Origin of the sequence: Bradyrhizobium sp. Arg816, from assembly GCF_029989365.1 — a bacterium.
Classification (GTDB): domain Bacteria; phylum Pseudomonadota; class Alphaproteobacteria; order Rhizobiales; family Xanthobacteraceae; genus Bradyrhizobium.
This window is the reverse complement of the sequence record NZ_JAPRAQ010000018.1, coordinates 113,261-167,296: the sequence shown is the minus strand read 5'-3', so window position 1 is coordinate 167,296 and position 54,036 is coordinate 113,261. Positions and strand designations below refer to the sequence as shown.

At 64.9% G+C, this 54,036-nt stretch carries 49 protein-coding genes and 1 pseudogene (1 of these 50 running past the window's edge); 18 read left to right on the top strand and 32 right to left on the bottom strand.

What is annotated here, in order from left to right; translation table 11 throughout:
* Window positions 1-333: pseudogene (locus tag OWC48_RS33140) on the top strand (flagellar biosynthesis protein FliO); the annotation flags it as partial.
* The gene (gene fliP, locus OWC48_RS33135) at window positions 330-1,085 is read left to right on the top strand and encodes a flagellar type III secretion system pore protein FliP (RefSeq protein WP_063982286.1); all 756 of its coding nucleotides are present in this window, start codon (window positions 330-332) and stop codon (window positions 1,083-1,085) included. The pseudogene OWC48_RS33140 and the gene fliP, both read left to right, overlap by 4 nt.
* 161 nt (window positions 1,086-1,246) lie before the next feature.
* Here fliP and OWC48_RS33130 read toward each other — a convergent pair whose 3' ends face one another.
* From OWC48_RS33130 to OWC48_RS33110, 5 genes are all read right to left on the bottom strand, one after another.
* Window positions 1,247-1,483, bottom strand: a complete 237-nt coding sequence (locus OWC48_RS33130; protein WP_282523741.1) for a hypothetical protein — start codon at window positions 1,481-1,483, stop codon at window positions 1,247-1,249.
* 81 nt (window positions 1,484-1,564) lie between these two features.
* Complete coding sequence (locus OWC48_RS33125) at window positions 1,565-5,311, bottom strand: tetratricopeptide repeat protein (protein WP_282523740.1); 3,747 nt, start codon at window positions 5,309-5,311, stop codon at window positions 1,565-1,567.
* Window positions 5,312-5,541: 230 nt separating this feature from the next.
* The gene (locus OWC48_RS33120; protein WP_282523739.1) at window positions 5,542-5,736 is read right to left on the bottom strand and encodes a hypothetical protein; all 195 of its coding nucleotides are present in this window, start codon (window positions 5,734-5,736) and stop codon (window positions 5,542-5,544) included.
* 36 nt (window positions 5,737-5,772) lie between these two features.
* The gene (locus OWC48_RS33115) at window positions 5,773-6,546 is read right to left on the bottom strand and encodes a tetratricopeptide repeat protein (protein WP_282523738.1); all 774 of its coding nucleotides are present in this window, start codon (window positions 6,544-6,546) and stop codon (window positions 5,773-5,775) included.
* 144 nt (window positions 6,547-6,690) lie between these two features.
* Window positions 6,691-7,383: a FecR family protein gene (locus OWC48_RS33110; RefSeq protein WP_282523737.1), complete on the bottom strand. Its 693-nt coding sequence runs from the start codon at window positions 7,381-7,383 to the stop codon at window positions 6,691-6,693.
* Window positions 7,384-7,753: 370 nt separating this feature from the next.
* On the opposite strand from OWC48_RS33110, the gene OWC48_RS33105 reads away from it, so the two are divergent.
* Window positions 7,754-11,161, top strand: a complete 3,408-nt coding sequence (locus tag OWC48_RS33105) for a VCBS domain-containing protein (RefSeq protein WP_282523736.1) — start codon at window positions 7,754-7,756, stop codon at window positions 11,159-11,161.
* 22 nt (window positions 11,162-11,183) lie between these two features.
* Here the strand turns inward: OWC48_RS33105 and OWC48_RS33100 are convergent, their stop codons facing one another.
* The 5 genes from OWC48_RS33100 to fliL all read right to left on the bottom strand — a co-directional run bounded on the left by OWC48_RS33100 (window position 11,184) and on the right by fliL (window position 14,981).
* Window positions 11,184-11,381 carry a hypothetical protein gene (locus tag OWC48_RS33100; RefSeq protein WP_282523735.1) on the bottom strand — a complete coding sequence of 66 codons (198 nt, stop codon included), beginning with the start codon at window positions 11,379-11,381 and terminating at the stop codon, window positions 11,184-11,186.
* Between the two features lie 663 nt (window positions 11,382-12,044).
* Entirely contained in the window at window positions 12,045-12,806 is a 762-nt protein-coding gene (locus OWC48_RS33095) for a MotE family protein (protein ID WP_014494009.1), read from the bottom strand.
* Window positions 12,807-12,815: 9 nt separating this feature from the next.
* On the bottom strand, window positions 12,816-13,262 hold the full coding sequence (locus OWC48_RS33090) for a DUF6468 domain-containing protein (RefSeq protein WP_282523734.1): 447 nt from the start codon (window positions 13,260-13,262) through the stop codon (window positions 12,816-12,818).
* Complete coding sequence (fliM, locus tag OWC48_RS33085; RefSeq protein WP_014494007.1) at window positions 13,259-14,461, bottom strand: flagellar motor switch protein FliM; 1,203 nt, start codon at window positions 14,459-14,461, stop codon at window positions 13,259-13,261. The genes OWC48_RS33090 and fliM overlap by 4 nt, the downstream gene beginning before the upstream one ends.
* A 19-nt stretch (window positions 14,462-14,480) precedes the next feature.
* The gene (gene fliL, locus OWC48_RS33080; RefSeq protein WP_212095498.1) at window positions 14,481-14,981 is read right to left on the bottom strand and encodes a flagellar basal body-associated protein FliL; all 501 of its coding nucleotides are present in this window, start codon (window positions 14,979-14,981) and stop codon (window positions 14,481-14,483) included.
* 381 nt (window positions 14,982-15,362) lie between these two features.
* Between fliL and flgF the strand changes: the two genes are divergently transcribed.
* The 4 genes from flgF to flgH are packed head-to-tail and all read left to right on the top strand — an operon-like array spanning window position 15,363 to window position 18,847.
* The gene (flgF, locus tag OWC48_RS33075; protein WP_071912210.1) at window positions 15,363-16,124 is read left to right on the top strand and encodes a flagellar basal-body rod protein FlgF; all 762 of its coding nucleotides are present in this window, start codon (window positions 15,363-15,365) and stop codon (window positions 16,122-16,124) included.
* 16 nt (window positions 16,125-16,140) lie between these two features.
* Window positions 16,141-16,929: a flagellar basal-body rod protein FlgG gene (gene flgG, locus OWC48_RS33070; protein ID WP_028158324.1), complete on the top strand. Its 789-nt coding sequence runs from the start codon at window positions 16,141-16,143 to the stop codon at window positions 16,927-16,929.
* 10 nt (window positions 16,930-16,939) lie between these two features.
* Window positions 16,940-18,079 carry a flagellar basal body P-ring formation chaperone FlgA gene (gene flgA / locus OWC48_RS33065; protein ID WP_282523733.1) on the top strand — a complete coding sequence of 380 codons (1,140 nt, stop codon included), beginning with the start codon at window positions 16,940-16,942 and terminating at the stop codon, window positions 18,077-18,079.
* Between the two features lie 3 nt (window positions 18,080-18,082).
* Window positions 18,083-18,847 (top strand): flagellar basal body L-ring protein FlgH, encoded by a 765-nt coding sequence (flgH, locus tag OWC48_RS33060; protein ID WP_282523732.1) that lies wholly within the window; start codon window positions 18,083-18,085, stop codon window positions 18,845-18,847.
* A gap of 147 nt (window positions 18,848-18,994) precedes the next feature.
* Here the strand turns inward: flgH and OWC48_RS33055 are convergent, their stop codons facing one another.
* Both OWC48_RS33055 and OWC48_RS33050 read right to left on the bottom strand, forming a co-directional pair.
* Entirely contained in the window at window positions 18,995-19,774 is a 780-nt protein-coding gene (locus OWC48_RS33055; RefSeq protein WP_282523731.1) for a 2-keto-4-pentenoate hydratase, read from the bottom strand.
* A 103-nt stretch (window positions 19,775-19,877) separates the two neighbouring features.
* On the bottom strand, window positions 19,878-20,906 hold the full coding sequence (locus OWC48_RS33050; RefSeq protein WP_282523730.1) for an aldehyde reductase: 1,029 nt from the start codon (window positions 20,904-20,906) through the stop codon (window positions 19,878-19,880).
* 95 nt (window positions 20,907-21,001) lie between these two features.
* Between OWC48_RS33050 and OWC48_RS33045 the strand changes: the two genes are divergently transcribed.
* Window positions 21,002-21,400 (top strand): helix-turn-helix domain-containing protein, encoded by a 399-nt coding sequence (locus OWC48_RS33045; RefSeq protein WP_282523729.1) that lies wholly within the window; start codon window positions 21,002-21,004, stop codon window positions 21,398-21,400.
* Window positions 21,401-21,695: 295 nt separating this feature from the next.
* Here OWC48_RS33045 and dksA read toward each other — a convergent pair whose 3' ends face one another.
* The gene (dksA, locus tag OWC48_RS33040) at window positions 21,696-22,061 is read right to left on the bottom strand and encodes an RNA polymerase-binding protein DksA (RefSeq protein WP_008554760.1); all 366 of its coding nucleotides are present in this window, start codon (window positions 22,059-22,061) and stop codon (window positions 21,696-21,698) included.
* Window positions 22,062-22,274: 213 nt separating this feature from the next.
* On the bottom strand, window positions 22,275-22,886 hold the full coding sequence (locus OWC48_RS33035; protein ID WP_282523728.1) for an NAD(P)-dependent oxidoreductase: 612 nt from the start codon (window positions 22,884-22,886) through the stop codon (window positions 22,275-22,277).
* A gap of 163 nt (window positions 22,887-23,049) precedes the next feature.
* On the opposite strand from OWC48_RS33035, the gene OWC48_RS33030 reads away from it, so the two are divergent.
* Window positions 23,050-23,421: a helix-turn-helix domain-containing protein gene (locus tag OWC48_RS33030; protein ID WP_027518927.1), complete on the top strand. Its 372-nt coding sequence runs from the start codon at window positions 23,050-23,052 to the stop codon at window positions 23,419-23,421.
* Window positions 23,422-23,588: 167 nt separating this feature from the next.
* Here the strand turns inward: OWC48_RS33030 and OWC48_RS33025 are convergent, their stop codons facing one another.
* A complete protein-coding gene (locus OWC48_RS33025) occupies window positions 23,589-24,002 on the bottom strand; it encodes a flagellar assembly protein FliX (RefSeq protein WP_282523745.1) in 414 nt (137 codons plus the stop codon).
* Between the two features lie 270 nt (window positions 24,003-24,272).
* On the opposite strand from OWC48_RS33025, the gene OWC48_RS33020 reads away from it, so the two are divergent.
* From OWC48_RS33020 to OWC48_RS33005, 4 genes are all read left to right on the top strand, one after another.
* Window positions 24,273-25,397, top strand: coding sequence for a flagellar basal body P-ring protein FlgI (locus OWC48_RS33020; protein ID WP_282523727.1), 1,125 nt, complete (start codon window positions 24,273-24,275; stop codon window positions 25,395-25,397).
* Window positions 25,397-25,765, top strand: coding sequence for a flagellar assembly peptidoglycan hydrolase FlgJ (flgJ, locus tag OWC48_RS33015; protein WP_028148518.1), 369 nt, complete (start codon window positions 25,397-25,399; stop codon window positions 25,763-25,765). The genes OWC48_RS33020 and flgJ overlap by 1 nt, the downstream gene beginning before the upstream one ends.
* An 11-nt stretch (window positions 25,766-25,776) precedes the next feature.
* A complete protein-coding gene (locus tag OWC48_RS33010; RefSeq protein WP_282523726.1) occupies window positions 25,777-26,274 on the top strand; it encodes a hypothetical protein in 498 nt (165 codons plus the stop codon).
* 159 nt (window positions 26,275-26,433) lie between these two features.
* Window positions 26,434-26,796, top strand: coding sequence for a hypothetical protein (locus OWC48_RS33005; RefSeq protein WP_282523725.1), 363 nt, complete (start codon window positions 26,434-26,436; stop codon window positions 26,794-26,796).
* A gap of 53 nt (window positions 26,797-26,849) precedes the next feature.
* On the opposite strand, the gene flaF is transcribed toward OWC48_RS33005, so the two are convergent.
* The 3 genes from flaF to OWC48_RS32990 form a co-directional block, all read right to left on the bottom strand.
* Window positions 26,850-27,218, bottom strand: coding sequence for a flagellar biosynthesis regulator FlaF (gene flaF, locus OWC48_RS33000; RefSeq protein ID WP_282523724.1), 369 nt, complete (start codon window positions 27,216-27,218; stop codon window positions 26,850-26,852).
* Window positions 27,219-27,508: 290 nt separating this feature from the next.
* A complete protein-coding gene (locus tag OWC48_RS32995) occupies window positions 27,509-29,116 on the bottom strand; it encodes a flagellin (RefSeq protein WP_282523723.1) in 1,608 nt (535 codons plus the stop codon).
* A 250-nt stretch (window positions 29,117-29,366) separates the two neighbouring features.
* A complete protein-coding gene (locus OWC48_RS32990; RefSeq protein ID WP_282523722.1) occupies window positions 29,367-30,980 on the bottom strand; it encodes a flagellin in 1,614 nt (537 codons plus the stop codon).
* Between the two features lie 323 nt (window positions 30,981-31,303).
* On the opposite strand from OWC48_RS32990, the gene flbT reads away from it, so the two are divergent.
* Entirely contained in the window at window positions 31,304-31,729 is a 426-nt protein-coding gene (flbT, locus tag OWC48_RS32985) for a flagellar biosynthesis repressor FlbT (RefSeq protein ID WP_071912194.1), read from the top strand.
* A gap of 79 nt (window positions 31,730-31,808) precedes the next feature.
* Here flbT and OWC48_RS32980 read toward each other — a convergent pair whose 3' ends face one another.
* The 9 genes from OWC48_RS32980 to OWC48_RS32940 form a co-directional block, all read right to left on the bottom strand.
* Complete coding sequence (locus tag OWC48_RS32980) at window positions 31,809-33,308, bottom strand: aspartate aminotransferase family protein (protein ID WP_282523721.1); 1,500 nt, start codon at window positions 33,306-33,308, stop codon at window positions 31,809-31,811.
* Complete coding sequence (locus tag OWC48_RS32975) at window positions 33,305-34,558, bottom strand: RimK family alpha-L-glutamate ligase (protein WP_282523720.1); 1,254 nt, start codon at window positions 34,556-34,558, stop codon at window positions 33,305-33,307. Before OWC48_RS32975 ends, OWC48_RS32980 begins: the two co-directional genes overlap by 4 nt.
* A gap of 1 nt (window position 34,559) precedes the next feature.
* The gene (locus tag OWC48_RS32970) at window positions 34,560-36,209 is read right to left on the bottom strand and encodes a hypothetical protein (RefSeq protein WP_282523719.1); all 1,650 of its coding nucleotides are present in this window, start codon (window positions 36,207-36,209) and stop codon (window positions 34,560-34,562) included.
* Window positions 36,199-36,981, bottom strand: coding sequence for a hypothetical protein (locus OWC48_RS32965; protein ID WP_282523718.1), 783 nt, complete (start codon window positions 36,979-36,981; stop codon window positions 36,199-36,201). Before OWC48_RS32965 ends, OWC48_RS32970 begins: the two co-directional genes overlap by 11 nt.
* Before the next feature lie 71 nt (window positions 36,982-37,052).
* Window positions 37,053-38,927, bottom strand: coding sequence for a flagellar protein (locus tag OWC48_RS32960; protein ID WP_282523717.1), 1,875 nt, complete (start codon window positions 38,925-38,927; stop codon window positions 37,053-37,055).
* Window positions 38,928-38,947: 20 nt separating this feature from the next.
* On the bottom strand, window positions 38,948-40,831 hold the full coding sequence (gene flgK / locus OWC48_RS32955; RefSeq protein WP_282523716.1) for a flagellar hook-associated protein FlgK: 1,884 nt from the start codon (window positions 40,829-40,831) through the stop codon (window positions 38,948-38,950).
* 34 nt (window positions 40,832-40,865) lie between these two features.
* Entirely contained in the window at window positions 40,866-43,145 is a 2,280-nt protein-coding gene (locus OWC48_RS32950) for a flagellar hook-basal body complex protein (protein ID WP_282523715.1), read from the bottom strand.
* 269 nt (window positions 43,146-43,414) lie between these two features.
* Window positions 43,415-43,927: a peptide-methionine (R)-S-oxide reductase MsrB gene (gene msrB / locus OWC48_RS32945; RefSeq protein WP_231142319.1), complete on the bottom strand. Its 513-nt coding sequence runs from the start codon at window positions 43,925-43,927 to the stop codon at window positions 43,415-43,417.
* A gap of 86 nt (window positions 43,928-44,013) precedes the next feature.
* Complete coding sequence (locus OWC48_RS32940; protein ID WP_282523714.1) at window positions 44,014-45,471, bottom strand: FAD-binding oxidoreductase; 1,458 nt, start codon at window positions 45,469-45,471, stop codon at window positions 44,014-44,016.
* Window positions 45,472-45,564: 93 nt separating this feature from the next.
* Here OWC48_RS32940 and OWC48_RS32935 point away from each other — a divergent pair, with 93 nt between their 5' ends.
* Together OWC48_RS32935 and OWC48_RS32930 are read left to right on the top strand one after the other, a co-directional pair.
* Entirely contained in the window at window positions 45,565-46,101 is a 537-nt protein-coding gene (locus OWC48_RS32935) for a histidine phosphatase family protein (RefSeq protein WP_282523713.1), read from the top strand.
* 59 nt (window positions 46,102-46,160) lie between these two features.
* The gene (locus OWC48_RS32930) at window positions 46,161-46,586 is read left to right on the top strand and encodes a universal stress protein (RefSeq protein WP_028148535.1); all 426 of its coding nucleotides are present in this window, start codon (window positions 46,161-46,163) and stop codon (window positions 46,584-46,586) included.
* Window positions 46,587-46,737: 151 nt separating this feature from the next.
* Here the strand turns inward: OWC48_RS32930 and OWC48_RS32925 are convergent, their stop codons facing one another.
* Window positions 46,738-46,974, bottom strand: a complete 237-nt coding sequence (locus OWC48_RS32925; RefSeq protein ID WP_282523712.1) for a DUF1127 domain-containing protein — start codon at window positions 46,972-46,974, stop codon at window positions 46,738-46,740.
* A gap of 185 nt (window positions 46,975-47,159) precedes the next feature.
* On the opposite strand from OWC48_RS32925, the gene OWC48_RS32920 reads away from it, so the two are divergent.
* On the top strand, window positions 47,160-48,503 hold the full coding sequence (locus OWC48_RS32920) for a PLP-dependent aminotransferase family protein (RefSeq protein ID WP_282523711.1): 1,344 nt from the start codon (window positions 47,160-47,162) through the stop codon (window positions 48,501-48,503).
* A 69-nt stretch (window positions 48,504-48,572) separates the two neighbouring features.
* On the opposite strand, the gene OWC48_RS32915 is transcribed toward OWC48_RS32920, so the two are convergent.
* Window positions 48,573-49,172 carry a YdcF family protein gene (locus tag OWC48_RS32915; protein ID WP_282523710.1) on the bottom strand — a complete coding sequence of 200 codons (600 nt, stop codon included), beginning with the start codon at window positions 49,170-49,172 and terminating at the stop codon, window positions 48,573-48,575.
* A 62-nt stretch (window positions 49,173-49,234) separates the two neighbouring features.
* Window positions 49,235-49,822, bottom strand: coding sequence for a hypothetical protein (locus OWC48_RS32910; protein WP_282523709.1), 588 nt, complete (start codon window positions 49,820-49,822; stop codon window positions 49,235-49,237).
* A 79-nt stretch (window positions 49,823-49,901) separates the two neighbouring features.
* On the opposite strand from OWC48_RS32910, the gene OWC48_RS32905 reads away from it, so the two are divergent.
* Window positions 49,902-50,336 (top strand): hypothetical protein, encoded by a 435-nt coding sequence (locus OWC48_RS32905; protein WP_028148540.1) that lies wholly within the window; start codon window positions 49,902-49,904, stop codon window positions 50,334-50,336.
* 3 nt (window positions 50,337-50,339) lie between these two features.
* On the opposite strand, the gene OWC48_RS32900 is transcribed toward OWC48_RS32905, so the two are convergent.
* Both OWC48_RS32900 and OWC48_RS32895 read right to left on the bottom strand, forming a co-directional pair.
* Window positions 50,340-52,739, bottom strand: a complete 2,400-nt coding sequence (locus tag OWC48_RS32900) for an EAL domain-containing protein (protein WP_282523708.1) — start codon at window positions 52,737-52,739, stop codon at window positions 50,340-50,342.
* Between the two features lie 104 nt (window positions 52,740-52,843).
* On the bottom strand, window positions 52,844-54,036 hold the 3' portion of the coding sequence (locus tag OWC48_RS32895; RefSeq protein WP_282523707.1) for an MFS transporter. 241 nt of this gene lie beyond the right edge of the window; the window shows 1,193 of its 1,434 coding nt (coding positions 242-1,434); the start codon falls outside the window, past its right edge; it ends in the stop codon at window positions 52,844-52,846.

Here is a 54,036-nt window from a genome sequence, read left to right as displayed (position 1 = left end):
GAGCGCGCGGCCGCGCCGCCGCCTCCTCCGCCCGCGCCGCAGGCTCCGCCCGTTCCGCCGCCGGCCCCCGCTCCTGCCGCGCCCTCGAACGCCGAGCAGAATCTCGCCGAGATGGCTCAGCGTCTCGAAGCCGCGCTGCGCCGCCCCGCCGGCGAGACGGTCGCGCCTCCGGTTGCGCCGGAGCCGCCCGCGCCACCCCCGCCCCGCGCCGCACGCAGCGAGCCGCCGGCCCCCCCGGCTCCGCCCGCAAAGCCGGCCGCGGAGAAGACCAGCTTTGAAAATCTCGAAGACGAGATGGCCTCGCTGCTCGGCCGTCCGAAGCCGTCTTCGTGAGGCTGCCGGCCCTCCCGCGTAGAGTTGTTTTTCTTTCTGTCCTGATCGCCGCGGCTTCGCTCGCGATGCCTGCGCATGCGCAGGACATCAGCATCAATCTCGGCGGTCAGGGGGGCGGCGTTACCGAGCGCGCGATCCAGCTCATCGCGCTGCTCACGGTGCTGTCGATCGCGCCGTCGATCCTGATCATGATGACGTCATTCACGCGCATCGTGGTCGTCTTGTCGCTGCTGCGCACCGCGATGGGTACGGCGACCGCGCCGCCGAACTCGGTAATCATCGCGCTCGCGATGTTCCTCACCTTCTTCGTGATGGGACCTGTCCTGCAGAAGTCCTACGACGAGGGCATCCGCCCGCTCGTCGCCAACCAGCTTGGCGTCGAGGACGCACTCCAGCGCGCTTCCGTCCCCTTGCGCGGCTTCATGCAGAAGAACGTGCGCGAGAAGGACCTCAAGCTGTTCCTGGATCTCTCGGGCGAACCACCGCCGGCCACGCCGGACGACCTCGCACTGCGCATCCTCGTTCCCGCCTTCATGATCTCCGAGCTGAAGCGCGCCTTCGAGATCGGCTTCCTGCTGTTTCTCCCGTTCCTGATCATCGACCTCGTCGTCGCCTCCGTGCTGATGTCGATGGGCATGATGATGCTGCCGCCCGCAACGATCTCGCTGCCGTTCAAGCTGATCTTCTTCGTGCTGGTCGATGGCTGGTCGCTGGTGGCGGGAAGCCTGGTGCAGAGTTACGGGGGCGGATAACTGCGGCTCCATCCGCCGTCATGCCTCGGCTTGTCCGGGGCATCCAGTACGCCGCGGCCTTTCGATTTCATCACTGCGGTCTCTGGAATACTGGATCGCCCGATCAAGTCGGGCGATGACACCGAGAACGTGGCGTACAGTGAGACGGCGTCGACAGCGCCCTACCCCTCCACGTCATACTGCTTGCTGAGGTGATCGCCGATCTGCACCAGCATGGCGACGCTTTCGGGGAAGCCCGGCTTATCCGTCGCGGCCTGGTCGGCATCGGCGCGGAATTCCCAGCTGTCGCCGTCGCGGACGATCGAGATGACGAGGTCATCCGGACCATCGGCATGGACCTTCAATTCGGCCCGCGCCATGGCGATGAGTTCGGCTTCGGTCTTGGCAGGCTTGCTCATATCGACGCTCTCCCGGCGTGAAGACGCGCAGGTTGCCGCTTCAACGGGCACCTGTCGAGAGGCCTCGTGGTAGCAGGGTTCCTACCGCGTCATCTTGATCTGCCGCACGACGGGGATCGTGGGCAGCGAGCCGGTGTGGTCGGCCTCGTCCTTGGCTTGCGGCGAGGCCGGCGCGCGGGCGGTTGCGTCGGGGAAGCGCTGCTTCATCTCGCGCAGGAAGCCGTCGAGCGTGTCGACGCTGGCAGCAAGCTTGGCGATCTCGGCGAATTCGGCGCTGGAGGACGCTGCCGGCTTGCTCGCGATGTCGAAGGCGACCCGGTCCGCACTCTCGCTCATCAGCGGCGCATATTTCTCGCGGAAGCGCGACAGGCCGATCGAATCGTCGGCGAGCGCATAGCCGACGGCGGCACGGATGATGTCGCTCTTCTCCACCGCGTTGAGCGGCTTGAAGTCGCGGAAGCGCTCGCCGTAATAGAGCTCGATCTGCTCAGCGGATTCGCGCCAGCGCCGCGCCGCCCAGAAGATGTCGGAGCGCAGGCGGAGCACCTCGCGCCCGGAAACGTTGGAGACGATGTCGAGCGCGAGATCGTGGCGGCCGACGTCGCTCTGTGCGCGCGCCTCCAGCAGCAGCCGCTGCTGCCGCAGCTCGCCGGAGAGATCGCTGATGCGGCTCGCGCGCAGCGCCGAGATCGCCATGTCGGGCTTGCGGTTGGCGAGGTAGATCATGGACAGGCGCGCGGCGACCTGGGCGCGGGCTGCGCCTTCGAGGCGATGGTCGACCTGATACTGCAACAGCTCGGCGGCCTGGTCGAGCAGGTCGATCGAGGCGAGACGGTCGGCGAGACGGCGGATCAGCTCGTCGCCGCGGCGGCCGATCGGCGTCAGCTCGCGGAACTCGTAGAACATCCCGAGCGCTTCGACCGGCGGCAGCTCGTCGCCCTTGGGGCCCAGGAAGATCTGCGTGAATAGGTCGGAGGCGAGGTCCTGCGCCTGACGCGAGGCCTCGGCGTTCGGCTGGAGCCTTGTCGCGGTGCGCGCCGCCCTGAGCGCGTCCCGGTAGCGCCCGTTCTCGGCATAGATCTGGGACAGCATCTGGAGCGTCTTGACCTCGATCGAGTCGCCCCGCCAGGTCATCGACAGCGTCTCGAGCTCGCGCAGCGCGTCTTCCTTGCTGATCTCGTCGCGCTTCTGCCGCAGCGCCACTTCGAGCTGCTTGGCCTCGGCCGCCGCCTGACGATCGTTCGAGGCGACCGCGAATTTGTAGTCGTCGAGCGCGTCCTTGTCGTGGCCGAGCGCCTCGGCGAGCCGGCCGCGCAGCACAGCGAAGCCAGGCGCCGCCTCGGGCGATATGCCGACCACCTCGATCTCGCTGCGGCGCTTGGAGGCGCCGGCATAATCCTTCACCTCGAGCGAGGCGCGCATTGCCTCCATCGTCACGATGCGCTGGATGTCGATCGGCAGCGAGGCGATGGCAAATTCGACGTTCTTGAACTTCTCGCGCGCATCCGCCCACTTGCCCTGGCGCGCATAGGCGAGCGCCTTCCACAGCTGGGAATCGTGGCTGTTACCGATCACGGGATTAGCGAGGTCCTTCAAGCCCTGCGCTGGCCGGCCGATCAAGATGTTCGCGATCGCATGCATGATCAGCGCGCCGCTCTCCTCCTTGTTGAGGGGATCGGCCAGCATCAGGTCGGTCACCGACTTGGCTTCGTGGTACATGGCGCGCGACATGTAGAACTGGGCGAGATCGAGCCGCGGCAGCGAGCGCTGCGCCGGCTCGACGGCCGAGATCGCCGTGATCAGGCTACCCTGGCGCGTCCAGAAATCCTCCGACTGGCCCTTGCGCCAGCCTTCCGGACTGAAGACCGGCCGCACCGCGGTCGGCGCCCGCTCGGCGGAGATATCGACCGGCGACAGCGTCAGTCCGCCCTTCTTGCCGAGAATGACCTTGTCGGATCCGACCTCGACGCCGACCTCGTCGGAGTTCGGCCGGATCGCGATGCCGTGCGCGGATTCCAGCAGCGAGAGATCGACGAGATCCTGCCGCTTGATGAAGCCGCGCACCGGCCGCTGCCCGGTGACGACATAGAGCGTGTCGCCGGCGTCGGGATCGGTCAGCTTGTGCAACAGGCCCGGATTGGCGAACGGGATCGCGATATTGGCGAGCGCGGGGTCGGTGATGTTGCGCGACATCATCAGCGGTAGCGGCGTCGCCTGGATCTTGTCGGCGAGCGTCAGGAGCCAATTGGTCTCCTTGCCGATCTCCTCGCTCGTCAGCGAGTAGACCAGCGGCCGGGTGAGACGGATGCGGACGGCCTGCCCCTTATCGAGCGGCATGCGGCTGACCTCGCCGATCATCGCACCGCCCCGGCTGCGGATCGCCTCGACGTCGATCGGCTTCGGCGTATCGAACACCAGCCACACCGTATCGCCGCGGCGGAACGCCGCCGCAGGCGTTGCCACCTGAAGCGGGAAGATCACGCGCAAGCCATCGCTGTCGCGGCGGACATCGACGCTGGCCACGGTGGGCTGCGGCGCGGCCGGCGCCTCGGCAGGTGCGGCCTTGATGCTGTCCTTGACCGGCTCTTTCGCAGCCTCCTTCACGATCTCCTTGGGCGCTTCGGACACCGCGGGCTTGACGGGCGCGACCACAGCTTCCGTTGTCGGCGCGGCGGGCTTCGACACGTCCTTGGGCGGTTCCGCAGCATGCGGTGCTTCGGCCGCGGGAGCCGGCGCAGGCTTCGGTGCGTCGACCGGCGGCATCGCCGCCGGAGCTTCCGGCTTCACCTCGGGCTTCGCTTCGATCTTGGCTTCGATCTTGGCTTCGCGCGCGATCGTCTCGGACGTCGGCGGCGCGATCTCGCGATGGACCTCCTTCGGCTTCTCGGCCGCCGGCTTTTCCGGAGCCGGTCCATGGCTTTGGGCCACAGGCTTCGCCTGCGCGATCACCGCCTCAGCCGTCGCGGCGGTCTTGCCCTTGTCGGGTTGGAAGGAGATGTCGACGACGTAATTCTTCTCGTCGCGGAAGGAGTGCACGTCCGAATCGCCGATCAGCGCGATCTCGACGCTGGTCTGGTCGATGTCGGACTTCTGCTTGATCGAGGCGACGTTCGGAGGCGCGGCGACGACGGCGTCCGCCAGATCGAAATTGAGTCCGGCATTGAACGCGAGCGTCAGCTTCTGCTCGTTGAGCACGGAGGACACGCCGACGCCGTCGGGCATCTCGAACACGAAGCGCACGAAAGTCGGCTGCACTGAGGCGCGCACGCGGATCTGCGGACGCTTCTTGGTCTCGGCTGCGGCGCGCTGGGCGCGCAAGGCACGTTCCGCGACACGCGCACGCTCGGCCAGTTCCTTGACCACGTCCATGGGCAGGCTTGGCGGCGGCCCCTTCCAGCCCTCCGGCAAGAGATCGATGAAGGTGCGCTCGCCGGCATTCATGGTGTTGACGGTGACACGCCGCGCCAGTGACAGGCGGATGGCGCTGCCGTCGGGATCGCGGCGGGCAGAATTGACGTAGTCGGGCGCACCTTCCGGAACGCGATCGACGGGAACGTCGACCGCCCGGTCGAAGCGAATGATGAGAATGGAGCCGGCCGTCGTCACCTCGGAGGGAACGTCCTCGCCCAGCTTGATCACCAGACGGGCAAAGCCGCCACCGGCCGAGAAAGTCGCCTCGCCCCGGACCACATCGGCGGCGCGGGCGGGCGCACCGAGGCCGATCAGCAGGCAGGCCGCCAGCACGGGTGCCTTGCGGACATGGCGCGACAGCCCTCGCGCCAAAGCGCGGGCTCGCGACATAAATCCAGCGGCAGCCTTCTGCGCCATTGGCGGCGTTTCTTCCAATTCGGCGGTCCATGCCAGCACTGGCGCCGGCGCGTGCCGTCGACTGTAGGTTTTGCCAATTAAGGACTTGTTAATGCTGTAATGACGAATTCACCCGGCACAGTGCGTCGCGACGCCTGCTTGCGGGCTCAGGCATTCGTGCTTCGAAATCTGGAGAGCAAGTGGTTAAGGAGGTGTTAACACCCCTTCGGTCGCCCCGTCAGGAATGCCAATCAACCCCCTCGATTGGCCGGCAAGGCATTCACCTTGCCTCGCGCTTCGCGAATTGACTGCAAGGTCAATCGCTTTTCCGAGATTCGGCTCTCGATGTACTCACGCTCGAGATCGGTCAGCGGTGTGTTCAACAACCGCCGATAGCGGCGAATGCTATCGTCGTGAGCTTGAATGAGCGCGAACCTTGCATCCATATTCACCTCCGATTCGTTCCGCCTCACCGGGCCAACTCAGTCGTAATCGACGCCATAACGCGCGAACTCGTCGCCGATGTTCTTCTGAATTGTCTTCGCAGTCGAAATGTCAGATTTTCCGCCGGTCGCATCGCCTTGCTTCAGCTTGGCAAGCCCGCGGCCAAAGAGCGCGCTCGCCAGTTCCGGGGCGGCTCGCAGGGCAGAATTGTAGTCATCGATCGCCGCACCGAACTCACCCATCTTCAGGTGGATCAGCCCACGCGAGTCGTACACGGCGGCGCTGGTCGATCCCGATTGAAGCGCTCTGTCGCAATCCTCCAGCGCTTCTCGCGAGGCACCAAGAACCGCCCGGGTCCAACATCGTCCGCTCCATGCCGCCCGCGAGGCGGGCTGGAGACGGATTGCCTCGTCGTAATCATGCGCCGCGCGCTGGTGGTCGTTTTTCTTCAGGTAGGCTCCGGCGCGGTTGATGAAGGCAGCGCCATAGCCGGGATCGAGCTTGATCGCATCATCAAAGGCTTCGATCGCGAGCTCATATTCGCGTCTCCTCAAGTGAGCCACGCCGCGGTTGTTGAAGGCCTTTGCGTATGTCGGATTGAGTGCGATCGACTGATCGAAATCGCTGATGGCGCTGTCGTAGTCGCCCTTTGCAGTGTAGGCGTTGCCGCGATTGTTGTACGCGATTGCCAGAGCCGCCGTCGAGTCTGGACGCGCCTGTATGAAAGTCGTGCAGGCACCGATCCGGGCATCGAGCGAGGTGGTACCCGTCCCGTTGCACAGTTCGATATTGCTGAGATAGCTGTCCTTCACCCTGGAGCTTTGGGCCACGACCGGCAAGCCGACCAACATCAGGACGACAAGCGCCAGTCCGCCTTCGGCAACGGAGGATCCTGGTTTCATGTCAGGCTCCCGATCTTCTGAGATCTGGCGATTGCACCGGGTCGGACCAATTCTCTAGCAGCCGCGGCAGATGTTCAGATTGAGCCTTTTCTCGGCCCTTTGCTCGGGTTGGCGTGTCCCCGCAGCACCGGGCTTCTTCGTATATTTGTCCTTGCCCTCTTCGATCAGAGTGGAAAACCTGGTGGTTCCGTCGTCCGAGATTTCGACGTGAGGTGTGGTGCCTCGAATGCCCATCGTCGCGACCGGCGTTTCGATCTTCATGTCTCCGGTCTTCGCAACCTGGCCGGCAACAAAAACGAACGTTCCCTTGGTCAGGTTGAAGGCTGTCGAATTGGACTTTCCACCCGGCTCGTAGACGTATTCGTCCAATGTCATGCGGGCGTTGCTCGACAAGTTGAACGAAGTTCCATCGACGAAGTTGATGCCGACCCGACTGTCGGCACCGGTTCGAACCACATCGCCCAAATAGACGGGATCACCGATCTTCGTCTGGATGGATTCGCCCCCGACGTTTGCCTGGACAATGGCGGCGCCCGCATGCTCGATGATGACCGAGCCATCGGCTGCCACAACTTTCCCGATTGGCTTTGACGACGAGTCCAGCACGGCGCGCCGCGGAGAATCATCCTGCGCCTGAACCGGGCGGGGTGACGAAGCGGCCAGCGCAAGGACGAGACCTGCCACGAGAACAATCGTTGCACGAGTGCCCATGGCTTCCTCCTTTTCGAAGAAATGATCCTCGAGCATCCGAACGGCTCCGACAGCGCCGGCGAAAGCCATCGGGGATAATGGCAGACCAGCCGCAGCAAGCCACGACAGCCAAAATGGTTATTCCGGGGTAATCCGAATGGCTGATCGCCGTGTCCAAAAGAGTCACTATCCGCGCCAGGCAATTTCAAACAGCTTTTGGCGCTGAAAGCGGTGCCTTCGGGCGAAACGACAGCAATTCTGCCGTGATCAGCCTGGGCGGAATTCTCGGAAACGACGACTTTTAGCGGGCATGGCTGAGGTTGCCGGCACAAAATTGTTCCCGATCGCGTGACGCGGCAAGCCGGCCAAGATGCAGCGGCATAGGGCGACGCCTGAGGCCGACCGCTCGGGCAATCGAGGTTGAAAAATGGCCGTCACGTCCACTGGAGAGCACGGGGACGAGCGCGAAGCCGCTGCGGGCCTGCATCGCCGCGTGAAGACGGCGAAGAGCAGTCCTCCTGATGTACCCGCTATTCAATCTCATGAGCGAGCCTCTGCCGACCGTTTCGGGATGCTGTCGCTCACGGCATTGCTCTTCTCGATGATCAAAGAGGTCAGGGCCGCAGACCCGAACGCAACGTTCCTGGACGACGATACGATTACATACAAGGACTTTGCACACGGCACGTTCGAGCTCACGACCAAGGAACCAATCCCGCGGAACATCATCGTCGAGGACCCCGGACAAACCGTCGTGCTGAGCAAGGTCGGCTCAGGGCTTGCCGTGAATCAGCTCGACAACAGCCCCACGCGCATGGAGGAGCTGCGGGTGGCCCAGCAGGAGGCGCTCGAAAATTTCTCGAAGGGATTTGGCAAGAACGGGTCCGGCACGCCTCCGTTCGTCGAATCTCTGCCGCTGGAGCCGATCAATTTCATAGCGCCCGCGGGGCCGAACGCGCTGCCACCGTTGCAGCCGATCATCGTCACGGTGCCAGACATCATCACGCCCGTGCGGACGGCGCCGATCTTGAATGTGCAGGCGGGCCCGCTTGAACTCGACACGGTCGCGTTCGACGTCTTCACCGCAACAACGGGAACGTTCAGCGCCAGCAGCTCCAGCGCCGCGCTGACTTTCGGCATCAGCGGAGGCGCTACGGGCGCTACCGCGCTGCAGGGAGCGATTTACGACGTATCGAAGACCAGCTCTTTTGGCACGCTTTATCTGAACAGCACGACTGGCGCCTATGCCTTCGTTCCCGACAGTGGCGCGATCAATGCGCTGAAGACGCCGACCACCGATAGCTTTGTGATCACCGTGTCCGACGGGTCGCTTTCGGCTCAACAGACCTTCACGATCAACATCAACGGGGCCGACGACGCGGCGATCATCTCCGGTACGACGACCGGCTCGTCGGTCGAATTCGGCGGCGTCGCCAATGCCGCATCCGCCCCCCCTCTCACGACCGGTCTCACGACCGGCAAGCTTTCGGATGTCGACGTCGACGACCCCGCCAACACTTTCACGGCCGTCAATTCCCCGACGAAGAGTGCACACGGCTACGGCACTTTCACCATGACCGCCGACGGCGTCTGGAGCTACACGCTCGATCAATCCAACAGCGCAGTACAGGCTTTGAACGTCGGCCAGACGCTGACCGACACCTTCACGGTGACCAGCATCGGCGGCACCCCGCAGTTGATTACCATCACGATCAACGGCTCCAACGATGCTGCCGTCATTTCCGGGACGACGACCGGTACCGTGACGGAAGCCGCATGTTGGAAGCCCGGGACTCCAATCGTGACCGGCAAGCTTGCAGATGCGGACGTCGACAATACTCCCGACAGCTTCACGCCGGTGACCTCGCCGAGGGCGAGCGACCACGGTTACGGCTGCTTCCGGATGACCGCTGACGGCGTCTGGACCTACACGCTCGATAATACCAATTGCGTCGTGCAGGCGCTGAACGCCTACGACACCCTGACCGACACTTTCACCGTGACCACCATCGACGGCACCGCGCAGGTGGTGACGATCACCATCCACGGCACGAACGATCCGGCCATCATTCACGGCTGCATCACTGGCTCGGTGACCGAGCCCGATTGCAGGGAACACGGCAAGCCGACGGCGAGCGGCAGACTGACTGACACCGACGTCGACAACGCGCCGAACACATTCACGCCGGTCACTTGTGCGACACGGAGCGCGGGCGGCTACGGCAGTTTCACGATGACCGCCGCCGGTGTGTGGACCTACACGCTCGACACCACCAACTGTGCCGTGCAGGCGCTTCCTTCCTGCGAGACTTTGACCGACACCTTCACGGTCACGACCATCGATGGGACGGAACAGACCATAGCCATCACAATCCACGGCGCCGACGATCGCGACCATTTCGGCCACGCGGCAGCGCTCGATGCCGCCGATCCGCCCCACGCCGCCGCGCCCCCCGAAGACAATGCGGCTGCGCGAGCTTTTGCCGCCGGTCCGACGGTGGCCGCGAGCGCCCTTGACGCGAACACGGATGGCATCGGTGTCTCCGGCGAAAGTCCGGATCATGGCAAGATCGGCACAAACGACAATTGCGACACCTGTCACGACGGGCACGAACAGACCCTTCTTGCCGGCGGCTCCAGAGACGATCATTTCGTCTTTGCTTCGACGTCGAATTCCAGTGCAGCGCGACCTGATATCATCTCTGGTTTCAAGGCAGACTCTGAGCGGAGCGACGTGATAGCGCTCGGCGCGCTCACCCTCTCCGTTCTGGCACTCGACCACTCCAGCACGATGGTGCCCGCACATACGATCGCCTGGCTCTACGACAGCTCGGCGAACCAGACCATCGTGTACGTCAATGCGACGGATCAAAGCCTGAGCATCGGCAATTCCAGTCTGGTGGAAATCCATCTCGATGGCTTCTCCACCGTCCAGACGTCGGATTTCATGCTCGCGCTGGAAACGTCGGGTCATGCGATGGCAGCCGAGCCGGCCAATCTGGAAGCGAGCGCGGACAACGACGCGACCGGTAGCCCGACGACGGCGACCAGCCTCTCATCAGGCGAAACCGTCCATGAGCGAGCCGCCCTGATCGACGGAGACGGGCCCGGGCAAGCCGCGAAGGCGAGCGGGTGCAGGTTCGATGCCGATTGCGACCGGATTGCCCTCGTCAGGCACACCCAGTTCGTTCAGCCCGACGATACGAACACGCGATCGGACGCGTCCAGCAGCGAGAGCGTGGCCTCCGCGGTGAGCCACGTGCAGCCCGTCAACCACCTTCATTCCACGGCAGTTGCGGAGAATAGGTTCGTATTCGACAAGCTGACACCGTTCGACAACGGCAAGGAGATCGCGCCCGCTTGGGAGCGCGTGGCCGCCAAGGACAGCGGTCCGGTCACACCGTCCACGGTCGACCCGAGCATCGAGTCCGGCCCCGACTCCATCCAGACGTCACACCACGAAAATCACTTCCGCGAGCATCATCATGGCGACCCGATAGCCGAGGACGGCCTTCCTCGAGGTGCTTGGGTCCACCTCGGGGACTCATTTCATTTCAAGCAACACGGCTCTGACGGTTCGGGTGACATTGCGCCCCTGCCCTGGCACGCGGCAGTCGAACCCTACGCCACCAGGGATGGCGCTTTGCATGGCCACCGTTCAGAGCTCAGCGCAGGATGGGACGATCCTTCGGACCCGTCCGGTCATCACGAGCATGCTGGCGTCGTCCACGGATCCAGGCCGGCGTCGATGCCTGAACCGTCCCCGCCGCATATTGATCCGGCTCACGGGGCGGGCTCAGCTCACGCCCACGTGCCGCACGATCTGATCGTGTGAAGTCCGCAGGGCGACTGGATCTTCAGTGCTGTTTTCCCGTGCCATCCGACGCCGAGGAGCTGTCCAGCTCGGGACAAGCATCGTCAGTGTCGCCATCCTCTTCTTGCGGCGGCAATGCATGCTGATGGTCAAGCGCGGATGTCCAGGCCAACGTCATCGCCGCGATGAGCAGTCGATTGACGGCTTCGATTGCGCGTTCTGCTACGGACGAGTAATTCATGGCTTCCGCCCGCGCGGCTGATTGCCGATGGCGGGAGCCTAGGACGAACTCTCCAGCACCACTGTACTCCAGTTCACAGTTGCACGCGTCAACTCATCGCAGCCTCAGAAGATGCCGCCTGCTTCAGCTGCATCTGCAACGCGAGCCGACGTGCTTCGTGCGACGAGGACGTCAAGCTCGCGGCGATCACCCCACTCCCCGGCGCGTTTGATCTGCGTACTTGGTTGCCGAATAGGCTCGCACAACCTCAGAGGTGTTGCGGTCCATCAACGACTCTGAATCAAATGTGATCATTGCGATGCGAATGCGATTGGTCAACTTTTTTGGGGGAGCAATCAATGAGCGGAGAAGCCAACTGTATTGTATGTAGCCAGGCAAGAGCGGTCGTAGCCGTCTTTCCAATCGCGCGGGGCTATGCACTAAAGGTATACGAGTGCTCCTGCTGCCACAGCACCCTTCATCTCGTGACTCGCACGACGAAGGCTGCGCTGATCAGGCAGCACTGCGAGACCCTCCTTCCCGTCGACAAGCCGCTGAGCGCGACGGGGCCCAGGGTTCAACAGCGGTTCGCGCACTAGACGCGCAAGGCGTCTAGCCGCGTACAGGCCGAACGACCGCGCGATTGCGCGCAGGCTGCCGCAGCGCGCCGCGCCTCCGGAGCCTTCAATTCGGCTTTTGCGTCGGCTTGCCGTCGATCTTGGGGAGATCGCCGGCCGCGGCCGATTGATCGCCGCCGCCATTGGCCCGGCGGGCCATCTCGACCGTCAGCCGCTCGGCGGCCTCCGGCGACATCACTCCCATGATGTCCGACATCTTTCGCGGCGCGATCTGCGAGGCGATCTCGATCAGCACGCCCATCTCGAGCCGGTCGAACACCCGTGCGGCGTCCTTGGGCTTCATGCCCTCATACATGGTCACGAGGCCCTTCATGCGCTGGGCTTCGGCGGCCTTCTGCTCGGCCTGGGTCGCGGAGATGCGGGATTCCACCGCCTTCATCTCCTCGACCTTGTTTTCGATGCGCTTCTCGGCCGACTTGAGCAGGCTCTCGCGGATGTCGATCTCGCGCTGGCGGGACTCGATCTCCTGGCGGCGTGCCTGCAAGCGCTCCAGGATCGCGCGCTCGGATGCCGAGACCTGCGGCTGGGCCTCGTCCATCTTGACCACGGTGCCCTCGGGCTTGGTCTCGGGCGCGGCGGGCTTCGGCGCCTCTTTCGGCGCGCCATGGGTAGATCCCGTGATATCGGGGTCTTCCCGCCCCGTCGGAAAGTTCAGATTCTCCTGCGCCCAGGATTTTTTGATCTGGCTCGGCTGGTAGTCGAAGACATAGCCGCCATTGATCACGAGGCCCACGACCTTGAGCGTGGCGAGCCCTGCGACGGCGACCAGGACGACCGGAATGACGCGGATGTTACGAAAGGATTTCATACCCTGACTTTATGCCGCGAGGCCGTTGGACCGTCGGCGCTCGGAGAAGGCTTCGGCCGCAGCCGCCACCGCTTTCGCCGATGAGGGCTTGGCCGCGGGCACCTCGGCCGTTTCCGGGCTCGTCGCGGGGCGCGCCGCGATCGCGATCTTGGACAGGCGCCGCACCACGTTGTCGGCTTCGCCGAGCTGCTTGTAGAGCTGGTCCGACATCTGTGTCGCCGCCGCCAGCTGGCTGCCGAGGTTCTCGTTGACGTCGCGCACCGCGAGCTTCAGCCCGCCGATCGCGCGCTCGGCGATCTCGGTGGCGGTGATCAGCTCGCCGATGACCGCCTTCAGCGAATGCTCGTCCGCCTTCAGTCGCGTCAGCCGCTTGTTGAGCATGACACAGTAGACGATGGTCAGCATCAGCAGGATAGCCACCAGCGTCTCGATCGCCATTCCCAGGGAGTGGTTCATGGGGCCTCCATCATCTTGTTCTGCTCGTCGACCTTCTCGAACATCGCAAGTGTCGTACTTGGCTTGCGCAGGGGTTTCGTCACCCGTATCGCGACGCGGTCGCCGACCCGGCCCATCCGCCCCTCGGTCAGGGTGACGTCGCCGCAACGCACGGTCACGTTGGCATCCGCGCGCATGTCGAGCGGCAGGGTGTCGCCGACCTTGAGCCGCATCAGCTGCTTGAGCGGGATTTCGGCCTCGTAGAGCACGGCGTCGACCGCGATCTCGGCCTGGTTGATCTCGGTGGCGAAATGGCCCTCCCAGATCGTGTCGCGGCCGAATTTTTCGCCCATGAACATCTGGAGCAGGACGCCCCGGATCGGCTCGATGGTCGCGTAAGGCAGCAGCAGCTCGATGTTGCCGCCGCGATCTTCCATGTCGATGCGCAGGCGCACCAGGATCGCGGCGTTGGCGGGACGGCTGATCGCGGCGAAACGCGGATTGGTCTCGAGCCGATCGATCGTGAAGGTCACCGGCGACAGCGGCCGGAACGCCTGCTCGGCGTCGGCCAGCACCACCTCGACCAGCCGCTTGACCAGCTCGGTCTCGATCGTGGTGTAGGGCCGGCCCTCGATGCGGAGCTGGCTCGCGCCGCGCCGGCCGCCGAGCAGCACGTCGATCATCGAATAGATCAGGCTGGAATCGACCACCGCCATGCCGAAATTTTCCCACTCCTCGGCCTTGAACACCGAGAGAACGGCCGGCAGCGGGATCGAGTTCATGTAGTCGCCGAAGCGCACCGAGGTGATGCGGTCGAGCGAGACTTCGACGTTGTCGGAGGTGAAATTGCGCAAGGAGGTCGTCAGCAACCGCACCAGGCGGTCGAAGACGATTTCGAGCATCGGCAGACGCTCGTAGGAGACCATCGCTGAATCGATGATCGCGCGAATGCCGGAATGGTCGTCGAGCGTGACGTCGCCAACCGCGAAGCCGAGAAGATTGTCGATCTCCTCCTGCGACAGCACCCGCTCGCCGGAATTCTTGCCGGCGCCGAGATCGCGGCTGCCGTCCTCGACCATGGCCGCCCATTGCAGGGCCATAGTCTCGGATAGTTCGTTTTCGGCAGCAGCCTTCGCGGCCTCCGCGGGATCCTCGGAATCAAGCGAGGCCTCCCATTGGGCGGCAATTGCATCCTGGTCTGGTTGGTCGGTGCCTGCCATGATCCCTAGCCCGTCATGCTCACTGGATCACGACTTCCTTGAACAGCACCGCGCTGACCTGGATCGGGGCGACCGCCGCGTTGACGCGCTTGGTCAGCTCTTCCTTGAGGCGGAAGACGCCGGCGGATCCGTTGAGGTCGGAGGAGCGCAGCTCGCGCACATAGGTCTGGAAGATGTCGGTCACGCGCGGCATCGTCGGCTTGATCGCCTCGATCTGCTTCTCTTCCTTCAGCTCCAGCACGATCTTGAGCTTGAGATATTGCACGCGCTCTCCGGGCGCGCCGGCGAGGTTGACCATGATGTCGGGCACGTCGACGAAGGCCGGCGGCTTCGGCGGCGGCGCCGCCTCGGCGTGATGCTCGTCGTCGCCATGACGGAAGAAGAAGAACCAGGTCGCGGCACCGCCGCCGAGGACGGCGAGCAGGCCGACGGCCATGATGATGAGCTTGAGCTTGTTCTTCGGCGGAGCGGCTTCCGCGCCTTCGGCGGCTGCGCCGCCTTCCGCTTCATTGTCTGCCATGGTCGATAGGCTCGCTCATCTCATAAGGGGTCGAAAGAGCGAAGCCTCCTGGCAGACAGTGACGCGATACAAATGCCCCAGCGCAGTGCGCTCCTCTTACACGCAAACGCTACGGTAATAATGGTTAACGGTTTCTTTCGATTGGGCCTCCACTAGGAAAAATCTGCCGGGCAAACATGGCTAACAGAACCTTTCTGCCGCCTCCCCGCGCCCCTTCGAAATCGACAAGATATTGAAATTACGAGTCTTTTTGAGTTGGCACGGCTTTCGCTGAGAAAGGACCGAGGCCGGAGGGTTTGGGAGAACCTGGCGGTCTCGTTCACGGGTCGGCCAAGGCGCTTGGGAGAGCGAGGTGGCAGGCTCACTCAGGGGAGATTTCCGATGCAGAACGCGCTTCTGATCGGCTTGTCACGGCAGATGACGTTGGAACGGCAGATGGATGTCATCGCCAACAACGTCGCCAATGCCAACACCAACGGCTTCAAGGCCGACCATTCGCTGTTCGAGGAGTTTCTCAACTCGAACGCGCGTGAGGATAATTTCATCGCGTCCGACCGCCGGGTCTCCTATGTGCAGGACCGCGGCACCTTCCGCGACGTCGGCCAGGGGCCGATGGAGCCGACCAACAACCCGCTCGACATGGCGATCGACGGCAACGCGTTCTTCGCGGTGCAGGCCAATGGCGGCGAACGCTACACCCGCGACGGCAAGTTCTCGCTCAACAGCACCGGCCAGCTCGTCACCTCCGACGGCAACCTCGTGCTCGGCACCGGCGGCCCGATCACCTTCCAGCCCACCGACCACGACATCAACGTCGCGCCCGACGGCACCGTCACGGTGCTCGAGGGCACCGCCAAGACCGACTCGATCCGCGGCAAGATCCGCATGGCTGCGTTCGACGATCCGGCGAAACTGACCAAGCTCGGCGCCAACCTCTACGACGTCGGCTCCGCGACCCCGCAGGCCATCACCAAGTCGACCGTGCGCCAGGGCTACATCGAGAAGTCCAACGTGAACTCGGTCGGCGAGATGAGCCGCATGGTCGAGGTCATGCGCAGCTACACCGCCATCGCCAATCTGCTCCAGCAGCAGAGCGACCTCCACAAATCGGCGATCGAGAAGCTCGCCGACGTTCCGGCCTGATTAGGGGATCACTGACATGCAAGCGCTCCACACCGCTGCGACCGGAATGGCGGCCCAGGAACTCAACGTCCAGGTCATCTCCAACAACATCGCCAACCTACGCACCACCGGTTTCAAGAAGCAGACGGCGGCGTTCCAGGACCTGATCTACGAGCACGTCCGCCGCGTCGGCGCGCAGGCCTCGGACCAGGGCACCATCGTGCCTGTCGGCGTCGACATCGGCGGCGGCGTCAAGACCGTCGGCACGCCGCGCAGCATGACGCAGGGCACGCTGTCGCAGACCGGCAACGACCTCGACCTCGCGATCTCGGGCGAAGGCTTCTTCAAGATCCTGATGCCCGACGGCACCTTCCAGTACACCCGCGACGGCACCTTCCAGATGGACAACCAGGGCCGCGTCGTCACCGCGCAGGGCAACCCGGTGCAGCCGACCATCACCATCCCGAACAACGCCTCCGGCCTCGCCGTCAACGAGCAGGGCCAGGTCTCGGTGACGCTGCCGGGTTCGTCGACGTCGGCCGTTCAGGGCCAGATCGGCGTGACCCGCTTCATCAACAAGGCGGGCCTCCAGCCCGTCGGCAACAATCAGTTCGTCGAGACGCCCTCTTCCGGCCCGCCGCAGGACGGCACCGCGAACACCGAAGGCTACGGCAAGGTCACGCAGGGCAGCCTGGAGCAGGCCAATGTCGACGTCGTCTCGGAGATGAGCGACCTGATCGCCGCGCAGCGCGCCTACGAGATGAACGCCAAGGTCATCAGCGCCGCCGACCAGATGATGCAATCGACCACGGCGTTGTTCCGCTGAGGTGATGACGATGATCCGCACCACCCTCGCCACGATCTCCGCTTTCCTGCTGCTGGCGCTGCCGGCGCAGGCCGCCGACGATTTCATCGCAGCGCCGACGCTGCGCGCGAGCGTCACCGTGACCTCGGACGTGGTGCGGGTCGGCGATCTCATCGACAATGCCGGCTCGGCCGCGCTGATCCCGGTCTACCGCTCGCCCGATCTCGGCACCACCGGCGCGCTGCCAGTCGCGCATGTGCTGTCGGTGCTACGCGCAAAGCAGGTGATCGGCGTGATGACCGGCGACATCAAGGAAGTCCAGGTCACCCGCCTCGCCCGCACGCTCGCCAACAAGGACCTCGAGACCGCGGTGGCCTCGGCGCTCGAGCGCCGCTTCGGCCTTGGCGAAGCCGCCAACATCGCCGTCACGTTCGACCGCGGCGTCGCCGACATGCGGCTCGATGCCTCCAACACCGGCGCGCTTCAGCCGGTCGCAACCCGCTATGACGCCCGCAACGGCCGTTTCGACATCGCCTTCGAGATCAACAACGACAGCAATTCGACGCCGACCAAGCTGCGTTTCACCGGCACCGCGATCGAGACGGTGGAAGTGGCCGTGCTGACGCGCGACATCGACCGCGCCGATCTCCTGAAGTCCTCCGACATCGCGCTGGAGCGCCGGCCCAAGGCCGAGGTCACCGGTGAGGCCGCCTCGCGCGATCGCACGCTCGGCATGCAGCTGCGCCGGCCGATGCGGGCGGGTATGCCGATCCGCGTCGCCGACATCGTCAAGCCCGACTTCGTGCAGCGCGATCAGAGCGTCACCGTCATCTACCAGGTCCCCGGGATCTACCTCACCACGCGCGGCAAGGCGCTCGAGAGCGGCGCCGAGGGCGACACCGTGAGCGTGCTCAACCTGCAGACCAAGCGCACGCTGAGCGGCATGGTCACCGGCCGCGGCCAGGTGACGATCCAAGGCGCGAGCCAGTCCGCGCCGATGGCGCCTGCGGTCGAGCAGACCTCGTCGCTGAAGCGGGACGAAGCGCCCGCACCCGTCGACACTGCAGCTTTGGTCCGAAACCTGGTCCAGGCCCCCGCATCGCAGGCTCAAATCGCCCAAGCCCAGATTCCGCAAGTTCGCGTCCCGCAAGCTCCAGCCAAGTCAGAGTAAGTCATGTCCACGTTCAGTTCGGCTTCCCGCCTTCGTCGCGTCGCGATCTCTGGTCTGCTGCTGGCAGTTTGCGCGCTGGCGAGCGGCTGCTCCTCGATCGACCGCCTGTCGCAGATCGGCGAGCAACCGAAATTGTCGGCGATCGACAATCCGACGACGCAGCCCGGCTACAAGCCGGTGCAGATGCCGATGCCGAAGCCGGAAGTCGCCTCCTACAATCCGAACTCGCTGTGGCGCAACGGCAGCCGGGCCTTCTTCAAGGATCAGCGCGCGACCCATGTCGGCGACCTCCTCACCGTGACCGTGAACATCACCGACAAGGCCAACATCGCCAACGAGACCCAGCGCAGCCGAACCGCCAAGGAGGATTCGGGGATTACCAATTTCATCGGCAGCCAGACGGTCACGCAGCCGCTCAAGATCCTGCCCGGCCGCCTTCTCACCACGGACTCGACATCCTCCGCCGACGGCAAGGGCTCGGTCAACCGCACGGAAGCCCTGCAGACCAACGTCGCCGCGGTGGTCACCCAGGTGCTGCCGAACGGCAACCTCGTGGTCGAAGGCAAGCAGGAGATCCGCGTCAACTACGAGATCCGCGAGCTCGTGGTCGCCGGCATCGTCCGCCCCGAAGACATCCAGAGCGACAACACCATCGATTCCAGCAAGATCGCGCAGGCCCGCATCGCCTACGGCGGCCGCGGCCAGATCACGGACGTGCAGCAGCCGCGCTACGGCCAGCAAGTCATGGACGTGCTGCTGCCCTTCTAAGTCTCTCCCGAGCTCCCACATCGTGTTCGCGAACCTAGGCGCGAACGACGATGTACTACGCGGCCCTCGCTAGCTCCCCTGGCGAGGGCCGCATGTATTTTGTAAAGGCAATTGGGACGACTGACGGCGGGGAATGGCTTAGCAGCCTCACTTGAACTCCGCCTCCACCACGCCCAGCCCGTCCAGCTCCATCCGCACCTTGTCGCCGGCCTTCAGCCACAGCGTCTTCACCAGGCTCCCCGTCAGCACGAGTTGACCCGCATGCAGCCCCTTGCCCTCGGCGGCGAGGTGGTTGGCGAGCCAGGCGAGTGCGTTGTGGGGATGGCCGAGCACGTCGGCGCTGGTGCCGTGGCTGACCTCTTCGCCATTGACGATGGCGCGGCCCTTGACCGCCTTCAGATCCGGCACCGACGAGCGCGGCACCGCCTCACCCAGCACGCAGCCGGCGGCGAAGAAATCGTCGGCGATCAACGTCGGCGCACCCATCGTTTCCCACTTCACATAGCGATCATCGACGATCTCGATCGCGGGATGATAGGCCTCGACGGCCTCGCCGACCCATTCGGCCGTGAACGGCGCCTCGCCGGCGGCGAGGTCGCGCTTCAATCGCACCGCGATCTCGCACTCGACGCCGACACGGACATAGTCGGCAGCTGCGAGCTTGGCCCCGCTCTCGTGCACGCCCTTCTGGAACACGCTGCCGCCGCAGGGATGCGGGATGCCGATATAGTCCTGCATCACCTGGCTGGTGCAGCCGATCTTGTAGCCGGCCAGCGGCCCGAGATGCGGCAGCAGCAGATCGTGCAGCGCGCGCTGGACCTGATAGCCCTCGGCTTCATCGGCCGGCGGATGGTCCAGGGCCGCGAGCGGCGCGCGGTTACGGCGCGCGAGCGCTATCGCCTTTGCGGCTTTGAGAATCTTGTCCATCGGCGCCGGCTCCCACGCTACGCAATTGAGGTCGGCAGTTCAGCATTCCCGCCGGGGCGTGACAAGCGCGGGCCAACGGCCCAAAGGACTCCTAAGGGCGACCTCAGCCCTTGACGAGACCGAGCCGGATCAGGCTTTCGGCCGTCGCGAGGATCGCCTCGTCGTTGGAACGGGCCTGCCAGCCGAGCAGCGACCTCGCCTTGGCGCTGGTGGAATGCCGAACCCTTCCAAGCATCGGTACGACCGCGCGCAGCAGCGGAATCCGGTTCGCGGTCAGCCGCACCAGCCAGTCCGGGGCCTGGAGCCGTGGAACCCGGCGCGCCCTGGGTCCGAGTTCCCGCCGCAGCACCCTGGCGATATCGAGGATCGACATCGTCTCACCGGAGACCGCGATGAAGCGCTCGCCTTTCGCTTCGGGCGCCGTCATCGCACGCAGGTGCAAATCGGCCACGTCGCGCACGTCGACCACGCCGAAATAGACCCGCGGCACCGCCGGCATGGCGCCGTCGAGCAGCGATTTGACGATCTCGATCGAGCCGGAGAAGTCGGGCCCCAGCACCGGGCCGAAAATGCCGGCGGGATTGACGACCGATAATTCAAGCCCGCCGCCCTCGCGCGCGATGAAATCCCAGGCCGCCCGCTCGGCCAGCGTCTTGGATTTGATGTAGGGCTGCACGTCGGCGCCGCCGAGATTGGTCCAGTCGGTCTCGTCGAACGGTTTTTCGCGCGGCGGATGGCCATAACCGATCGCGCCCAACGACGACGTAATAACAACCCGTTTGACGCCGGACTCGCGCGCGGCGCGCAGCACCCGCAGCGTGCCGTCGCGGGCCGGGATGATCATCTCGTTCTCGTCCTTGGGAACACTGGTCGACAATGGCGAGGCGACATGGAGCACGTAATCGCAGCCGGCGACGGCCTCGCGCCAGCCGTCGTCCGCGGTGAGATCGGCGGTGAAAAAGGACAGGCTTTCCGGCGACGCAGCTCCACCCTCGCGCAACATCGCCAGCACGTCGGCCTGCCGGTCCGGACGGCGCACCGTGGTCCGCACCTGATGGCCGGCGGCCAGAAGTTGCAGGACGACATGGATGCCGACGAAGCCGGATCCGCCGGTGACCAGAACAATGCTCATTGCCGAACTCCCCTCACTGCGCAGGCTGGGCGAATTGGTTCCGCCACCCTGCTCAAGGCCGCATCTGGTCACTATCTCCCCGGGGAACAAGTAGAATGGATTTCGAGACCGGTATGGAAAACCTGACCAGTGTTTGCGACAGCGACTGCGATTGCAGCCCCGACCCTGCCCTGCTCGCCGACTTCAAGCGCGCCATCCATGCGCTTGGCGGCAAGTGGAAATTGGAGATCCTGTTTGCGCTGATGAACGGCGCCGTCCGTTTCGGTGCGTTGCGGCGATCAATCGGCGGCATCACCCAGCACATGCTGACCACGCAGCTGCGCGAGCTCGAGCAGGATGGATTGGTGTCGCGAGCCGTCTTCGCGGAGAAACCCTTGAGAGTCGAGTACGAGCTGACGGACGAGGCCTACGGCCTGTTGCCGGCGTTTAAGGAAATATTGAGCTGGTCCAGGCTCTATGGCGATGCGCGCCTTGTGGCGTCGCAGCAAGCCTGATTGCAGCCAAGCCCGATTGCAGCAATGTGTGAAGCTGCCGGATCGGTGCCTCAGCATTCGAGTCGATCTCGTTGATGCGACTCGCAAAACCTCCCGCACCTGAAGTGAAGGCTGTTTCTCATCCGAACTTACGTGAGCTCGGAGGAAGTGACTCCAGCCCATTGATCGTGATTCACTTTTCGCGATCGCGCCCTGCGCCGCGCATCACGGCAAGCGGCAGACAAAATGCTGATCACGGCGCTCAAGCGGCACCGTGAGCCCAAAAACAAAGAGCCGCATCGCTGCGGCTCGGACTCTATTCGTCGCGGTAGACCTTCTCGCGTTTCTCGTGGCGCTCCTGCGCTTCCACCGAGAGCGTTGCGATGGGCCGGGCTTCGAGCCGCTTCAAAGAGATCGGCTCGCCGGTGTCCTCGCAATAGCCGTAGGTGTTGTCCTCGATACGCTGGAGCGCGGCGTCGATCTTGGCGATCAACTTGCGCTGGCGGTCGCGGGCGCGGAGTTCGATGGCGCGGTCGGTTTCGGACGATGCCCGATCGGCGAGATCGGGGTGGTTCACGTTCTCCTCCTGCAGAGCCTGCAGCGTGAGCTTGGACTCTTTGAGGATCTCATCCTTCCAGGCGAGGAGCTTCAAACGGAAGTACTCCTTCTGCCGGTCGTTCATGAAAGGCTCTTTTTCGGTCGGTCGGTAGTTTTTCAACTTTTCCAAGGGCGGCCTATCTGTCTAAGCAACGACTCGCAACGGAAACGGGTCCGTTAAGCCGGGCTTATATAGTGGCCTCATGTGACAGACAATATTTCCCTGATCGTTCGGTTAGCGCCCCCAAGCCCTTGCACAGGAAGGTTTATCCTGGAGAGCCCGGGGGCGGCCGAAGGCCTAGTAACCGACCGTGAAACGCTGCTTCGGATGGGCCGGCCGCTCGATCTCGTCGGCGAGCGCAATGGCGTAATCGGCGAAGCTGATCCAGCTTTTCCCGTTCGCATCTGCGAGAAGCTGATCGGTGCCGAGCCGGAACTTGCCGGTTCGCTCGCCCTCGATGAAGAGGGCCGACGGCGAGATGAAGGTCCAGTTCAGGTCCTTTTCCTGTCGCAGCAGGTCAAGGAAAGCCCCGCCCGCCTCCGCTTCGGCCTTGTATTGGGCGGGAAAACCGGGGGTTGTAACCAGTTTGACGCCGGGAGCGACTTCCAGGCTGCCGGCACCGCCGACAACGAGGTAGCGACCGACGCCGGACGCCTTCGCCGCGCCGATCAGCTTGAGCGGGTCGCTGGCGAGGAAGTGCACGGAACTCACGGCGACGTCATGTCCGGCCCACAGCCTGGCAAGGCCAGCTTGGTCGAGCACGTCGCCCTTGGTGGACGTGACGTTCGGCAGGGTCGCGATCTTCTCGGGGTTCCGGGCGATCGCCGTGACCGCATGGCCGCGACGCGACAGTTCCTTGGTGATCTCCGACCCGGCCCGGCCCGAGGCGCCGGCGACTGCGATTTTCATGGAAGGCTCCTTTGCTTCTTTTGGTAACTAACAGTTACTAGATATCGCAAAGGATGCTGGTGTTAAGAGAGCACTTTGTGCTTACCTGATTACGCAAGAGTAACCGGGACCCGTCACCGGCCGCGAGCCGGCAAGGGGCCAAACGGATCGCGAGGAGTTGACGATGAAGCCAGACGTCTATGCAGCGAACTGCCCCACGCGCCAGATCCTCGACCGCGTCGGCGACAAATGGGCGGTGCTGATCCTGCTGCTGCTGCGCGAGGAGCCGATGCGCTTCAATCAGTTGCGCCGAACGATTGAAGGCATTTCGCAGAAGATGTTGAGCCAGGTTCTCAAGTCGCTCGAGCGCGACGGCCTGATCAAGCGTCACGCCATCGCAACCGTACCGGTGACGGTGGAATATTCGATCACGCAGCTCGGGGTGACGCTCGCGGCCGCCGTCGATCCCCTGCGCGATTGGGCCGAGCAGAACCTGAAGGACGTGCTCGCCGCCCAGCGCCGCTACGACGCGCAGTTGAAGGACGAAGCGGCGTGAATGGCAAAGTCTGGAGCAAGCTGTTCGCACGCCGCTCCAAACTCCGCTGTCATGCCCCGGCTTGACCGGAGCATCCAGTACGCCGCGGCCTCTGGATTCAACAATGACTGTCTCTGGAATACTGGGTCGCCCGGTCAAGCCGGGCGACGACAGCCTGCTAAACCTGACTAAGCCTGCCCGGCCTTGGCCAGCTCGACCTCGACGCGCAGCTCGATCTCGGACAGCACGGAATCCAAACCAGGATCGCCCGAGGACGATTTCAGGTTCGCCGCGGCATCGCGCAGCCGCATCACGGTCGAGGCGTCGAGATTGCCGGACAGTAGTCCCATCTTGAGATCGTCGAGCACGTCGAGCGCGGTCCTGCCGCGAGCGACCGAGCGTTTGCGGCGCTCGACCGGATCTTCCTCGATGCCTTGCAGTGCGAGCAGCCCGTCGATGTTCGCGGCGGCCTTCGGTGCAGCAGCGCCCCGCGTCTCCTGCGCCGACGAGGTGTCGGGCAGCACGAAGGTGCCGGAGCTCGTCCGCTTGGCCTGGCTGGCCGGCGTACCAAGCGTGGTGCCGTTCGGTCCGTAGATGCGCATCGCGGGAATCCGGGTGATCGATGCCGTCACCTTCGCCGTCTTATGGTTAACGGCGCGTAAACGGCCCGGCAAAATCTGCCGACAGGCGGCAGTTTCGCTCCTCAGGGAGAACGCTCCCTGACACCGGTGGAAACAGGTTTATTCAACCTATTCAATCGCGTAACCCCGCTGCCCCGCGTTGGCACAGCACTCGCAAGGAAAGCGTCGGACCAGCTCGTCATGGGAGTGTCGTGGATGGTCCGAGATTTGAGGAGCCTCGGGGAGCAGAGGATGCCAGGCGTTCGTTGGGTGAGGATTGTTGGGGTGGCCTGCGCCGCGCTGTCAGCGCTGGCGCTCTCGGTCACGTCTGCAAGCGCGACATCGCGCATCAAGGACCTCGCCAATATCGAGGGCGTGCGGCAGAACCAGCTCATCGGCTACGGCCTCGTCGTCGGCCTCAACGGCACCGGCGACACGCTCAACAACATCCCTTTCACCAAGCAGTCGCTGCAAGCGATGCTCGAACGCATGGGCGTCAACATCCGCGGCGCCACCATCCGCACCGGCAACGTCGCCGCCGTGATGGTCACGGGCAATCTGCCGGCCTTCGCCACCCAGGGCACGCGCATGGACGTCACCGTCTCCGCGCTGGGCGACGCCAAGGATCTGCGCGGCGGCACCCTGCTGGTCACGCCCCTGCTCGGCGCCGACGGCAATGTCTACGCGGTCGGACAGGGCTCGCTCGCGATCTCCGGTTTCCAGGCCGAAGGCGAAGCGGCGAAAATCGTGCGCGGCGTTCCGACCGTCGGCCGCATCGCCAACGGCGCCATCATCGAGCGCGAGATCGAGTTCGCGCTCAATCGGCTACCGAACGTGCGGCTCGCGCTGCGCAACGCCGACTTCACCACGGCCAAGCGGATCGCGGCCGCGATCAACGACTATCTCGGCGTCAAGAGCGCCGAACCGATCGATCCCTCGACGGTGCAGCTTTCGATCCCGCCGGAGTTCAAGGGCAACGTCGTCGCCTTCCTCACCGAGATCGAGCAGCTCCAGGTCGATCCTGATCTCGCCGCCAAGATCGTCATCGACGAACGCAGCGGCATCATCGTGATGGGCCGCGACGTTCGCGTCGCCACCGTCGCGGTGGCGCAAGGCAACCTCACCGTCACCATCTCCGAGAGCCCCCAGGTCAGCCAGCCCAACCCGCTGTCACGGGGGCGCACCGTGGTCACGCCGCGCACCGGCGTCAGCGTCGTCGAGGACGGCAAGAAGTTCGCCGTCGTCAAGGACGGCGTCTCGCTTCAGCAGCTCGTCGACGGGCTCAACGGCCTCGGCATCGGCCCGCGCGACCTCATCAGCATCCTCCAGGCGATCAAGGCCGCCGGCGCGATCGAAGCCGACATCGAGGTGATGTGATGCAGACCAGCATGATCAACACCCCGCACGTCGTCACCTCCTCGGCCTTCTCGGTGGAGAGCCGCAACGGCCGGCCCGACTTCGAGCTCGCCGCCGCGTTGCAGAAGGTCTCGCCGCAGCAGCAGTCGAAGGCGCAGAAGACCGCCACCGATTTCGAGGCGATGTTCCTCAACAGCATGTTCTCGCAGATGACCTCGGGCCTGAAGGGCGAAGGCCCGTTCGGCGACACCCCGGGCACCGGCGTGTGGCGTTCGATGCTGACCGAGCAATATTCCAAGAACTTCGCCAAGGCCGGCGGCGTCGGTGTCGCCACCGAAGTCTACCGCACCCTCATCATGCAGCAGGCGAAAACGATCCGCACGGCATAAGGTCAACCGAGATGAACCACTTCAACGCCTCACGTCAGTCGGTGCAAGCGCAGCGCCCGAACACCGCACCCGGCAACGCCGAGGCGCGCAAGGTCGCCGAGCAGCTGATGGATGCGATGAACGCCCTGCTCGGACTGGTCGAGCGCGAGACCGAACTCGTCCGCGCCGGCCAGGTCCGCGAAGCGATGACGCTCGAGAGCAAGAAGCAGGAGCTGTCGCGAAACTATGTCAGCGCCGTCAGCGAGTTGAAGACGAACCAGGCCCAGCTCGCGAAATCCGCACCCGAGCTGCTCTCGACGCTGCATCGGCACCACGATGCGTTCCGCGCGATGCTCCAGGTCAATCTCACCGTGCTCGCGACCGCACACGCGGTCTCCGAGAGCGTGCTGCGCGGCGTCAACGCCGAGATCCAGAAGCGCAACGTGCCCAACACCTACACGGCGGCGGGACGCCGCGCGGCTCCGGGCCCACGCCACATCACCCCGCTCGCGGTCAGCCGCTCGCTCTGAGCGCGCGCGAAAACTCCCTGCAATTTTACGAAAAACCGCGCGGCGATATCGTCGCGCGGTTAGGCACGTTTGCTTACCCGGTCTTCAATCCTGGTGTTCCATGGTTGCGTATTGAGAGGGGTTGGGATTTGACTCAGACGAGGCAACCAGGAGGCTGCCATGAGTACAGATTTCAGCATCAGGCCGGTGGGGATACCGGCCCCCGTGCAGATCATAACGACGTCCAATGCGGCGGCGAACGAGGCCGTGCAAACTGATTTGCCGGTGAGCCAGACGGTCGCCGCGAGCAATACCAGCGCAGCTGCGCGCAATGATTTGCAGAGCACCAGCGATAGCGTTTCACGCCAGGTCGTTTTCAACCAGCCCGCCGCGTCCTTCGTGTTCCAGGTCGTGAACGAACGGACCGATGCGGTTGTCGATCAGTTTCCGGACGAAGCGATGCTGCGGCGCCGGGCCTATTTCCACGCACTGGACATGAAGTCCGAGCCCCCGCGTCCACTCAGCACCGATCGCAGCGCCTGACGTTTACGCCACGGGTCGCGGCGGCCGTATCGAGGTCGTTCGAACCGGTCGCGTTACGACCGTCCCGAAAGACCGGCGGCGATATTGCGATTGATCTCGATCAGTGGGCGGAAGTGATCGAGCTGCGGGCTCATCAGCAGCGCTGCAGTCTGGCTCAGCACGAACACGCTGATGTTGGCGATCTTCTGCCGAACGTCGAGCGGCTGCGGATTGGTGTCGCGCATCGCCTCGCTCAGGAAGATGGTCCAGAGCTTGCGGTTGAACATCAACGCCTGCGTCGTCTGCTCGTTGAAGGGATCGGCGCTGTTGATGGCGTCCTGCAGCTTGTTGGCGGCCTTCAGGAGCGTCTGCGCCTCGATATCGCGAGGAGACGCAGTGGTCGTGGCTACACGCGCGTAGGCCGAAGCAGCAGAACTCGACATCGATCACCCTGGAGGTTTCCTCGCCCGTTGTACAGGCTTAAGGATTTCTTTCCCAACCCTAGGCAGCACCGCTTAAGATTTGCTTACGTGAGAGTGCCGACGATCTCCGGACAATTACTGGTCGCGGCATCCACCTTCACCTCAAGGCTAAATCCGAGTGCGCGCACTGTAAACGATTGCATCCATCATGCGCTGATCTGAGCTAATCGACAGTTAGCGATCTCGCTCAAAACAACGGCGAAGCCTAGGCTTCGCCGTTGAATGATTCATCGTCTACGTCAGCGTCGCGCTTAGCGGAGGAGCTGAAGCACGCTCTGCTGCGACTGGTTGGCGAGCGACAGCGCGGAGACTGCGATCGACTGGCGCGTCGAGAGCGCCTGGCTGTTGGCCGCTTCCTCGTTGGTGTCCGCAAGCGTCAGGCTCGACGAGCCGGTCTGCAGCACGTTGATCAGGTTCTTGCTGAAGTCCTGACGGATCTGCACGATCGACAGGTTCGAACCGAGCGTCGACGCCTCGGCACGCAGCGTGGTGCTGGCCGAGTTGAGCGAAGTCAGAATGGCGTTCGCCGATTTCGAGTCCAGGAAATCAACGCCCTGGTTCAAGGGCGCAAGGCTGAGGCCGGCGTCGTTGAGCGTCACGCCTTGAATTGTCAGCGTCGAACGTCCCGTTTCGTTGAACACGAGCTTGAGCGTATCGCCGTTCAGCAGGTTCACGCCGTTGAAGGAGGAGTCTTGCGCGGTGGTGTTGATCTGCGCGAGCACGTTGTTGTACTGCGCGACGAGATTAGCGCGCGTCGACTGCGAATTCGGGTCCGCGGTGGGCGCCTGCGCGATCAGACCATAGAAGGGCTGGCCGCTCGCCGCGGCCGTGCCGCCGATTGCGCCGATCGTCAAGGAAGCCGCATCGTTGGAGGTCACGATATTGAGATGACCCGTCGGGTCGATCGTCGCTTGCAGATTGTTCGACGCCAGCGCCGCATTGAGCTGATTGAGCGTGGAAACCTGCCCGACGCCGAAGCCGAAGGTGACGCTGGTCTGGGTGCCGCCGCCGGTCGCGCCGATCGTCAGCGTCTTGCCGCTGAGTGGGGGCGGAACGCGGGCGGTGGTGCCGGCGGAGAGGCCGAGCGCTGTGAGCACGTTGCCCGAGCCGGAGATCGCCAGATCCTGGCTCGTGCCGGTGCTGAGCACGAGCTGACCGCCGGAAACGGTCGAGGCCGTCGCGGCTCCGGTGATGCCGTCGATTGCACTCAGTACGGTCTGCACCGTGAGATTGCTGCCGGCGCCGATGCCGATCGTGACGTTGCCGAACGAGTCGGTGGTCGAGGTGGTCTGCGCGGTCGAGAAGGTGATCGTCTTGCCGTCGACGGTCAGGACCGAGCCGTTGGTGATGGCAGTACCCAGATCATTGGATCCTGCGCCGGCGGTGCCGACCAGCTTGGTCGCGCCGGTGATCGGCGCCGCGCCGCCGGTGTCGTCATTGTTGACGAGGCTGCCCGTGACCGTGTTGTTGGTGAAGGCGGTGCCCAGCAGGTTGTTGGCGGTCGCACCAGGGACCGCGGCCGCCGTCACGTTGGATTTGGGCGAGTACCCCGTCGGGCTCTGCAGCACCTGGCTGGCGATCGATTTGGCGCTGTCGACCAGCTTTTGCAGCGAGGTGATGCCGGTGTTGGCGGCCTGCAGCACCTGCACGCCGTTGCTGATGCCATCCAGGAGATTGCTGATGTCGCTGGCGCGATTGTCGAGCCCCTGTGCGGTGAAGAAGTTGGTGGGGTTATCAAGCGCCGTGTTCACCTTCTTGCCGGTCGAAAGGCGTCCTTGCGTGGTGGCCAGCAGGTCGGCCGTCGACTGCAGTGACAACAGGTTCTGGCGAACTGATGCCGAGAGAACGATGTTGGACATTGGCGGATCTTCCTCTTGAAGCGCGACGCTGTACGAATCAGTCCAGGCCGATCTGGCAGATGAGCTTTTGTCCAGTTTTAGAGCCTGTCCTTTAAGTTAAGGTTAATGGCGCTTTAAGCCGTTAGGTTAATGAAGCGTTAATCCGCCGGGCTGCCCGGGAACGCCGCACCGGAAGCATGTCACCCGACAAAGAAAAGCGGCGGGGCAAGAGCCCCGCCGCGATGCCTTGTTTGACGATTTTCGCCGCGTATCAGCGCAGGAGCTGCAACACGCTCTGCTGCGACTGGTTGGCCAGCGACAACGCCGAGACCGCGATCGACTGGCGGGTCGACAGCGCCTGGCTGTTGGCCGCTTCCTCGTTGGTGTCGGCCAGCGTCAGGTTGGACGAACCGGTCTGCAGGACGTTGATCAGGTTCTTGTTGAAGTCCTGGCGGATCTGCACGACCGACAGGTTCGAACCCAGCGTCGATGCTTCCGAACGCAGCGTGCTGCTGGCGGCATTGAGCGTGGTCAGGACCTTGTTGGCCGAGGCGTTGTCCAGGAAGTCGGTGCCCGAGGCGAGGGTCGAGATGTTGAGACCCGCGGTATTGAAGGTCACACCGGTGATGCTCAGCGTCGACTTGCCGGTTTCGTTGAACGTCAGCTTCAGCGTGTCGCCGTTGAGCAGGTTGACGCCGTTGAAGGAGGCATCCTGCGCGGTCGTGTTGATCTGCGCGAGCACGTTGTTGTACTGCGCAACCAGGCCTGCACGCTGGGTCTGCGAGGTCGGATCGGCAACCGGAGCCCCGACGGCAACGCTGTGGAACGGACCGGTGGCGGTAAAGGCCGAGCCGCCGAGCGTGCCGATCGTCGAGGAGGCCGCGTCGTTCGTCGTCGTGATGGAGATCACGCCGGTCGAGTCAATCGAGGCCTGCAGGTTGTTGGCCGCCAGTGCCGAATTGAGCCCGTTCAGCGTGTTGACCTGGCCAGCGCCGGTGCCGAAGGTGATGCTGCTCGCGGTGCCGCCACCGGTGGCGGCGATCGTCAGCGTCTGGCCCGAGATGGCGGGCGGGACGCGGGCGGTCGTGCCGGCGGTGAGACCGAGCGCGGCCAGCACGTTGCCCGAACCCGCAATCGTGAGATCCGAGGTCGTGCCGGTGCTCAGCGTGAGCTTACCAGCCGCGACGGTCGAAGCGGTGCCGGTGCCGGTGATGCTGTCGATCGCGGAGAGCACAGTGCCCACCGTCAAGGTGCTGCCGCCAACGCCCGTCTTGATGCCGATGGTGAAGTTACCGGCGGCGTCCTTGGTCGAGGTGGTCACGGTGTTGTCGAACGTGATGGTCTTGCCGTTGATCGTCAGGACCGAGCCGGTGGTGATGGCGGTGCTGAGGTCGTCGGACGTCGCGCCCGCGGTGCCAACCAGCTGGGTGGAAGCGGTGATGTTGGCCGCAGTGCCGGTGTTGTCGTTCTGGATGACGGAGCCGGCGACGGTGCTGTTGGTGTAACCGGTGCCGAGCAGGTTGTTGGCGGTCGCGCCGGTGATGGCGGTCGAGGTCACGGTCGACTTGGTGGAGTAGCCCGTCGGGCTCTGCAGCACCTGGTTGGCGATCGACTTGGCGCTGTCCACCAGCTTCTGCAGCGAGGTGATGCCGGTGTTGGCTGCCTGGAGAACCTGAACGCCGTTGCCGATGCCATCGAGCAGATTGCCGATGTCGCTGGCGCGGTTATCAAGGCCCTGGGCGGTGAAGAAGTTGGTGGGATTATCCAGAGCCGAGTTCACCTTGCGGCCAGTCGACAGACGGGACTGGGTGGTGGCGAGGAGGTCGGCGGTGGACTGGAGGGAGAGCAGGTTCTGGCGAACCGATGCGGAGAGAACGACGGACATACTGTTACCTTTCTGGTAGCTACGCGTCCTATCTGACCATAATTGATCAGACGACCGCCGGACCGTGCGTCCAAGCCTCTAACAATCCGTGAAATGAAAGCCGCACTTTTTCCGCCGCGACGCTGAAAGCCCCCTTCGAGGCCGCGGCAGACGCCTCGAAATGCCGCTACCGGCCTTGAAATTGTTGCATTTTCCGTCCCCGACCCCGTCGTTTACGACCTGTTAACCATGTTGCGCAAGGATCGGCTCCAAATCACGAACGATCGCCCTCATCGCACGAACGCCGCGACGGATCGTTGTAAAAGGGTTGATGGAGAACAGGCATGGCTCTCAAGGTTGAGCTCAAACCGCACGAACGCATCATCGTCGGCAATTCGGTGATCACCAACACCGACCAGCGCGCCCGCCTCCTGATCGACGGCGACAACGTGCCCATCCTGCGCGAGCGCGACATCCTCACGCCGGAGACCGCCGACACGCCGGCCAAGCTCGTCTATCTCGCCGTCCAGCTGATGTACATCTCGCCGGATCCGCAGAGCCAGCACGGCACCTACTTCAACCTGGTGCGCGACATCGTCACCGCGGTGCCGAGCGCCTGGCCGATCATCGAAAGCATCAACAACAACATCATGAGCGGCGATCTCTACCGGGCGCTGAAGGATGCCCGCAAGCTGATCGCCTATGAAGAGAAGCTGAGGGACCAGTACCAAGCGACGCATCCCAAGGGCGACGTCAGCTCGGCCGCCTGATCGGCACGCATCAGCCTGCCCAAATGACAACGGCCCCGGATCATCTCCGGGGCCGTTGTCGTTTCGACTGCATTCCTGGTCACGGCGCCGCCAGCGGCGGCGCCTCGACCTCGATCAGACCGTCGCCGGCGCGCCGCGCGCCGAACTCGAGCACCGCAGCCACAAGCGCGTCGATGTCCGTCTCGTCGGTACGGTGATTGACGATGGCAGCGCGGATCGCGAACCTGCCGTCCAGCGTCGTGCTCGAGGGCGCCGCGACGCCGGACTCCTGGACATCGGCGACGATCTCGCGATTGACCGCATCGTCGGCGCGGTAGCGGAAGCAGACGATGTTGAGGTTCACCGGCGCCAGCAATTCCAGCCGCGGCTCCGCCAGTACGCGCGTCTCCAGATATTTCGCCAGCGCACAGCTGCGCGCGATCACCGCGCCCAGCCTGTCGGTGCCGAACGTCTTCAGCGTGAACCAGGTCTTCAGCGCGCGGAAGCCGCGCGACAGGTCGGGTCCGAGATCGCAGGGCCAGACCGCGCCCGCCGCAAGCCCCCTCGCCTCGCGGCGCAGATAGGCCGCCGGCTGCGCAAAGGCCTGCCGGTGCTGCTCGCCGTCACGCACCAGCAGGAAGCCGGCATCGTAGGGCACCTGCCCCCATTTGTGGAAGTCGAGCGCAATGGAATCGGCGAGTTCGATGCCGCCGAGCATGGGCGCGAGCTCGGGCGAGAAGATCGCGAGCGCCCCGAAGGCGCCATCGACGTGAAACCAGATTCCTTCCTCGCGGCACAGCGCAGCGATCGCCTCGAGATCGTCGATCGCGCCGATATCGACCGTGCCGGCGGATGCAACGACGAGAAACGGCTTGAAGCCGACCTCGCGATCGATCGCGATCTGTGCGCGCAGCGCGGCGACGTCGATACGATGATCGGCGTCGACGCCGATCTTGCGCAGCGCATCGGTGCCGAGCCCGGCAATGTCCATCGCCCTGGAGACACAGCCATGCGCAGCCTGCGACGTGTAGGCCGTGAGCACCGCGCCGTCATTGCCCACGCCGTGCTGCCGCGCCAGCATCCCGAGCGCAGCGGTGCGCGCCACCAGCACCGCCATCAAATTGGCCATCGACGTGCCCGTGACGAAGATGCCGCTCGCACTCTCCGGGAAATCAAACAGGCGCCGCATCCACGCGACGATCTGGCGCTCGACTTCGATCGGCATGTGATCGCGTCCGCCGAGATTGGCATTGAGGCCGGCTGCGAGCATCTCCGCGAGCATACCGACCGCGGTGCCGCCGCCATGCACCCAGCCCATGAACCCGGGATGAACGTTACCGGTCGCATAGGGCGCGACATGCTCGGCAAATTCGCGATAGACATCGGCAAGGTCGCTCGCCTCGCGCGGCACGTCGGCCTTCAATGCCGCGCGAATGCCATCGGGAATCGGCTGCCACACCGGCCGCGCGCGGACATTGGCGATGCCGTCGATCGCCTCGTCCAGCATGCGATGGGCGAGCGTGCGAAATTCGCTCCAGTCCTGCGGATCGAGCGAAGCATGCGCGACGGAGCTTTGCGCGTTGCGCATGATCTCGTTCATGCTGCGCTCGCCTTGCTCTCTCCTGCGTGCCGCGACAGCATCGCCGTGAACGCGGCAAAGATCTTGCGCATCTGCGGCGGCTTGTACGGAAACACGACCGGCGAATCCATGTTGTGCACGACGGCGGTGTTGTCGGCTTCGAAGACCAGCAGCTCACGGTTCTGGTTCTCGGCGCAATCGACGATGAAATAATCGAGGCCGACGCGCCGGCTCATCTCGTCGAGCGCGGCCTTGTGGCGCGCGGCGAAGGCGTGGTCGAAGTCCAGCATGAAGACGGCCTCTTCAGCCCGCTTCTCCTCGCTGAACGCCATGTAGGCGTTGAGATACCAGATGTCCCAACGATCGGCGATCGCCATGTGGCAGGCGTAGGGCTTGCCGTCGACCATCGCGAGACGATATTTGCGGTAGAGCCCGTCGGGGCTCACATAATCGACGAAGCGCGCGACGAAGAAATCCTGCTCCTCGCGCTCGGCGAGATAGGCCGCGAGTGCCGGCGCATCGTCGAGTTTCGCGAGCCCGACACCGGCATGCGTGCCGCGCGGCCGCGCGATCATCGGAAAGCGTAATTCGCCGGCGATGTCCTCGCAAGCGATCCGGCCCTGCGCGAGATCCGTCAATTGCGCGCGCGTCGCGTGGATGGTCGATGGGATCTCGAGACCAGGGATGCCCGCCAGCAGACGATGCAGCTTGTCGCGATCGAGGTTGCCGATGAGATCGGGGCGATTGAGCAGCGAACGCGGCCAGTGCGGCGCGGCCTTTTCGATCAGGGCCAGCGTTTCCCGGCATTCCTCGGAATCGGATGCTACCACGATGGCAACGTCGTGATCGGGCAACGTCTCAGGCAAGCCGACATCCTTGGTCACATAGAGCGTCAACAGCTCGAAATCGGAGCCTTCGAGCAGGAATTCGATCGGCGTGTTGCCGCCCATGTCGATATCGGCCGCTAGCGCGAGCACGCGCAAGCCGGGCTTCGGAGCCGCAGCGGGCGTGCGAAACAATTGATGGAAGGTCAGCACCTCCGACTGGATCGCGAGCCCCGCGGCCTTGTCGCCGAGAAGCTGGACGATCAGCGATAGGTCGAGGCCTTCGCCCGCGTGCGCTGCTCCTTCCGTGATCCGCGTGACGAGCCGATCGCGCAGTGGCTGCAGATCGACGCCTTCGAAGGCCTGGCGCGTCAGCTGCGCAAAGCCGATGCGGTCGGCACAGTTCGGCACGGTCACGCCGATCGGCGCGGAAACTGGATGCTGCATCTCATACCTCGAACGCGGATTTTTCCGGCGCGGTTGCGGCTGCGCCGCGGTCAAGCAGCAGCTCGATCTTCACCAGGACATGGGCGATACGATCGAGCAGGTGCTGCACATTGCGTTTTGCCTGCGCCATATCCGGCGACCAGGCCTCGGTCACGAGCCGGGCGCCGACGCAGAGGCGCAGCACGGCCTGCGGCGCGTCGTCCTGCCGTTCCAGCCGGACCGGCTGGCCGATCAGGCTGCGCTGGACGGCGACCGCCCGGTCCGCCGCGCTGCCGCTGATCTCGTCGTTCATGTCACGCCGCAGCGCCCGATGGACGGCGCCGGTCTCGGCAATCGAGACCGGCTTGCCGTCGCGCAGCAGCATGAACGGAAAGATCGTGGCGTGCGCGAACTCCTCGTCGTCCCCGGCAGTCTTCTCGGTCGCCGTTGCAACGGGTTGAAGCGACGGCGACAGCGCGATCATGCTGTCGATGCCGGCGGCAAGCTCGGCCAGCGCCCTGACGCGGAAGGCTCCGGGCACGGCGTAGTAGCTGCCGATCTCCGCGAGCGCCGCCTCCCAGCGCAGCCATTGTCCGAAATTCGGCCGGCGCTCGAAGCGTGAGCGCAGCGCCGTCCAGGCCGTCGGCCAATCGCAACGGCCGGCATAGTCGAAGAAGCCCGGCGCAATCCCCTCAATCCGGTCGAGCGATCGCGAAAACCCTTTCGGCACCAGCACCGCGCCGCTGAAGGCAGGGCCGCCGAAGAATTTCGAGCCGGTGATCAGCACCATATGGCCGCGGTCGAGATAGGAGCGCAGCCGGCGGCGGCCAAGCCGCGCCTGACAGGCGTCGACGACGACCTGAACCTTGCGCGGCCAGCGCCGCGCGATCTCGTCGAGACAGGCCGCGCTCGGCGCGCGCCAGCCGAGCTTCGAGGAATCCATGATCTGAAGCAGCACGGGCGCGCCTTGCGCGATCGTCGCTTCGATCGCACCCAGCACCGCGGCATCGGTGTCGGCGCGCATCGCGATGCCCGGCCCGGCCCGAAGCAGCGGCAACGGCACGCTGGCGCCGGCGAGTCCGGCAACCGCGCCGTCCTTGCGCACGGCAAGGCCGCTCGCCGTCATGGAGCTGAAATGGTGACCGCGCGCGGTATGGGCCGTGCCGCTACCGGTCTGGTCGGCGCCGACCACGATCGTCACTGGCGGCGCGCCGAGCACCGCACGCGCCAGGAACAGGGCGTGAAGCTGGGAATCGGTGCCAGACGGCGAGAACACGACGTCGACGCGCGGCGAGAGCTGGAGATGGCCGCGCAGCTCCTCGCGCATGCCCTCGCAGCGCGCATCGAAGGCGATCTCGACCTCGTCGAACAGGCACCTGTGCATCAGCTCTTCGCGCGCCAGCGCGGCGCGGTCATAGGCAAATTGCGAGATCGTCGATGCCGTCGAGGAGGCGAAATTCCAGATCTCCGGTTCCGGCGAGGCCGCACAGCCATAGGCGTTGACGCGATCCCCAGCGTCGAGCACCAGCCGCGGATCTCCGCCGGAGACGAGCAGCGTGTCCAATGGTGTGAAGAGATCGCGCAGGCGGTAGCGCGAGCCGCCGTCGAATGTGCGCTCGGGGACTGACAGACCGGATGCGCCGGCGCTCATCCCGGAAAGCTCACGCCGCATCGGCCGCTGCCGCGAGCACGGCTGCGAATTGCGAGGCGATGTCGCCGTGGAACACCGACGGCCCGACGTGATCCAGCGAGCTCTCGATGTCGGCCCAGATCTCGCCGCCGATGTCGGTCCAGCGCTTGCAGAAGGCGAAGTCCTCGGAAAGGTAGATGCCGGTCGCCGGATCGATCATGCATTCGAACAGAGCGAAACGGTTCTGGCTCGCCACCAGCGTGTCGTGCGAATGCTCGCGGAAGAATTGCAGACCTGCATAGTTGGGGTGGCGGCACATCGCCTCCAGCACGTGGCGGCGGATCATCAGGAAGCCGGTGCCGGCGTAGCGCACGCGGGTAAAACCGTTGACCACCACGATGCGGTCGGGATCCTCGATCTCGAGCACATAATCGAGCGCGGCTGCCGGCACATCCGCGCGGCCGGACTCGATCGCGCGCCTCGCCTTGTCCCAGTTGACCCGCTTGATCGGATAGCAGCCGGCGACGACATCCGCGCCGCATTCGATCAGCCGGAACACCTGCTCGGGCTTGAAGCCGATGTCGGCGTCGACGAACAGGAAATGGGTCGCTTTTGGATCGTCGAGGAACATCGCGGCCAGATTGGCCCGCGCGCGCGTGATCAGCGCATCGCCGTCGCGCAAGAGCACCTTGAGCTCGAGATTGGACATGCCGTGCACGGCGCGCTGGAGCGCGAAGATCGAGCTCGCATAAATGCTCGAGACCTGCCCGCCGAAGCACGGCGTGGCCACCACCAGCTGCATCTTGTCCGACATCGACGGCCCTGCCCCGCTCAACTCCTCACCAAAACGTAAAGAGGCACGGTTAACGGCGTCTTAATGCGCCGTTACAGGAACTTGACGAGCGAGAGCTGTGCGAGCTTCGAGGTAACCTGGTAGGACGCCTGAAGCGCGTTCTGGAGCGACAGGAGCTCGCTCGCTACCTGGTCCGGCGAGGCCGATTCCGCCTGGTCGATGATGGACTGGAGCTGCGCCTTGGCCTGGGTCTGGCGCGTGCCTGCGTCCTTCATCGTGTTCTGGGCCATCGCGAGGTCCGTCTGGATGTCCTCGAGGTGCTGCTGGCCGGGCTGCTTCGTCAGCGACTGCGTCACCCGCAGGCTCAGCGCGGTGACCTGTCCGCCCGCATACTGGCTGGTCGGCGAGGTCGAGAACGTCCCGAACACCGCGATCGCCTGCAATTGCTGGCGGATCGCGTCCTCGTTGGCCTGCGCGCCATATTGCACCGTGACTGAATCATCGACCCGCGCCATCGCCGTGGAGCGCGGCGAGCCGGGCCCGTCATTGCCGGTGTACCATTTCACGGTATTGGCCGAGCCGTTGACGAGCGTCGTCGCCGAACTCGCCGGTGAAGAACCGACGCGCAATGGCGGCTGCGTCGCCGTGACCGGCGTCGAGCCGAAACCGAGCGCGCCGAGTGCGCCCGCATTCGAGGTCGTGATGTTGAGGCTCGCCGCGTCGTCCGTGTTGATCGTGATCGAGCCGCCATGCACGGTCGAAGGCTTCGACGTGCCCGTGATCTGGTCGATCTTGCTCATCAGCGTCTGGATGCTGTCGCCGACATTGAGCTGGTTACCGGTCGCGCCCGAATTGACGAAGGTCAGCGTGGTGCCGTTCACGGTGATGGTGTCACCGGCGACGAAGCCCGGCGAGATCGAATTCGAGGGGCTCGCGCCGGACAGCGCCGTTGCTCCGCTGACCGGCGCCGGCGGCGCAGCCTGGTTGTTGACGGGCGTACCGATCGCGGAGCTTGCGGTGTTGAAGAAATTGTAGCCGGCCGTGATCGCGGATGCCGCGACAAGCGACGTGTTGGCGAGCTTCGTGATCGCAGTGTTCAATGCCGTATTGAGGTTCGCGGACGTGTTGGCCGGGGTCGTCGCGTCGATCGCGAAGCTGCCCAGCGGCGTCGGCGTGGCCGTCGAGGCGGTCAGGGCGATCTGCTCGGTCGAGCCGTCCGGCAACGTGAACTGAACGCTCAGCTTGTCGCCGTTGTTCGGGTTGACGCCGTTGAGATCGACCGAGAACGAGACAGGCGAGCCGCTCGGACCGGTCACGGTCGCGCCGGTCAGCGTCGAGGACACCGCCTTGATCTTGAGCCCGAACGGCGATCCCGCGACATCTTCCGACACCTTGACCGAACTCGGCGTCGGCTGCGTCTGCACCAGCCGTCCCATGCCGTTGGTGCCGAGGTCGGCGGCCTGGCGTTCCGCCATGACGGTCTTGAAGCCCGCCTGCGTGGTCGTACCGTTGATGATGTCGGCGGCATTGGCAACCGACTGCGTGTTGAACGCCGTCCCGGAGAACAGATAGCGGTTGCCCGACTGCGTGTTGAGAACGCCGACCATCGAGCCGAACTGCGAAGCGGCCGTGTTCTGCGCGACGGTCTGTCCGTTGACGTTGAGATCCTGCGCGGTGCTTGCGGAGCCGGTCTGCACCGTGTTGCGGATCGTCGTGAGCGACTGCAGCGCGGTATTGGCGAGGTTGATGTTGACGTTCACGTTCGTGATCGTGTCGGTATAGGCGGCGATGTTCGAGAGCTGCGAGCGCCCGGCGATCGCAAAGCCCTCGTTGGTGCCCATCCCGGAATAGTTCTGCGACAGCTTGCCGGTCGCGAGCTGCGTCGACAGGTCGGTGAGCTGCTGATTGATATTGCGGATCTGCGCGCCGAGGACCGACGAGGCGTAGTTGATGCTGCTGATCGACATGTTTCAGAGCCCTGTACTGGTTACGCTTGAGCTTGGAGCAACGTGTTCATCATGCTCTGCACCACCGACATCACGTGGGCGTTGGCGGCATAGGCATTCTGGAGCTGGATCAGGTTCGACATCTCCGAGTCCAGGTTGACGCTGGAGGTCGAGTCGAACTTGGCCTGGAGCGTCGAGACCACGACGCTCTGGCCCTGCTGGAGCTGGGTGGCCTGGGTCGAGGCGCTGGCCTGGATGCTCAGGAACTGCTGGAGGTAGTTCGAGACGCTGCCGGTGAACGGCTGGTTCGCCGAGCCGAGGCCGGTCGTCGGCGAATAGGAAAACACCGCATTGGTGAGCTGCGAATAGAGATAGTCCGAGCGCGTGGTATCGCCGGCGGGCGTCACCGGCGAGGTGTTGTAGACCGACAGCCGCGTGGGATCGCTGACCAGCTGCGTGTTCACGGCGATACGCCCGGCAAGGCCGGTCATCTGCGAGCCCGAGGCGGTGATCGTACCGGTGTAGAGCGCCTGCCCGCCGTCGGTGAACACCGCCAACTGCGGGCTGCCCGAGGTCAGCGACGAGATCGTCCTGGTGGTCGAGGCCGAATTGACCTTGGCAAGGCCGGTATTGTCATCGGTCACCCGCAGCGTCGTGGCCGTCGCCGGCGACGGAGCGGCGGAGAACGTCAGATGCGAGCCTGAGAGCGCGGTGTTGAGCGCAGCGGCGATCGCACTCATGCCGCCGGAGAAATCGACGCCCACCCGCATCGGGTTGGCATTGGTGGCGTTCTGGAGCGGCAGCGCCGCCGGGTCGGTCACGTTGACGAGCGTGATCTGGCGCTGGGTGTTGGTCGCCGTGTCCTTGTAGGTGATGTTGACCGTATTGCCCGGCTGCGCACCGGCAAGGTCGAGATCGAATCCGGCCGGCGGGCCCGAGACCGTGCTGCCGGCGGTGGTCTTGTCGGATAGCGCGCTCGACATCGTGGCGGCGAGCTGGTCGATCTGGTTCTGCGCCTGCACCAGTGTCTGGTCGCGCAGCTTCAGGTCGGCCGCGATCTGGCCGGAGGAGACCACGTTGTTGGCGACGACGTCGAGCTGCGAGCCGTTCGGCAGCTTGATGTTGAGCGCACCGACGCCGGACTTGGCCGGATCGATGTTGTAGAGCGAGGTCGCCGAAAGGGCGCCGGCAGAAGCAAAGGTGAATTGCGAGGCGAGCCCGGCGCCGACGAGCTGGATGCCTGTGGTGGTGTAGATGTTGGCCTGGTTCGAACCGTCGGTGGTGACGCGAACGTCGACGAATTTCGACAGCGTGTTGATGGCCTGATCGCGCTGGTCCATCAGCGTCGCGGCCGAGGGATCGTTGGCCGACAAGCCCTGAAGCTTGGTGTTGATGTCGGCGACCTTCTGCATCGCCGCGTTGGCCTGCTGTGCCGAGGTGCCGAGGTCCTGCTCGACATTGGAGCGCAGCGACTGGATGCCCTTGGTGGTCACGTTGAGCTGCTGGGCCAGGGCCTGCGCCGCGCCGAGGGCAACCGTCTGCGCCGACGACGAGCCGGCGCTGGTCGACAGCGCCTGCAACGCCGTGGTGAATTTGTTCAGCGCGGTTTCGAGCGTGCCGCTGTTGCCGGGCGTGCCGTAGACACTCTGAAGCTGCTTCAGGATGTTGGCCATCTGGTCGGCGTAACCGCTGCCGCCGGTCTCGGTGCGCAGCTGGTTCTGCACAAAGGTGTCGAGCTCCCGGCTGACGCCGGTCGTCATCGCCGTCGAGCCGAAATCGCCGGTGGTGACCTCGATCTGGTTCGGCCTCTGGACGACGTAACCCGGCGTCTGCGAGTTGGCGACGTTCGAGGAGACGATCGAGAGCGCGGCCTGGTTGGCACGCAGACCGCTCATCGCACTGGCGAGGGCTGAACTCAAACCCATATCACTGGCCGCCTTTGGTTACGTCACGCGCCGATCAGCGCAACACGTTCAAGAGATCCTGCACCATCGAATTCGCCGTCGTGATCACCTTGGTGTTGGCCGAATAGGCCTGCTGGGTCACGATCAGCTTGGTGAATTCGTCGGCGATGTCGGTGTTCGAGCCTTCCAGCGACGAGCCGCTGATGCTGCCCGACGCGCCGTCGATCGCTGTGCCCGACTGTTCGGTCGCGGCGTAGGCGCCGCCGTCGAGGGCCTTGAGGTAATTGGTGCCGTTGAAGTGCGACAGCGTCACCTGGGCGAGATTGAGGTTCTGGCCGTTGGAGAAGGTGCCGACCACGAGGCCGCTGTTGTTGACGGCGACCGAGCGGAGCTGACCGGCGGCGTAGCCGTTCTGCGTGATGGTGTTGATCGTCACCGCGCCGCTGGTGCTGGCATATTGCGTCAGCCCGCCCGAGGACATGTTGAAGGCGACCGAGCCGAGCGACTGGCCGCCGACGCTGACGTTGTTGATGGTGATGCCCGATCCGCTCGGCGAGGTCAGCGAGCCGTCGCTGGCAAAGGTGAAGGCCTGCCCGGTGTTGACCCAGCCGACCGTGGTGCCGGTCGCATTCGGATCGGTCTGGTAGAACAGGTTCCAGGTGTCGGAATGGCCGGTACCCAGCGAGGCACTGTCGGTCTTGGCCCAACGCAGCTGCAGGTTCACCGGCGTGCCCGCGGCGTTGTAGGCGGTGACCGCACCGCCGCTGATCGATTCCTTAGTGAACGTGGCGATGTCGTTGCCGATCACGCCGCCGGTGCCGGCCGTGCCGCCACCGCCGCGGTTCTTGGAGATGGACGACGTAAAGCCGAGCGCGGCGAAGGCGCTGCTGTTGTTGGGGCTCGTCACCGTCAAGGTGGGATTGGCGATACCGGTATTCAGGGTGATCACGCCGTTGCTGATCGAAGAACCGCTCGCACCGCTGAGCGTGTCGATCTGGCTGAGCAGAGTCGCTATGGAGTCGGTGATGTTGATCTGGTTCGGAGGGGTAGCGCCGGAAGCCACGAAGGTGATCGTATTGGCAGCTCCCGTGCCGTTGACCTGGATCGTGTTGCCGACCACGAAGGGCGTCGAGAGGACTTCCGCCCCGCCGGGCTGCGCGGTGCCGCCGAGCTGTGTACCACTCGTAATTGCGGGAGTGGACAGCACGTTACCGCCGCGCGTCACGCTGCTGACGCCGAGCAATCCTGCCGCAGTGCCGCCGATCGTCACGTCGGCCGTGGTGCTCGTCGTGATCTGGATGTTGCCGCTGGCATTCAAAGTCACGCTGGAGGCGGGAACGCCGGCTCCAGACGCGATCGCGCTGAGGACATCCGACATCAGTGCGCTGGTGGGCGACTTCAGACCAATCGTAGTGACGACAGGGGGGCCTGCAGCCGTCGAAGCGCCCGAGACGGTGTTGTCGAAGTTGATTGTTCGGCCGTTGACCGTCAACGACTTGCCGGCCAGGTTGGTGAGAAGGCTGGTGTTGAGATGCGTGCCCAAGCCGGCATCGAGAGATGTGCTGCCAGTTGCCACCGCCGAAGCGCTATCCAGCAGTGCCACCGTGCCGGTCGCGGTCGTCGCCGTATAGGCCGAGCGCAGATTGCCGGTAGCGGCTGCGCCGGAGACCGTCGCATTCGAATAGGGCGGCGGCGGCGTGCCGACGATCAGCGGGTTGGCGGCAAAATCGGACGGATTCAGGCCGCCGGCCGCCAGCAGCGTGCCGCTCGCCGCGGTCGAGCTCGCCCCCGTGTTCGGCACGCTCGGCAGGTTCGCGGCGTACTGGATCGAGGTTGTCGCCTGTGCCGGGATGAAGTTGTTCTGGAATTTCAGGACGGATGACACATTGCCGGTCGGGTTGCCAGTCTTGGGATCGACCGTGACGCCCATCAGATAGTAGCCGGCGCCGTTGACGAGATTGCCGTTGGAATTGAGCTGGAAGTCGCCGCGGCGGGTGTAATAGGTGACGCCGCTGAACACCGGCACGTTATCCACGACGCCGGTCGCCTTCTGGATCGAGAAGAAGCCGTCGCCGGTGATCGCCATGTTGGTGGCAACGCTGGAGCCCGAGATTGTGCCCTGCGTCGTGATGGTGGCCTTGGCGTTGGCCGTCACGCCGCCCGCGACCTGCTTGCTCGGCACCGAGGCGTCGGGAATGAGATCGACGAAGCTGGTCCCGATGCCCTTGTAACCGGTGGTGGATGAGTTCGCGATGTTGCCGGAAATGTTCTGCAGCGCGTAGGACTGCGCCTGCAGGCCACCCACCGAGGTGTTCATTGCATCGAAGATACCCATAACTTTGTCTCCAGATCCGATCTCGGCGGCCGGTCGACCATGGCCGCAGTCGGAGGAGACAGTCGCAAGGGCTATGCCAATGCGGGTATTCTCAGGAAATCAATGACTTGAGTGGGCAGGCCCCGGTCCGATGACCGGGGCACAATTGCCGGGGCGGCAACAATTGCCGGGGCGATTGTCGTTCCGGAGCGATGCGTCAGCATCGAATCCGGAACCTCGAGATTCCGGGTTCGGTCCTGCGGACCGCCCCGGAATGACGAGGAGAAAAGCTACGTGGCCGACGCCGCCGCGGGGTGGAAGACCAGCCCGAAACCGTCGATGCAATAGCGCAATCCGGTCGGCTTCGGACCGTCGTCGAAGACGTGGCCGAGATGGCCGCCGCAGCGCCGGCAATGCACTTCGGTGCGCACCATGCCGAAGGTGCGGTCCTCGGTCTTGCCGACATTGCCTTCGATCGGCTGATAGAAGCTCGGCCAACCCGTGCCGCTCTCGAACTTGGTCTCGGACGCGAACAGCGGCAGGTCGCAGCCAGCGCAGGCGAAGATGCCCTTGCGGTGTTCCTTGAGCAGCGGGCTGGAGCCTGGCCTCTCGGTGCCCTCCTTGCGGAGGATTTCATATTGCTGCGGCGTGAGCTGGGCGCGCCACTCGGCGTCGGTCTTCTCGATCTCGAATTTTTGCGTGGCCTTCTCTCCCGCCTCGGCAGGCGTTCCTCTCAACCAGCGGAAGGCCGAAAGGCCGAACAGGCCGGCAACAGTCGTCAACAGGATGCGGCGGTCAAACATCTGATTCTCCGTGCGCGGGGAGTCCACGCCCTGAGATACGGGCTTTACCGCCAGACGTTACACGTCCGGGCGGGGTTTTTCTCAACTTATTGCGAGACGATGTCGCCGTGCGGAACCGGTTCCACGTCCTCAGCCGCAGGTTTCGGCGGAGGGGCCGGCCGCGGCCGGACGCCCGGCGGCGGACGGCGCGGACCGGTACCGGCGGCCCGGTTGGCTTCGGCGAGGCGCGCCTCGCGTTCCCGGTCCTTGACCCGGGCCCGCTCGCGGTAGCGGGCGAGCGAGCCTGCGGCGGCGGAACTCGCCCTGCCCCAGACTCCCACCAATTGGCCGGCGACCCGTCCGGTCGTGCCGCCCGCCCAGACCAGCTCGAACGGCGAGAACAGCTTCCAACGCTCGTCGCCCCACAAAATGCTGCGCGCGATCAGCTGCCCGGCCATGGCCGAGGTATTCATGCCCTGGCGGCCGAACCCGCTCGCCACCCACAGGCCTTTGCGCAACTGGCCGATCTGCGGCATGCCGTGCACGGTCTGGCCGGTGACACCGCCGAACATCTCGGTGATCTCGACATCGCCGAACTGGGGAAAAATCGATCTGATCCGCCGCCTGACCGCGCCCGCAAAGCGCTGCGGACGCGCGGCCCAGGTGGTCTCGGGGCTTTCCCACATCAGGCGGTCGCCGTCGACGACACGGAAATGGTCGACCCCGTCGGAATCCATCACCGATCCCTTGAACGCCACGATCTCGTGCACGCGCTCGCCGAGCGGCGCGGTAATTCCGGCATAGCGCCAGACCGGCAGCAGCGTTTCCGACAGGCGCCTCAAGGGCGCGCCGAGGTGGATGTTGCCGGCGAGCACGATGTGGGTGGCGCGCAACCGCGCCGAGGGCGTGACGATGCGCTTGCGGATGCCGGAATGATCGATACTGACGACGGGCGTCTCCTCGAAGATGCGCGCTCCCGCCCGCCGCGCCAGCGCTGCGAGGCCATGCACATATTTGCGGCCGTCGAGCTGGAACGCCCGGGGATAATAGACGCCGTGGAAGTAACGGTCGGTCTTCAGCGCCTCGCGGACGCGATCCACCTGCCAGCCCTCGACCTCCGTGTCGAAATCCTCGTGGAGCATCTGCAACCGGCTGATCAGCCGGTCGCCGGCATCGACGTTGGAGACCTCCAGCACGCCGTCGCTTGGGCCGATGCCGGGCATGTTCTCTTCGGTGGCGTTGGCCCGGACGAACTCGGCGCCCCCCTTCGCCAGCGTCCACAATTCGCGCGCGTCCTCGAAGCCGATGCGCTCGATCAAATCGGCGAGCGGCAGCGCAAAGCCCGGCATCACGGTGCCAAGCTGGTGTCCGGAGGCGTTCCAGCCGATATGGCGTCCCTCGAGCACCGCGACGCTGGCCCCAAGCCGGGCTGCCTCCAGCGCGATGGAGAGCCCGGCAAGCCCGGCCCCGATCACGCAGATGTCGGCGTCGAGATCAAACGACAGTCGCGTGCGTTCACGAAAGCCGGCTTCTTCCTGGGACTCGCTTGTGAAAGTCTCGCTCATGTCGTTTTCTTAAAGGACCGATCGGGCCCTTGTCACCTTGTCCTCAACCGGCGCCTGTAGATTATTCTGGACGCGTAACGATTCGAGAATGCCATGCGCCGTTTGATGCTGCTGCGTCACGCCAAGACCGAGACCGACGCGCCGAGCGGCCGTGACCAGGATCGTCGCCTCGACGACCGCGGCCACAAGGACGCCGCGCAGATCGGGGATTGGCTCGCCACCCATCCCCCCTTCCCCAAGGCCGTGCTGGTGTCGCACGCCGTCCGGGCCCGGCAGACTTGGGACATTGCCTGGGAGACGATGAAGGACCGCGTCGCAGCGCCGCAGGTGGAGATCCTGCCCGAACTCTACGGCGCCGATCCCGCCCAGATCCTGGAATCCATTCGCACTGCAACCGTTCCGGCCGCCCCGAAGCAGTTGCTGCTGGTGGGCCACAATCCCGGCATGCACGAGGCCGCGTTGATGCTGATGGGCGGCGGCGATCCGGCCGGCGCCAAGGCGCTCGCCCACAATCTGCCCACGTCGGGGCTTGCGATCTTCGACTTTGACGTCAAGGATTGGGGTGACGTGGCCTACCGCCGCGGCAAACTGGTGCTGTTCGTCAGCCCCAAGCTGCTTCGATCGGGTTGAGACGCGCGGGGCGCGCCGTCTCGACCGGTTGATCCAGCTTGGTCAATTGGGAGGCGCAGATGTTCAAGTCCATCCTCGTGCCCATCGACCTCGCCGACACCGATCTGGCCAAGCCGGCGCTCGCGACCGCGGTAACGCTGTCGCAGACCTGGAGCGGATCGATACGGCTGCTCAACGTGCTGCCGATGACGCCGGTGATGCTCGCCGAATACGTGCCGGCCGATTTCGACGAGCAGCAGCGCCAGACCTCCGAAGAAGCGCTCGCCATCGTCGCACGGGAGTCAGGCATCGAGACGGGGCGCATTTCCAGCGTGGTGCGCCAGGGCGGCATCTACCACGAGATCCTGGAGGAAGCCGTGCATATGAAGGCCGACCTGATCGTGATGACCTCGCACCGGCCGGCGATGCGCACCTATTTCCTCGGCTCCAACGCCGGGCACGTCGTGCGCTACGCCAAGTGCTCGGTGCTGGTGGTCAGGCATTGATCGCCACAACAAACGCCGTCATTGCGAGCGCAGCGAAGCAATCCAGCGTCTTTCCGCGTTGGCAGTCTGGATTGCTTCGCTCCGCTCGCAATGACGACGCGGAGGCATTGTCACCACGCCCGGACTCACCGGGCGTGGCGGCCGAATGAACTCACAGATACCGCGTCAGCTCGGCCTTGAACTGCCCGTAGACGGCGTCCTCGATCTGGCTGCGCGTGATCCCGATGTCGCGCAAGGCGTGGTCGTCGAGCTCGTTCAGCGTCTTGACGGCAGAGCGGCGCTCTAGGCGATCGAACAGCGCATGGGCGACGTTGGTGAGCGTGCTGAAAAATCCGCCCGACGAGGATGGGCTTAAACTCCGCCCGGCAGTTTGCGAGATCGTGGTCATTTTTCTTCTCCGGCCTATTGTCCGCGCGGCGAAGCAGGTGCCGTTGGCGCGGACGCTATGAGCGCCTGCACCTCATTTGCCGTCGGATTGCTCTCGCTCTCCTCGGCTCAATCGCGGAACTTGATGGAACTTAAATGCTCCAGTACACTACTCGGAGCAAGTAAAACATTGCTCTCGGTGCAATAATGTCCAAGTTCGAATACGTGAAGCTTGCCGATGCCATTGCGGCCGATATCACTAAAGGCACGTTAAGGCCCGGCGACCGGCTGCCGCCACAGCGCAACTTTGCCTATGACCGCGGCATCGCTGTCTCGACCGCGAGCCGGGTTTATACGGAGCTGCTTCGCCGCGGGCTCGTCGTCGGCGAGGTCGGCCGCGGCACCTTCATCTCCGGCGACATCAAGCGCGAGGTCGAGGCGTTGAGCGAGCCGCGCGACGCGCGGATCGATTTCGAGGTCAATTATCCGTTATTACCGCAGCAATGGGCGATGATCGCCAAGAGCCTTGCCGGGCTCGAGCGCGTCGATGCGCTCGAATCTGCCCTGCGCGTCTCGACCAGCACCGGCACCAAGAGCGCGCGCAATGCCGCCGTCGCCTATCTCGCGCGCAAGGATTTTACGCCGCAGGCCGAGCAGATCGTCTTCACCGCCAACGGCAAGCAGTCGCTCGCTGCCGCGCTCGCCGCCCTCGTTCCCACCGGCGGCCGCTGCGGTGTCGAGGCGCTGACCTACCCTTACGTCAAGAGCATCGCGGCGCGGCTCGGCGTGACGCTGGTCCCGATTCCGATGGACGAATACGGCGCGCGTCCCGATGCGATCCAGAAAGCGCATCGCGAGGCGCATCTGTCGGCGCTGTATCTCCAGCCCATCATCCAGAACCCGCTCGGCGTCACCATGAACGCGACGCGGCGCGCCGACATCATGCGCGTCGCCGAGAAGCTCGATCTCACCATCATCGAGGACGCCGTCTACGGCTTCCTCGCCGACGACACGCCGCTGGCAGCGCTCGGGCCGGACCGTTGCATCGTGATCGACAGCCTGTCCAAGAAGGTTGCACCGGGCCTCGCGCTCGGCATCCTCGTCACCCCGCCGCATCTGCGCGAGAGCGTGATGAGCGCGGTGCGGACCGGCGGCTGGATCGCCTCGGGCCACGCGCTCGCGTCCGGGCAGCGGCTGATGGCCGACGGCACCGTTGCCGAGCTGACGCGGCTGAAACGGATCGACGCTGCGCGCCGGCAGCAGACCGCGGCCAGGCTGCTTGCCGGCTACCAGCACGCGGCCGACCCGCGCTCCTATCATCTCTGGCTGACGCTGCCGCCACACTGGCGCTCGCAGACCTTCGTCGCCGCAGCAGCCCGGCGCGGCATCGCACTGACGCCATCCTCGACGTTTGCAATTGCGCACGGACATGCACCGAACGCGGTGCGGCTCGCGCTCGCCCCGCCCTCGCTCGAGCAGCTCGATTCCGGCCTGCGCACGCTCGTGTCGCTGCTCGGCACCAAGGAAGAGGATTTCGACTCGACGGAGTAGCCGGAGCGTTGCGAGCGAAGTGATACCGGTTCGAAAACGCGTCACGACAAAGATCCGGCCCTTCGCTGCTCAGGCCGCCGGCCATTCTGTGATAAAGCCCTTCGCCTTGTACGGCTCGATCTTGTCCCATTCGTGCAGGACACGCCGGCGAAACTCGACATCGGTGTGCCAGAGTGCGCGCGGCGTCGCAAAGCTGTCGACGGTGAGCAGCATCTTCTCGACTTCAGGCCAGTGCCGGTAAAGCGTCATCGGATAGCGGCGCGCCGTCCAGGTGTTGCCGAGGCAGATCACGCTCCGGAGGTCTTGCAGTCCAAGCGCCGCATCAATGATCGGCAGCGAGAAGATCACGTTCTCGCTGGTGTTCATCGCGCGATGTTCCTCGAGGATGAGGTCCGCGGGAATGCCGGCCGCGACCATCGCGGCCTTGATAATGGTGCACTCAGATTGCTCCGAGCCCGGCGTCACACCACCGCTGACAATCGACCAGCGGAACAGGCCTTCGCGCCACAGCCTCGCGGCGGTGTCGGCGCGCAAGCCAACGTCCTCGCGGGTGCCGAACATGAACAACAGATCGGCCGGCCGGAGCGACGTATCGATCAGATGTGTCCGGTTGATCTCGGCGATCTCATCCGCCGTAAGCGGCCGCGTGGCACGATGCATGTCTGACATGGCCGCACGATGCGACACCGGCGCAGGAGCGCGAAGTCACGTTTGATTGCGGCCGACTGCACCTAGGGCAGCAAGGCCTTGGGCACACGATCAAAACTGTAGCTGTGCGGCTGGTTGCGCCGCACGAAGCCGCCGACCTGCCAGGCGAACAGTGCGGCAAAGCCGATGATGAACAGGGCGCCGGCGAACTCCCCGATCACGAGCGCGCGGATCAATAGGCCCGTCATCGCCACCGTCAGCACCGCCAGGAAGGCCAGTACCGCCGCATAGGTCTTGCGGCCGAGGCCTGCGGTCAATTCGGCGCGGCTGCCGGCTTGCGCCATCCGTGCGTGCAGTTCGATGATGAAATCGCGAAAACCGTTGTCCTGCGGCGCCATCAGCGCCGCGGTCTGCCAGCTCGTCGACAGGATCCTGATGCGGCCGCCACTGGAGTGGCTGACATCGGCGCGAAAGCGGTGCTGCTGCATCGACACCGGGCGAAACGACAGCCGGATCGCCGAGATCTCGTCATAGCGCCACAGGCCGGAGCGGCCGGCGATGTGCCAGGACAGGCCCGCGTCCGTCAGCTCGAAACGATGCGCCGAGCCGATCAGCGACGCCTTGTAGGCGTAGCTCGTGACCGACGGGCCTTGCGCTCCCGAAACCTGCATCTCGACAATCAATCCCGTCCGCGCAATCCCGCCTGCGATCGGCTTGCGCGATCGCCCTCGCCCATCCTACAAGCGGGGCATGGCTGAGACGACCTTTTTTCCGCGCCGCCTGATTCTCGGTGCCGCCGTGATCTCCGGCGTGCTGCTCGCGCTCGCGGTGCACATGCTGGGCGCGCGTTACGGGCTCGACCTCGGCGGGCTCTGGCATTCCGACACGCATGAATTCATACCCGCGGGCGCAGCGATCGCCTGGTGGCTGATTGCCACGGTCGGTTTCTCCGGCGGCTATTTCACGGCGACGTTGATGCAGAGCGCCGTCTCCGGGCAGATCCCGCAGCGGATGCGGCAGTTCCTGATCGCGGTCGGCGTGCTGCTGCTTGCCGGTGCGGGCCAGGTGGCCGCGGCACCGAGCCCGATCCCGTCCGTCTCGGGCGTGCTCGCCGGGCTCGCCGCGCTATGTCTCGGCGCCGTAATGGCGTTTTGCGGCGCGCACTTCGCGCTGCGCCGCGGCTAGACATCAGGCCGAGGCGAGCAGCCGCGGCCGGTTCAGCATCAACGCGACATCGGACGCAGGCCGCGGCTTGCTGAAGAGATAGCCCTGCGCCTGGGTGCAGCCCTCGCGCCGCAGCAGCTCGAGCTGCGTGTCGTTCTCGACGCCTTCCGCAGTGGTGACGATGCCGAGGCTGCGCCCGAGGCCGGTCACCGCGCGGATGATCGCCATGGAATCCTCGCGCGTCGCAAGCTCCGACACGAAGGAGCGGTCGATCTTGATCTTGTCGAACGGGAAGCTGCGCAGGTAGCTCAGCGACGAATAGCCGGTGCCGAAATCGTCGAGCGAGATCCGCACGCCCATGGCGCGCAGCTCGTGCAGGGTGGTCAGCGTCGCCTCGCTGTTCTGGAGCAGCACCGATTCGGTGATCTCGAGCTCGAGCCGCCGCGCCGCGAGCCCTGAGGCTGCCAGCGCATCGGTCACGGATGCGATCAGGTTCTGGCTCTTGAACTGCACCGGCGACAGGTTGACGGCGACATCGACATCGTCCGGCCAGGTGGCGGCGTCACTGCAGGCGCTGCGCAGCACGAATTCGCCGAGCTGGACGATGAGGCCGGTCTCCTCGGCCACCGGAATGAAGTTGATCGGGGCGATCAGGCCGCGCTGCGGATGGTTCCAGCGCAGCAGCGCCTCGAAGGCGACGACGCGACCGCTGGCGACGTCGCGGATGGGCTGGTAGTACGCCTCGAACTCGTCGCGCAGCAACGCCGCCCGCAAGTCCATCTCCAGCAGCCGCCGCGCCTGCGCGCGCGCGTCCATGCCGGTCTCGAAGAAACGATAGGTGCCGCGGCCGTCCGCCTTGGCGCGGTACAGCGCGAGGTCGGCGTTCTTCAACAGCTCGTCCGGATTGTCGCTGTCCTGCGGCGACAGCGAGATGCCGATCGAGACGCCGATCACGATCTGGTGGTCGTCGATCTCGTAGGGCGCAGAGATCACCTCGACGAGGCGGCCGGCAAGGGCTCGCGCCGCGGCTTCCTCGGAGCGCCCGATCTGGACCACGGCGAACTCGTCGCCACCGAGCCGCGCCACGGTGTCGCTCGCGCCGACGGTGGCCTTCAGCCTGCGACCGACTTCCTTGAGCAGCGCATCCCCGATGGGATGGCCGAGCGAGTCGTTGATGTCCTTGAAGTGATCGAGATCGAGGCACAGCACCGCGAGCTGGTCGCCCGACTTCGCCCGGCGCAGTCCCTGCTCGAGCTGCTCGTGGAACAGCACGCGGTTCGGCAGATTGGTCAGCGCGTCATGGCGCGCCATGTGCGAGATCTTGGCCTGCGCCTCCAGCCATTCGGTGATGTCCTCGAAGGTCGCGACCCAGCCGCCGCCCTGCATCGGCTGGTTGACGACGCGGATGGAGCGACCGAACCGGGTGACGACCTGGCTGGTCGTGCGGCCCTCGCGCGCGTCGGCGACGAGGCGCGCGAAGAATTCGCCCGCATCGCCCTGCCACTGGCCCCTGGCCTGCTCTTCCCGCAACACGTCGACGAGCAGGCGGCCGGCGAGCGCAATGTCGGTGCGGCCCAGCATCGCTGCGTAGCGCTCGTTGAAGAGCTGGATCTTGCCGTCAGCATCGAACATGCACAGTCCCTGCGACATGTTCTCGAGCGCGGTATCCAGCACGACTTGCTGGCGTCCCAGTTCGCCCTTGGCGCGGCGGTCGAGCAGAGCCGCCGCGAGCGCGATCGCGATGATCGCAGCGGCGGCGCTGGCGGTGAGGATCGACAATGAGGCCGGCGGGATCGACAGGCCGCTGATCACGACCGCAGGATCCGGCGTCAGCTCCACGGCGCCCATGGCGGTGAAATGATGTGAGACGATGGCAAGCGTCAGCAGCACCGTCGCGCCGAGCGCGCCCGCGAGGCTGTCGCGCCGGCCCGCAACGACCAGGGCAAGCGACCCGAGGACGATGCCGAGCACGATCGAGACCGTCACTGTGCCGGTCGTCCAGCCGATGTGCGCGGGAATCTCGAGCGCCATCATGCCGGTGTAATGCATGGCGGCAACGCCGCCACCGACGACGGCGCCACCGAGCGCAACCAGGCCCGCCCGCGTCACCGACACCGAGATGCTCAGCCCGATGAAGGTGACCGCGATCGCGAAGATCAGCGACAGGACCGTCAACGGAATATTGTAAGCGCCGCCCGCACCAGGCCCATAAGCCTGCATCGCGATGAAATGGGTTGCCCAGATGCCGCCGCCGGCGACGACGGCATCGAGCGCGACCCACGATACGCGAGCTCCCCCGCGCGCCGCGCGCGCGCGGTGAAACAGGCTGATCGCCGCCGCGCTGGCGAGCAGGCACACCGCTCCGCCGAGCGCGACCAGACGCCAATCATGCTGATCCGTCAGGCAGTAAAGAACTTGATACATTGCCGGCCCCTATTCCAACTGCACTAGAACCGGCAGAGATGGACAGTCGGTAACCGGCTCTGTGCCGGTTTCGGGAATGGTGAACAGAGAATGTGTGGGATCGCTCACATTGAGCGCCCTTGCGTCTTTGCGTCAGGCGCATTTGCGCCGAGGCCGATCACGGCGGCGGCGAGCAGCAGGACGGCAGCCGATATGATTAGCGACTGGTGAAGGCCCGTCATGAATGCACTGTCCGAGGCCACCAGCGAGCCGAACAGCGCGACGCCGAGCACGCTGCCGGTCTGCCGCGTCGCGTTCAGGACGCCGGCGGCGATGCCGGAGCGCGCCTTGTCGACGCTGCCGAGCAAGGTGGAGGTCAGCGGCGGCACCAGCAGGCCAAGTCCACCGCTGATCGCGATCATCTGCGCAAAGATCGCCCAGTAGCTGGTCCCGGCTTCGATCCAGAGCAGCCCGAGGCAGCCGAGCGCCGAGATACAGGCGCCGGCCACGATGGTCGGGCAAGAGCCGATGCGCTCGGCCAGTCGCGGCGCCAGCAGGTTGACAGGCAGCACCGCGCCCATCATCGGCACGAAGGCGAGCCCGGTCCACCAGGCCGAAAGCCCGTTGATCCTCTGGAAATACAGGCTCAGCACGAAGATCAGGCCGTAGATCGCGATGTTGACGAGGAGGCCGACAATCGTGGTCAGGGTAAACAGCCGGTGACTGAACAGCGACAGCGGCAGCATCGGCTGCACGGTGCGGCTCTCGCGCCAGACGAAGAGCACCGCGAATGCGGCTGAGGCAACGAAGGCCGCGATCACGGCTGGATGGCTCCAGCCGAGCGCGCCAGCTTCGATGATTGCGCCGGCGAGCGCGCCCAACGCACCGATCGCGGCGAGCTGGCCAGGCAGATCGATCTCGCGCGCGCGCGACCGCGTGGTCTCGCTGGCGTAGCGCCAGCTCAGCCACAGGCCGGTCAGACCGATCGGCAGGTTGACCAGGAAGATCGCGCGCCAGCCGACCAGCGTGATCAGCGCGCCGCCGACGAAGGGACCGGCAGTGAGCGCCAGGCTCGCTCCGGCGGCCCAGACCGCCACGGCGCGGCCACGCTCGCGGTCGTCCGTATAGGCACGATTGAGCAGCGCCAGGGAATTCGGCACCAGGATCGCCGCCGCCAGCCCCTGCACCAGCCGCGCTGCAATCAGCACGGCCGCATTGGGCGACATCGCGCAGGCGAGCGAGGCCGCGGTGAAGATGGCGAACCCGGCCATGAAGATGCGCTTGGCGCCGATACGGTCGCCGAGCGCACCGGCGGTCA

What these genes read in the sequence shown, in the direction of transcription:
- OWC48_RS33130 (WP_282523741.1), bottom strand. Translation starts at nt 1,483, where the DNA reads ATGAGCAAGCCTGCCAAGACCGAAGCCGAACTCATCGCCATGGCGCGG.
- OWC48_RS33125 (WP_282523740.1), bottom strand. Translation starts at nt 5,311, where the DNA reads ATGGCGCAGAAGGCTGCCGCTGGATTTATGTCGCGAGCCCGCGCTTTG.
- OWC48_RS33120 (WP_282523739.1), bottom strand. Translation starts at nt 5,736, where the DNA reads ATGGATGCAAGGTTCGCGCTCATTCAAGCTCACGACGATAGCATTCGC.
- OWC48_RS33110 (WP_282523737.1), bottom strand. Translation starts at nt 7,383, where the DNA reads ATGCTCGAGGATCATTTCTTCGAAAAGGAGGAAGCCATGGGCACTCGT.
- OWC48_RS33105 (WP_282523736.1), top strand. Translation starts at nt 7,754, where the DNA reads ATGGCCGTCACGTCCACTGGAGAGCACGGGGACGAGCGCGAAGCCGCT.
- OWC48_RS33100 (WP_282523735.1), bottom strand. Translation starts at nt 11,381, where the DNA reads ATGAATTACTCGTCCGTAGCAGAACGCGCAATCGAAGCCGTCAATCGA.
- OWC48_RS33095 (WP_014494009.1), bottom strand. Translation starts at nt 12,806, where the DNA reads ATGAAATCCTTTCGTAACATCCGCGTCATTCCGGTCGTCCTGGTCGCC.
- OWC48_RS33090 (WP_282523734.1), bottom strand. Translation starts at nt 13,262, where the DNA reads ATGAACCACTCCCTGGGAATGGCGATCGAGACGCTGGTGGCTATCCTG.
- fliM (WP_014494007.1), bottom strand. Translation starts at nt 14,461, where the DNA reads ATGGCAGGCACCGACCAACCAGACCAGGATGCAATTGCCGCCCAATGG.
- fliL (WP_212095498.1), bottom strand. Translation starts at nt 14,981, where the DNA reads ATGGCAGACAATGAAGCGGAAGGCGGCGCAGCCGCCGAAGGCGCGGAA.
- flgF (WP_071912210.1), top strand. Translation starts at nt 15,363, where the DNA reads ATGCAGAACGCGCTTCTGATCGGCTTGTCACGGCAGATGACGTTGGAA.
- flgG (WP_028158324.1), top strand. Translation starts at nt 16,141, where the DNA reads ATGCAAGCGCTCCACACCGCTGCGACCGGAATGGCGGCCCAGGAACTC.
- flgA (WP_282523733.1), top strand. Translation starts at nt 16,940, where the DNA reads ATGATCCGCACCACCCTCGCCACGATCTCCGCTTTCCTGCTGCTGGCG.
- flgH (WP_282523732.1), top strand. Translation starts at nt 18,083, where the DNA reads ATGTCCACGTTCAGTTCGGCTTCCCGCCTTCGTCGCGTCGCGATCTCT.
- OWC48_RS33055 (WP_282523731.1), bottom strand. Translation starts at nt 19,774, where the DNA reads ATGGACAAGATTCTCAAAGCCGCAAAGGCGATAGCGCTCGCGCGCCGT.
- OWC48_RS33050 (WP_282523730.1), bottom strand. Translation starts at nt 20,906, where the DNA reads ATGAGCATTGTTCTGGTCACCGGCGGATCCGGCTTCGTCGGCATCCAT.
- OWC48_RS33045 (WP_282523729.1), top strand. Translation starts at nt 21,002, where the DNA reads ATGGATTTCGAGACCGGTATGGAAAACCTGACCAGTGTTTGCGACAGC.
- dksA (WP_008554760.1), bottom strand. Translation starts at nt 22,061, where the DNA reads ATGAACGACCGGCAGAAGGAGTACTTCCGTTTGAAGCTCCTCGCCTGG.
- OWC48_RS33035 (WP_282523728.1), bottom strand. Translation starts at nt 22,886, where the DNA reads ATGAAAATCGCAGTCGCCGGCGCCTCGGGCCGGGCCGGGTCGGAGATC.
- OWC48_RS33030 (WP_027518927.1), top strand. Translation starts at nt 23,050, where the DNA reads ATGAAGCCAGACGTCTATGCAGCGAACTGCCCCACGCGCCAGATCCTC.
- OWC48_RS33025 (WP_282523745.1), bottom strand. Translation starts at nt 24,002, where the DNA reads ATGCGCATCTACGGACCGAACGGCACCACGCTTGGTACGCCGGCCAGC.
- OWC48_RS33020 (WP_282523727.1), top strand. Translation starts at nt 24,273, where the DNA reads ATGCCAGGCGTTCGTTGGGTGAGGATTGTTGGGGTGGCCTGCGCCGCG.
- flgJ (WP_028148518.1), top strand. Translation starts at nt 25,397, where the DNA reads ATGCAGACCAGCATGATCAACACCCCGCACGTCGTCACCTCCTCGGCC.
- OWC48_RS33010 (WP_282523726.1), top strand. Translation starts at nt 25,777, where the DNA reads ATGAACCACTTCAACGCCTCACGTCAGTCGGTGCAAGCGCAGCGCCCG.
- OWC48_RS33005 (WP_282523725.1), top strand. Translation starts at nt 26,434, where the DNA reads ATGAGTACAGATTTCAGCATCAGGCCGGTGGGGATACCGGCCCCCGTG.
- flaF (WP_282523724.1), bottom strand. Translation starts at nt 27,218, where the DNA reads ATGTCGAGTTCTGCTGCTTCGGCCTACGCGCGTGTAGCCACGACCACT.
- OWC48_RS32995 (WP_282523723.1), bottom strand. Translation starts at nt 29,116, where the DNA reads ATGTCCAACATCGTTCTCTCGGCATCAGTTCGCCAGAACCTGTTGTCA.
- OWC48_RS32990 (WP_282523722.1), bottom strand. Translation starts at nt 30,980, where the DNA reads ATGTCCGTCGTTCTCTCCGCATCGGTTCGCCAGAACCTGCTCTCCCTC.
- flbT (WP_071912194.1), top strand. Translation starts at nt 31,304, where the DNA reads ATGGCTCTCAAGGTTGAGCTCAAACCGCACGAACGCATCATCGTCGGC.
- OWC48_RS32980 (WP_282523721.1), bottom strand. Translation starts at nt 33,308, where the DNA reads ATGAACGAGATCATGCGCAACGCGCAAAGCTCCGTCGCGCATGCTTCG.
- OWC48_RS32975 (WP_282523720.1), bottom strand. Translation starts at nt 34,558, where the DNA reads ATGCAGCATCCAGTTTCCGCGCCGATCGGCGTGACCGTGCCGAACTGT.
- OWC48_RS32970 (WP_282523719.1), bottom strand. Translation starts at nt 36,209, where the DNA reads ATGCGGCGTGAGCTTTCCGGGATGAGCGCCGGCGCATCCGGTCTGTCA.
- OWC48_RS32965 (WP_282523718.1), bottom strand. Translation starts at nt 36,981, where the DNA reads ATGTCGGACAAGATGCAGCTGGTGGTGGCCACGCCGTGCTTCGGCGGG.
- OWC48_RS32960 (WP_282523717.1), bottom strand. Translation starts at nt 38,927, where the DNA reads ATGTCGATCAGCAGCATCAACTACGCCTCGTCGGTCCTCGGCGCGCAG.
- flgK (WP_282523716.1), bottom strand. Translation starts at nt 40,831, where the DNA reads ATGGGTTTGAGTTCAGCCCTCGCCAGTGCGATGAGCGGTCTGCGTGCC.
- OWC48_RS32950 (WP_282523715.1), bottom strand. Translation starts at nt 43,145, where the DNA reads ATGGGTATCTTCGATGCAATGAACACCTCGGTGGGTGGCCTGCAGGCG.
- msrB (WP_231142319.1), bottom strand. Translation starts at nt 43,927, where the DNA reads ATGTTTGACCGCCGCATCCTGTTGACGACTGTTGCCGGCCTGTTCGGC.
- OWC48_RS32940 (WP_282523714.1), bottom strand. Translation starts at nt 45,471, where the DNA reads ATGAGCGAGACTTTCACAAGCGAGTCCCAGGAAGAAGCCGGCTTTCGT.
- OWC48_RS32935 (WP_282523713.1), top strand. Translation starts at nt 45,565, where the DNA reads ATGCGCCGTTTGATGCTGCTGCGTCACGCCAAGACCGAGACCGACGCG.
- OWC48_RS32930 (WP_028148535.1), top strand. Translation starts at nt 46,161, where the DNA reads ATGTTCAAGTCCATCCTCGTGCCCATCGACCTCGCCGACACCGATCTG.
- OWC48_RS32925 (WP_282523712.1), bottom strand. Translation starts at nt 46,974, where the DNA reads ATGACCACGATCTCGCAAACTGCCGGGCGGAGTTTAAGCCCATCCTCG.
- OWC48_RS32920 (WP_282523711.1), top strand. Translation starts at nt 47,160, where the DNA reads ATGTCCAAGTTCGAATACGTGAAGCTTGCCGATGCCATTGCGGCCGAT.
- OWC48_RS32915 (WP_282523710.1), bottom strand. Translation starts at nt 49,172, where the DNA reads ATGTCAGACATGCATCGTGCCACGCGGCCGCTTACGGCGGATGAGATC.
- OWC48_RS32910 (WP_282523709.1), bottom strand. Translation starts at nt 49,822, where the DNA reads ATGCAGGTTTCGGGAGCGCAAGGCCCGTCGGTCACGAGCTACGCCTAC.
- OWC48_RS32905 (WP_028148540.1), top strand. Translation starts at nt 49,902, where the DNA reads ATGGCTGAGACGACCTTTTTTCCGCGCCGCCTGATTCTCGGTGCCGCC.
- OWC48_RS32900 (WP_282523708.1), bottom strand. Translation starts at nt 52,739, where the DNA reads ATGTATCAAGTTCTTTACTGCCTGACGGATCAGCATGATTGGCGTCTG.